This is a genomic window from Bifidobacterium sp. UTCIF-1, assembly GCF_006408915.1.
GTDB classification, from domain to species: Bacteria; Actinomycetota; Actinomycetes; order Actinomycetales; family Bifidobacteriaceae; genus Bifidobacterium; species Bifidobacterium reuteri.
On record NZ_JFAG01000013.1, the window covers coordinates 1 to 53,641 of the forward strand.

General features: G+C 61.6%; 28 protein-coding genes, 2 tRNA genes, 2 pseudogenes and 1 riboswitch. Of the genes and pseudogenes, 15 read left to right on the plus strand and 17 right to left on the minus strand.

Going from position 1 to position 53,641, the window contains the following annotated elements; genetic code table 11:
• Window positions 1–240 precede the first annotated feature (240 nt).
• Entirely contained in the window at window positions 241–1,998 is a 1,758-nt protein-coding gene (locus BW09_RS06890) for a glycoside hydrolase family 13 protein (RefSeq protein WP_140464822.1), read from the minus strand.
• 158 nt (window positions 1,999–2,156) lie between these two features.
• The gene (locus tag BW09_RS06895; protein WP_140463474.1) at window positions 2,157–3,524 is read right to left on the minus strand and encodes an ABC transporter substrate-binding protein; all 1,368 of its coding nucleotides are present in this window, start codon (window positions 3,522–3,524) and stop codon (window positions 2,157–2,159) included.
• Between the two features lie 321 nt (window positions 3,525–3,845).
• Here BW09_RS06895 and BW09_RS06900 point away from each other — a divergent pair, with 321 nt between their 5' ends.
• The 4 genes from BW09_RS06900 (at window position 3,846) to BW09_RS06915 (ending at window position 8,756) form a co-directional block, all read left to right on the plus strand.
• Window positions 3,846–4,508, plus strand: coding sequence for a YesL family protein (locus BW09_RS06900; protein WP_140463472.1), 663 nt, complete (start codon window positions 3,846–3,848; stop codon window positions 4,506–4,508).
• 3 nt (window positions 4,509–4,511) lie between these two features.
• Window positions 4,512–5,573 carry a LacI family DNA-binding transcriptional regulator gene (locus tag BW09_RS06905; protein ID WP_140463470.1) on the plus strand — a complete coding sequence of 354 codons (1,062 nt, stop codon included), beginning with the start codon at window positions 4,512–4,514 and terminating at the stop codon, window positions 5,571–5,573.
• A 261-nt stretch (window positions 5,574–5,834) separates the two neighbouring features.
• On the plus strand, window positions 5,835–7,238 hold the full coding sequence (locus tag BW09_RS06910; protein ID WP_258185019.1) for a glycoside hydrolase family 32 protein: 1,404 nt from the start codon (window positions 5,835–5,837) through the stop codon (window positions 7,236–7,238).
• Between the two features lie 204 nt (window positions 7,239–7,442).
• A complete protein-coding gene (locus tag BW09_RS06915; protein ID WP_140463468.1) occupies window positions 7,443–8,756 on the plus strand; it encodes an ABC transporter substrate-binding protein in 1,314 nt (437 codons plus the stop codon).
• A 236-nt stretch (window positions 8,757–8,992) separates the two neighbouring features.
• Here BW09_RS06915 and BW09_RS06920 read toward each other — a convergent pair whose 3' ends face one another.
• From BW09_RS06920 to malQ, 3 genes are all read right to left on the minus strand, one after another.
• Window positions 8,993–11,554 (minus strand): glycoside hydrolase family 31 protein, encoded by a 2,562-nt coding sequence (locus BW09_RS06920; RefSeq protein WP_140463466.1) that lies wholly within the window; start codon window positions 11,552–11,554, stop codon window positions 8,993–8,995.
• 180 nt (window positions 11,555–11,734) lie between these two features.
• Window positions 11,735–12,748: a LacI family DNA-binding transcriptional regulator gene (locus BW09_RS06925; protein WP_140463464.1), complete on the minus strand. Its 1,014-nt coding sequence runs from the start codon at window positions 12,746–12,748 to the stop codon at window positions 11,735–11,737.
• A 468-nt stretch (window positions 12,749–13,216) separates the two neighbouring features.
• Window positions 13,217–15,430: a 4-alpha-glucanotransferase gene (gene malQ, locus BW09_RS06930; RefSeq protein WP_140463462.1), complete on the minus strand. Its 2,214-nt coding sequence runs from the start codon at window positions 15,428–15,430 to the stop codon at window positions 13,217–13,219.
• Window positions 15,431–17,530: 2,100 nt separating this feature from the next.
• Between malQ and BW09_RS06935 the strand changes: the two genes are divergently transcribed.
• A complete protein-coding gene (locus tag BW09_RS06935; RefSeq protein WP_140463460.1) occupies window positions 17,531–18,892 on the plus strand; it encodes an ABC transporter substrate-binding protein in 1,362 nt (453 codons plus the stop codon).
• A gap of 43 nt (window positions 18,893–18,935) precedes the next feature.
• On the opposite strand, the gene BW09_RS06940 is transcribed toward BW09_RS06935, so the two are convergent.
• Both BW09_RS06940 and BW09_RS06945 read right to left on the minus strand, forming a co-directional pair.
• On the minus strand, window positions 18,936–19,952 hold the full coding sequence (locus tag BW09_RS06940) for a LacI family DNA-binding transcriptional regulator (RefSeq protein ID WP_258185020.1): 1,017 nt from the start codon (window positions 19,950–19,952) through the stop codon (window positions 18,936–18,938).
• Between the two features lie 379 nt (window positions 19,953–20,331).
• Window positions 20,332–21,156 carry a M48 family metallopeptidase gene (locus BW09_RS06945; RefSeq protein WP_181162095.1) on the minus strand — a complete coding sequence of 275 codons (825 nt, stop codon included), beginning with the start codon at window positions 21,154–21,156 and terminating at the stop codon, window positions 20,332–20,334.
• Window positions 21,157–21,366: 210 nt separating this feature from the next.
• Here BW09_RS06945 and BW09_RS06950 point away from each other — a divergent pair.
• From BW09_RS06950 to BW09_RS06960, 3 genes are all read left to right on the plus strand, one after another.
• Window positions 21,367–21,440: transfer RNA gene (locus tag BW09_RS06950), tRNA-Ile, on the plus strand.
• Between the two features lie 54 nt (window positions 21,441–21,494).
• Window positions 21,495–21,567 (plus strand) — tRNA-Ala (locus BW09_RS06955).
• Window positions 21,568–22,446: 879 nt separating this feature from the next.
• Window positions 22,447–23,421 carry a DUF5692 family protein gene (locus tag BW09_RS06960; RefSeq protein ID WP_140463458.1) on the plus strand — a complete coding sequence of 325 codons (975 nt, stop codon included), beginning with the start codon at window positions 22,447–22,449 and terminating at the stop codon, window positions 23,419–23,421.
• Window positions 23,422–24,027: 606 nt separating this feature from the next.
• Here BW09_RS06960 and gnd read toward each other — a convergent pair.
• From gnd to BW09_RS06975, 3 genes are all read right to left on the minus strand, one after another.
• The gene (gnd, locus tag BW09_RS06965) at window positions 24,028–24,903 is read right to left on the minus strand and encodes a phosphogluconate dehydrogenase (NAD(+)-dependent, decarboxylating) (protein WP_140463456.1); all 876 of its coding nucleotides are present in this window, start codon (window positions 24,901–24,903) and stop codon (window positions 24,028–24,030) included.
• Window positions 24,904–25,296: 393 nt separating this feature from the next.
• Window positions 25,297–26,625: a GntP family permease gene (locus tag BW09_RS06970; protein WP_140464824.1), complete on the minus strand. Its 1,329-nt coding sequence runs from the start codon at window positions 26,623–26,625 to the stop codon at window positions 25,297–25,299.
• 64 nt (window positions 26,626–26,689) lie between these two features.
• Complete coding sequence (locus BW09_RS06975; protein ID WP_140464826.1) at window positions 26,690–27,235, minus strand: gluconokinase; 546 nt, start codon at window positions 27,233–27,235, stop codon at window positions 26,690–26,692.
• 253 nt (window positions 27,236–27,488) lie between these two features.
• Here BW09_RS06975 and BW09_RS06980 point away from each other — a divergent pair, with 253 nt between their 5' ends.
• Complete coding sequence (locus tag BW09_RS06980; RefSeq protein WP_140464828.1) at window positions 27,489–28,343, plus strand: FadR/GntR family transcriptional regulator; 855 nt, start codon at window positions 27,489–27,491, stop codon at window positions 28,341–28,343.
• A 156-nt stretch (window positions 28,344–28,499) separates the two neighbouring features.
• Here BW09_RS06980 and BW09_RS06985 read toward each other — a convergent pair whose 3' ends face one another.
• Window positions 28,500–29,822, minus strand: a complete 1,323-nt coding sequence (locus tag BW09_RS06985; protein ID WP_140464840.1) for a pyridoxal phosphate-dependent aminotransferase — start codon at window positions 29,820–29,822, stop codon at window positions 28,500–28,502.
• A gap of 820 nt (window positions 29,823–30,642) precedes the next feature.
• On the opposite strand from BW09_RS06985, the gene BW09_RS06990 reads away from it, so the two are divergent.
• Both BW09_RS06990 and gdhA read left to right on the plus strand, forming a co-directional pair.
• Complete coding sequence (locus BW09_RS06990; protein WP_140464830.1) at window positions 30,643–31,077, plus strand: Lrp/AsnC family transcriptional regulator; 435 nt, start codon at window positions 30,643–30,645, stop codon at window positions 31,075–31,077.
• Window positions 31,078–31,359: 282 nt separating this feature from the next.
• The gene (gdhA, locus tag BW09_RS06995) at window positions 31,360–32,706 is read left to right on the plus strand and encodes an NADP-specific glutamate dehydrogenase (protein ID WP_140464832.1); all 1,347 of its coding nucleotides are present in this window, start codon (window positions 31,360–31,362) and stop codon (window positions 32,704–32,706) included.
• 125 nt (window positions 32,707–32,831) lie between these two features.
• Here the strand turns inward: gdhA and BW09_RS07000 are convergent, their stop codons facing one another.
• The 4 genes and pseudogenes from BW09_RS07000 to BW09_RS07015 form a co-directional block, all read right to left on the minus strand.
• On the minus strand, window positions 32,832–33,602 hold the full coding sequence (locus tag BW09_RS07000) for an SDR family oxidoreductase (protein WP_140464842.1): 771 nt from the start codon (window positions 33,600–33,602) through the stop codon (window positions 32,832–32,834).
• A 433-nt stretch (window positions 33,603–34,035) separates the two neighbouring features.
• On the minus strand, window positions 34,036–35,706 hold the full coding sequence (locus tag BW09_RS07005) for an acyl-CoA reductase (protein ID WP_258185021.1): 1,671 nt from the start codon (window positions 35,704–35,706) through the stop codon (window positions 34,036–34,038).
• Window positions 35,690–36,832, minus strand: a complete 1,143-nt coding sequence (locus BW09_RS07010) for a CoF synthetase (RefSeq protein ID WP_181161803.1) — start codon at window positions 36,830–36,832, stop codon at window positions 35,690–35,692. The genes BW09_RS07005 and BW09_RS07010 overlap by 17 nt, the downstream gene beginning before the upstream one ends.
• Before the next feature lie 215 nt (window positions 36,833–37,047).
• Window positions 37,048–38,382 (minus strand): annotated as a pseudogene (locus tag BW09_RS07015) (solute carrier family 23 protein); the annotation flags it as partial.
• A gap of 48 nt (window positions 38,383–38,430) precedes the next feature.
• A riboswitch (TPP riboswitch) is annotated at window positions 38,431–38,527 on the minus strand.
• Window positions 38,528–38,764: 237 nt separating this feature from the next.
• On the opposite strand from BW09_RS07015, the pseudogene BW09_RS07020 reads away from it, so the two are divergent.
• A pseudogene (locus BW09_RS07020) lies at window positions 38,765–39,247 on the plus strand (DUF4143 domain-containing protein); the annotation flags it as partial.
• Between the two features lie 208 nt (window positions 39,248–39,455).
• Here the strand turns inward: BW09_RS07020 and BW09_RS07025 are convergent.
• Window positions 39,456–45,872, minus strand: coding sequence for a bacterial Ig-like domain-containing protein (locus BW09_RS07025; protein WP_140464076.1), 6,417 nt, complete (start codon window positions 45,870–45,872; stop codon window positions 39,456–39,458).
• A 542-nt stretch (window positions 45,873–46,414) separates the two neighbouring features.
• Here BW09_RS07025 and BW09_RS07030 point away from each other — a divergent pair.
• The gene (locus BW09_RS07030) at window positions 46,415–47,686 is read left to right on the plus strand and encodes a LacI family DNA-binding transcriptional regulator (RefSeq protein WP_181161802.1); all 1,272 of its coding nucleotides are present in this window, start codon (window positions 46,415–46,417) and stop codon (window positions 47,684–47,686) included.
• A gap of 405 nt (window positions 47,687–48,091) precedes the next feature.
• Window positions 48,092–49,111 carry a LacI family DNA-binding transcriptional regulator gene (locus BW09_RS07035; RefSeq protein WP_140464081.1) on the plus strand — a complete coding sequence of 340 codons (1,020 nt, stop codon included), beginning with the start codon at window positions 48,092–48,094 and terminating at the stop codon, window positions 49,109–49,111.
• Window positions 49,112–49,783: 672 nt separating this feature from the next.
• Here the strand turns inward: BW09_RS07035 and BW09_RS07040 are convergent.
• Window positions 49,784–53,083, minus strand: a complete 3,300-nt coding sequence (locus BW09_RS07040; protein WP_258185022.1) for a glycoside hydrolase family 2 TIM barrel-domain containing protein — start codon at window positions 53,081–53,083, stop codon at window positions 49,784–49,786.
• 163 nt (window positions 53,084–53,246) lie between these two features.
• Between BW09_RS07040 and BW09_RS10940 the strand changes: the two genes are divergently transcribed.
• Window positions 53,247–53,641, plus strand: a 395-nt coding sequence (locus tag BW09_RS10940) for a LacI family DNA-binding transcriptional regulator (protein WP_181162096.1), incomplete at its 3' end; no start/stop codon positions are given.

Genomic DNA, 53,641 nt, shown 5'->3' on the forward strand with positions numbered 1-53,641 from the left:
CTGTCAGCGAAGCTGACTGAGGGGTAGTCATCAGAAAGCTAGTCGACCTTTTGGTCTCTCCCCCAGTCAGCTTCGCTGACAGCCCCCTCGTCAGAGGGGGCCTACTACCGCTGTTTGCTTTGCGGCAGAGGGACAATCCGCTTAGAAAATGGCGAGACAGATCACTATCTCTAGGCATACAAAAGCGGCTTCCCGGGAAGAACCCAGGAAGCCGCAGAGGGGAAGGAGGAGAAGGAAGAACTAGTCGAGCAGGATCCACACCGTGGTGTCCTGCGGCAGAGCGCCGTCAGCGGTCAGATCGCCGGAGGCGAGTACGACCTCACCGGCAGGCAGCGTCAGCGCCGCCGCACCGAAATTGGTGTAGCTGGCGAAACGGCGTCCGTCCGTGCTGGGGCGGGAGTACGCGATCACATCGTGTCCGGCATCGATGGCCGCGCAGTCCGCGGTATCGGCGGTTGCGGTAAGCAGCGAAGCGCGCAGAGTCAATGTGGCCCGATACAGGTTCAGCATCGACGCGTCATCCGCAGCTTCGGCGTCGGCGGCATAATCCTTGTACCACAGTGGCTGCGGCAGATGCGGGTCAGCACTGGCCGAACCGTCGGCCTTCTTCGCCGGGGAGAATCCGAACGATGCTCCGGTGCCGAATCCCGCGTTCCATTCAGCGGGTGCAGGCACGTCGGCGGCGACCCACGGCAGAGGCACGCGGCAACCGTCGCGACCCTTTTCGATGAACCGTTCGCGGGTGAAGAACGGGGTCGGATCCTCGAGACGATCCCACGGGATGTCCGCCACTTCAGGCAAGCCGAGCTCCTCGCCCTGGTAGATGTACACCGAACCGGGCAGGCCGAGTTCCATCAGAATCGCCGCGCGCGCACGCTTGGTGCCGAGCTCGCGATCTTCGAAGTAGCTGGTGCCGTCGCGCAGCAGCCAGTCCTTGGCGAGCTGGTGATGCGACGAGGCGGGCACTTGCGGCAGGCCGTAACGCGAAACGTGACGCGGCACGTCATGGTTGCTCATCACCCACGTCGTCGTCGAATCGTGCGTCTCCTCGGCGGAGCGTAGACCGGCGAGGATTGCCGCACGCATCGCGTCCACATCCCAGTTCGCTTCGGCGAACTCGAAGTTGAACACCTGGCCGAGCTCATCGGTGCTCGCATACAGATGCTGGTGCTCCGGCACGACCCATGCCTCGCCGACGGCGAATCGCGGCGGGTTGTACTCGTTGAACACCTCACGCCATTCGCGGTAGATGTCGTGCACTTCTCGGCGGTCCCAAAGCGGGCTTGTGAAATCGTGGCAGAGGCCATGCTGCACGGCCAGCGGGTCCATCTGGTCAAGCGGCGTGGATTCCAGGTCCTTGGCCAGGCCATGCGCCACATCGATGCGGAAGCCGTCGGTGCCGTGGTCGGACCAGAAGCGCAGGGTCTTCTTGAACTCTTCGTGGATGTCTGGATTGTTCCAATTGACGTCCGGCTGCTGCTTGGCGAAGATATGCAGGTACCACTGACCGTCGGGCACCTGTTCCCACGCCGGGCCGCCGAACAGGGAAATCCAATCGTTCGGCGGCAGCTCGCCATGCTCGCCGCGGCCGTCTCGGAAGATGTAGCGGTCGCGTTCGGGCGAACCGGGACCTGCTGCCAACGCCTCCTGGAAGAAGACATGCTTGTCGGCGGTATGGTTCGGCACGATATCGACGATGACTTTGATGCCGGCCTCGTGCGCGGCTGCGACCATGGCGTCGAAGTCGTCCATGGTTCCCAGACGCGGATCGACATTGCGATAGTCGATGACGTCGTAGCCGCCGTCCGCCAGGTCGGAGGGGTAGAACGGGCTCAGCCAGATGGCGTCGACGCCGAGCGCCTTGAGATAGGGGATTTTCTCGGTGACGCCTGCGATGTCGCCAAGTCCGTCACCGTTGGCGTCTTTGAAGCTACGCGGATAAACCTGATAGACGACAGCTTGCTTCCACCAGTCATCGCGCTTGTTATTCGCGGTCATGGGTTCCCTCCTTATGGCGTATATCGCCATTTAGTATATAGTGTACATTCGTACATAGTTACGGCAATCGCGTCGGCCTCGCGCACCATTATTGTGCTGCGTGAAGCCGACGCGACGCATGGCGACGAGCGCAGTGCTCGTACGCTACCGGCTACTGGCTACTGCGCGTCGAATGCCTTGGATTCCGGCAGCATGCCGAGGACCTTTTCATTGTTGGCCCAGTCCTTCTTCCAGCCGTTCGTGAACGCGCTTTCAAATTCGGACCACTGGCCACCGCCCTGCACGTAGTTGAGCAGCGCGCTGGTCAGATCATCTTGCCACTGCGAGCTAGGCAGCGGGAAACTGGTGACGGACTTCTTGCCTTCATCCGCGTAGGAGCGGGCGAGCTTGGTGAGCGGGTTCTCCGGCTGATCGTCATCGCCGAACGTGGTGAACGGGACCGAGAAGCCCATCTCCTTGGAGAGCGCATTCTTGCCCTCATCCGAAGAGACCATCCACTTGATGAAGTCGAGCGTGGCCTGCTTGTCCTTGTCGGACGCGTTCTTGTTCACCGCCCACGAAGCGTCGTACGCGCCGGCAGGGCCGTACTCGTCTTCTCCGTCGATGCCCATCCAGTAAGGCAGCATGCCGAGGTCCTCGTCAGCCACGTTGTTGTCCTTGATCTGGGTGTACGCCCACACGCCGTTCGGGTAGAACGCGACATCGCCGAGTGCGAACTCAGAGGTGATGTCGTCGTAAGTCTTCGAGCTGAGCATGGAGCTCTCGGTCGGGCTGTTCTTTACCTCGAGATCAAACAGATCCTTGTAGTTCTTCAGATAGGTGCCCTTGAGATCGGTGGTGAACGTGGTGTTGTCGTCACGGAACTCGTAGAACAATGGCAGTCGGGTCATGTGAGCCACGAAGCGGTAAGCGGAGGAGGAGTCCAGGCCCGGCGTCGCCATCGCAGCCTGGATGCCGAGGTCGTCCTTGTGCTTGTTCATGTCCTCGACGACCTTCTTCAAGGTGTCGTAGTCCTTGATGTCGGCGTCGGACTTGATGACTGCGTAGTCCTTCTTGGCGTATTCGTTGACGATCTTCTTGTTGTAGATGATGCCATACCACTCGGCCGCATACGGCAGGGTGTAGGCGTCGTCGCCGACCTTATGCGAGTTGGTCTTGCCTTCGTCGTTGAGCAGCTTGTACACGTCAGTGTCCTGCAACGGTTCGAGATACTTCTGGTACTTGGCGAACTCGTCGTAGCCAGCAATGGTGAACATGGTCGGAGCTTCGGACTTGGCCAGTTCGGAGGTCAGGGTGGACTCGTAGCTGCCGGAGGACGCGGTCTGGATGTCGACCTGCACGCCGGTCTGATCGGTGTAGTCCTGCGCAAGCTGCTGCAGCTGATCGACCACCTCAGGCTTGCCGTTCAAGAAATAGACATGACCCTTATTCGGGTCGGCCGCAGTGCTTCCGCAGGCGGCGAGGCTGAACATGGTGACGGCCGCAACGCCTGCGGCGAGGATTCTCTTCATGTTCATGGTGCTCATCGGCGTTATGCTCCTTCCGCATATACCGAACATCTATGTCCGGCGATCTGTTCTTCTCAAAGGGGCCGCGGAACTATGTTCCAGCGACTCGTTACCGTAAGCGTTGATGACAACGATATCACGCGATGCAATCATGTACATAATCGGCGTGTTGCCGGGGATTACTTGATATTTCAAGCGTTTTCTCATACCCTCTGATTGCAGCTCTGGTGAATACGTTGCCAAGGTACTGTGTATGAATCAGCGAACAGGCAATTCTCCGTGGGCCACGCCCGCTACAATGACGTGTATCCATCCGCCCACCCCTCAAGGAGATGAATCATGGGCTTTATGTCTCCGGATTCCGCATTCATGCGCGGACTGAGCAATACCGTAGATGCCATCTGGATCAACCTGCTCATGATCATCACCAGCATTCCGCTGATCACCATCGGTGCGGCGCTCACGGCCGGACACGATGCCGCGCGGCGAGTGGCAATCGCGGAAGGTCACGTCACAGCGAACTATTTCAAGGCGTTCCGCGCGAATTTCCTTAAGGCCACGGGGCTATGGATTATTTTCGGCGCCACGGGAGCCGGCCTCGTGTATTCATGGGTGGTGTTGCAGATCACGCCGCTGCTCATCCCCAAAATCGGTCTGACATTGGTGTGGATCATCGGGTTCGAATGGGTGTGGGCGTTGCAGGCGCGCTTCGAGAACTCCTTCGGCGGAGTACTAGCGAACGCGTTCATCTTCGGCGTCTCACGCATCGGCGCAACATTGGTATTGGTTACGATTGACGCAATCTTCCTCGGCCTGCTCGTCGCCTCATGGGTCTACATGCCGCAGGGCCTGTTCCTGCTGATAGTCTTGGGCTACGGATCGGTGCTCATGCTGCATGTGCCGATCCTCGAGCGCGTATTCGCCGCATACGTCGCCCCGTCTGACGCGTCAGACGCGTCCGCCCCGTCGGCCGCGTCCGGCACGTCCCCGCAAAGGCAATAGCACATGGGCAAAGTCACACTGCAGGACGTCGCCAAGGCGGCTGGAGTCTCCACCGCCACCGCATCATGGGCGATCAACGACAACAAGAACGTACGCATTCCCGAAAACACGCGCCGCAAAGTCCGCAACGTCGCCGAACGTCTCGGATACCATTCCAACGCGTTTGCCCGAAGTCTCGCGCGCGGCAAGTCCGATCTAATCGGTTTCATCAGCGATGGTGTCGCCACATCTCCATTCGCCGGACGAGTCATTCAAGGCGCACAGGACGAAGCATGGCGCAACGGCAAAATCCTACTGGTAGTCGATACCGACGGCAACGCGACCATTGAGCGAAAAGCCTTTTCGTTCATGCTTGAGCATCAGGTTGAGGGGATCATCTATTCGAGCTGGGTGCATCGCGCCATTACGCCACCTGACGAGCTGGAACGCACTACGTCCGTATTGGTGAACTGCTTTGACGAATCGGGTCGATTCCCCGCCGTGGTACCTAATGAAGTGCAAGGCGGACAGTCAGCAACTGAATTGTTGCTGCAGGCGGGGCATCGTCGTGTTGCGTTTGTGAACGAACCAACCGCATCACCTGCATCGGTCGGCCGCCTCGAAGGGTATCGTCAGGCACTTGCCGCACACGGATTGGCATACGACCCTGCAATGGTTGTCGACGCAACAGCCGACCAGGAAGGCGGTTACGGAGCGGCCGACGCAGTGCTGAAGACCGGCGCCACGGCAGTGTTCTGTCATAACGACCGCACTGCCATGGGTTTGTACGACGCGCTTCGCGAGCGAGGCTTGCGCGTGCCCGACGATTTGTCGATTGTCGGATTCGATAACCAAGAGGTCATTTCCGCACACCTGCATCCCGCACTCACGACGGTCGGACTGCCGCAATATGACCTTGGCGTATTAGGCGTACGCTCGTTGCTGACGCTGGATAAGGCGCCCGACGTTGATTACGACGGCGACGAGACCGATCGCGTCGAAGATAGCAAACCCCACCGCTTTGAGCCATTGCTGGTGAACTGCCCTTCAGTGATGCGCGATTCTATCCGCACCTATCGCGGGTAGTCAGCAGCGCGAGACACGCGCCATTCCTAGAGGTTTGCGTCATGGCTTGACAGGTATGGTTTGAATGTTTATCATATTGCTTAATCGCTTAAATGCTTAAGCGCTTAAATTAAATCAGGACAACACAATAAAGCATGTTTCTGATGCGCGGAGTTGCGCGTTGGGAACAGTCAGGATACCGTTCGCCACCAGACTGCACACAAGTCCGGCAATCCGGCCACAGCGCAATCGGTGAGCGGTCGTCAGCCGACTATAGGAGTGATGATCATGCCAAAGCTGTACTACCAATTCCCCGGCACGTGGTTCGGTGATTGCATGCCATTCGGCAAAGGCAATGAGTTCTTTCTGTATCACCAGCGTGACAATCGCAATCCGGAACCATTTGGTGAGCCGTTCGGCTGGGATCTGGCCACAACCTCTGATTTCGTGCATTACAAGGATTGCGGTGTAGCCGTGCCGCGAGGCGGGGACGACGAGCAGGATCAGTTCATATTCGCGGGATCGGTGTTCGAAGGGGAAGGGCAATACCATATCTTCTACACCGGATACAACCGCGATTATCCCCAGCAGGGCAAGCCGGCGCAGGTGCTGATGCACGCAGTCAGCGACGATCTGTACCACTGGACGAAAACACAGGACGCCATCACCTTCACACCACAAGAAGGCTACGACCCAGACGATTGGCGCGACCCGTGGGTTATTCGCGACGACGAACATGACCAGTATCTGCTGATTCTCGGCGCCCGTAAAATCGGCCCGAAAACGCAGCAGACCGGTCGCACGGTGAAGTTCACGTCCAAAGACCTCAAGAACTGGACGTTCGAAGGCGACTTCTGGGCTCCGAACCTGTACACGATGCACGAGATGCCCGATCTGTTCAAGATGGGCGAATGGTGGTATCACATCGTCACAGAATACAGCGATCGACACAAGATGGTGTATCGCATGGCCAAGAGTCTCGACGGCCCATGGATCGCCCCCGATGACGACGCGTTTGACGGCAGCGCCTATTATGCCGGACGAACCTTCGAACTGGGAGGACGGCGAATCCTCTTCGGCTGGGTTGCCACCAAGGAAGACTGCGATGACGCAAAGAACTTCGAATGGGCTGGCACCTTCGTCCCTCATGAGGTCTACCAGCGCGCCGACGGCACACTCGGCGTGCGCATTCCCGACACGGTCTGGGACGCGTTCAACGAACGCGAGCAAATCGTGACGAATGCGGTAATCGACGGTACTGACGCTCGCCGTAACGCCGTGCTGGCCGAGGGTTGCGGAGACCTGTATTCGTTTGAAGCGGACGTCTCGTTCAGCGAGGGAACGCGATCCTTCGGCCTCCGCGTCTACCGCGATGAGGCAAGTGAGCGTGGCTATCAGTTCATCTTCCCGATCGGTGAGCATCGTTACGTATTCGAAGGAAGCCCGAACTTCCCGTGGTTCAATTGCATGAATATCGGACTGGAGCGGCCGATCGAGCTGGCTGCCGGGCGTGAATATCATATTCAGCTCATCGTGGACGACACCATCGCCACGCTGTACGTCAACGGCGTCGCGCTCAACGCGCGCATGTACCAGCATCCCGGTGACGCATTAAGCATGTTCGTCACCGACGGCACACTCACCGTCACGAATGCGACCATTGCCCGCGGTCTCAAGGAGGTGTGAAGCACAGTCACCACCGTATGTCCGCGAACCGATACGTTCGCTTGTGATTCATCCGTATACCATGTGAACGCCGCCGGGTGAGACCGGCGGCGGGCCTCCAACCTACGCGCGGTCAGCGGGCACGACTTGTGCAATGATGATGTCCGCTCCCCCGCCCTGTATTGCAACAACAACGAAGTTATGGCATTCCATAGGAGGGAAACCATGAAGAAGATTATCAAAGCAACGGCCGCAATGGCAGCGGCCGGTCTGTCTCTGGGATTGATCGCCGGGTGCGGTTCCGGCAACTCCAATGCAGATAAGGGTCACGTCTACTTCCTGAGCATGAAAGTAGAGCAGGCTGATCAGATTCGTGAGCTTGCGGATAATTTCACCGCAGAGACCGGCATCGAAGTAGATGTCGCCACGGCATCGTCTGACACATACGAACAGACGCTGAAGAGCGAGCTCGCCAAATCCGAAGCGCCAACCGTATTCGACGTGGATAACAACGACTTCCTCAATTGGACCGATTACTACGCAGACATGTCCGATACGAACATGTACAAGGACCTCACCAAGCAGGACTACGCCATGAAGAACGGCGATGAAATTGGCGCTGTGCCGTACGTGATGGAGCGGTATGGCATCATCTACAACAAGGCCTTGCTGCAGAAGTATTTCGATGCCAGCTGGTCAAGTGTGAAGGACGTTGAGACGATCAACAACTTCGATACGTTGAAGACCGTGGCTGACGAGATCCAGGCGCATAAAGATGACCTCGGTATCAAGGGCGCGTTTACGTCAGCGGGCTTCGATACGAGTTCGATCAAGCGGTTCGGCGATCAGCTCGCGCACGTGCCGGTGTATTACGAGTATCGCGATCAGGGCGTGACGCAGCTTCCGGCCACAATCTCCGACACGTACATTCCGAACTTCAAGAAGATCTTCGACCTGTATATCACTGATTCGACCACGCCGGCCAGCCAGCTTTCGAGCGCAACCATGGATGACGCCAATTCGGAATTCGCACTTGGCGAAGCCGTGTTCCTGCAGAACGGCACGTGGGGTTACTCGCAGATCAAGGATCAGAACGTGCCAGACGAGGACATGGGCGTGCTGCCGATCTATATCGGCACTGAAGGCGAGGAGAAGGCTGGTCTGACAGTCAGCTTCCTGTACTTTGCGATGAACAAGAACGCTTCCGAAAAGGACCAGCAGGCAACTCGTCAGTTCCTGGACTATATTCTGCAAAACGATGATGCGCGCAAACTGGTCACCGATGAGATGGGATTCGAGACACCGTTCAAGTCATATGCCGAAAACGGATACAAGACCACGAATCCGATTCATCGCGCCAATGATGCCTACGCAGCCAAGGGCAATTACGATATCGTGATTTATCCTCTGCCGAGCACGCAGTGGGTGATGAGCCTCGGCAATGCGATGCTTGAGTATGCGCAGGGCACCGGCGACTGGGATACGGTCGCGTCCGCCTTCGTGGATGGTTGGGCGTCGGAATACAAGACCACGCACTGATTCGAAGCGACCAGCGTTGAAGTGGTAATCGGGACTTAGCGTCCTGATTACCACTCGGGAATATGCCACTTAGCGATGCTGGTGTGCTCGTGAGCACGTTGCTTACGAGCACACCAGCATATTCCGTATGGGTATCAGGGCGCATTTCCAGATGGACAGGAGAATATGGGCAGCAGAGGGGGCCAAAATACCAACACTGTCTGCCTCACGGCAACGGTCCTGCAATTACGGACGAGCTACGCGCGCAGCAGCGGCTCGGCGATGGCCTGGATCACGGATTCGGGCATGTGGGAATCGTCGAACTCGTGGCCGGGATGGCTGCTCTTGGTGCTTTCCAGCGTATGCAGCGCATTGAGCGCACGAGCGCCGTCAGCCTTGATGAGCCGGTAGGCACGTTCCTTGGCCAGATAGTCGATCTGCGCGTTGTACAGCACAGTGAACGCATCCTCAATCGCCGGATCGTCGGCGTACCGCAGTCCGTTCGTCGCGTGAATCGACACGGCCTGCGTGACCGGCGCATCCGCAACCGTGACGGACAGGCTCAGCGTCTCGGCGTCGTACGACACATCCGGCACGACCTCAGCGCCACCAACCGTCACAATCAACTCGTCAGCGGCGACCGGCGCCACACCGGTGAACGTCACCGTCCACGTGCGCTGCTGCGGCACCGCCGCAACATTGCCGGCCACCGGGGCAATCTCGAACGCGTTCACCGCACCATCGGCCTCCCAGCGGAAGTCCATATGCGTCACCGCGAGCGCGGAATCCGACGGCTGCGCCTGGTTGGTGCCATCGTCCTCCTTGAGGTCGAACGCGCCGTTCGCGCCTGGGAACACCGCAATCTCCAGATAGCGCGGATTATCCACGGAGTTGAGGCTGCCGTTGAGCTCCTCGTCAAGCGGCTGCAACGGCACGATGCCGCCGGCCTTCGCGAAGACCGGAATGCCATCGAGCCCACGCCACGCCTCGAACTTGCGGCCTTCGGCAGAGCCCGCCTCGTACCGCCGTCCGGTGAAGAAGTCGAACCATGTACCCTGCGGCAGCCACACGTCAGTTTTCGCCAGCTGCGCGTCGCGGTCGGACGGCGTCACGATCGGCGCGACGATCAGCTCGGTGCCGAAGCGGAACTCATGCTCCACCCCGTACGCGGTGACATTGTCCGGCGACTGCCAGTACATCGGCTCGACCAGCGGACGGCCCTCGGCGGCGGCACGCCAGTTCATCGTGTACAGATACGGCAGCAGTTCGTGGCGCAGACGCAGCGCGTCATCCATCGAGCATTCCGTTTCGGGGTGGAAGTTCCACGGCTCCTTGCCGTTGAACGGCGAATCGGTCGAATGCAGACGGTTGATCGGACTGAACGCGCCAAGCTGATACCAGCGGGCCTCCAGCTCCTCGTCGCGGTAGCCGAACATGTGGCCGCCGATATCATGACTCCACCAGCCGTAGCCGATGTTCGACGCAGTAGCCGTGAAGTACGGCTGGAACTTGAGCGACTCCCACGTCACGACCGTATCCCCGGAGAATCCGACCGGGTAACGGTGCGAGCCCGGGCCGGCATATCGCGAGAACGTGAGCGGCCAGCGCCCGTCACGGGCGGAGTCGAGATAATGCATGTGGTTCAGCATCCACAGCGGGTCAAGACCCTTCTGGCGGGTCACGCCGCCCTGCTGCCAGTCCAGCCACCAGAAATCGGTGCCCAGGGCTTCGAGCCCATGGTGCAGGTCGAAGTACGCTTCCATGAATCGCGGACTGGTCAGATCGAACTCGACCGGCTCGCCGCCCGCCGGGTCGATGCCCATGTGTTCGGCGACTTCGGCATAGCCGTCTTCGAATGCGCGAACGCCGTCGCGCGGGTGGACGTTGAGCGTCGTGCGCAGTCCATGCTCGTGCAGGATGCGCTGGAATCGCTCGGGGTCGGGGAAGAATTCGCGGTTCCACGTGTATCCGGTCCATCCGGATCCATACTTCGGGTCGACATCGTCGACCAGATGCCAGTCCATGTCGATGACGGCCGTGGTGAACGGCAGGCCTTCCTGCTCGAAGCGATCGACAAGCTCCAGATACTCGGCTTCCGTGTAACGGTGGTAGCGGCTCCACCAGTTGCCGAGCGCGAAGCGCGGCAGCAGCGGCGTCGGGCCGGTGAGCCTGTAGAAGTCCTGTACGGCCTCGATATACCGATGACCATAACCGAAGACATACAGATCCTTGCCGGGGTGCTCGCGCGGCATGACCCACATGCCGAACGGGTTGGCCTCGCCCTTGACGGTGGCGGCTTCGGCGCCTTCGACGATCACGTTCGACGCGGAATCGTCGAGCACGGCCCAGCCGTCGCGGGAAATCACGCCGAGACCCAGTTCAATCTCGCCGTCGACCGCGTCCAGCGTACGCGCGGTGCCGCGCAGGTTGCCGTCCTGGGTTTCGCCGTAGTGCCACGTGTTCATCTGGGAATTCGCCACGCCTTTGACGACGATGCTCAGGCCTTCCTTGCTGAACGGCTGCATGTCATAGGTGAGGCGCAGCGCCGGCGTATCGATGATGAGCAGCCCGTCGCGCTCGGTCTTCGTGAACTTCGGCGGAGTGGCGGTACCGTTCGCGCCATCCGCACCGTTCGCGCCATCCGACAACCAATCGCGATTGACGACCATTTGGGTGGCGTGGTCTTCGAACTTGCCGTCATCCTGCCATTCGAGGCGAACGAGCGATTCGGTGATGATACCGATGCGCCAACGGTCGCCTTGGATAACCGAGGCCGGGTTCATGCCCGGACGGGTGGCCAGCTGTGGAAAGGTGGACATTGGTGTGCTCCTTTGCTTGTGTTGTTTTCCACGTTGTTGTTTGTTGTTGGCGTGTCCATGAACCATCGCCGCCGTGCGGGCCTCAGACATCGCGATGCGCTCTGTATGTGCTCCGTCATGGTTCTTTTCATGTGGATATTGCGGATATGCTGTCACCGATGGCGACACGCATCGGCGGCGTTACGCGGCGATGGCCGTGGTGTCGCGCAGCATCAGCTGCGGGGCCACGGTTTCGAACCGCAGTTCGGACAGGGGTCCTTCCATCGCGGCGAGCGCTTTGCGCGCGGCAATGGCGCCCAGGTCATTCGGGCGTTGCCGCAATGTGGTCAGGCCCATTTTGGCGCTGAAGGGGATATCGTCAAAGCCAATTACTGACAGGTCGCGCGGCACGCGCAGCCCATATTGCGGCAACCGGTACAGCACCGGAATCGCCATTTCGTCGGTCTGGAAGCAGACCGCAGTGGGCGTGGGCGACATGGTGGTCAGCTGGGCGAGCGCCGCGCCAGTCGTATCCTCATGGCCGGAACAGCGAATCTGCTCAAGCGTGACGTCAGGATGGGCTGCGGCGGCATCGATAAGGCCTTGCAGTCGGTTTTCCGCGCTGAAGCGCAGTTGGCTGCTGTCATCCGGCGCGCCGTACACGTAGGCGATGTTGCGATGGCCGAGCGAAATCAGGTGTTCGAAGGCCGTATGCATGCCCAGCTTGTCGTCAATACACACCGCGCCGTCAAGTCCGATGGTGGACGGTGTGTTGATGCCGATGAGCGGCACGTTCACGTCTTTCAGACGACTGACCTCATCCGGGTCGATGTCGAACGAGCAGACGATGACAGCATCCACATTGCGGCGCACCGGCAGTTCGGTGAAGAAGTCATGCCGCTCCCGCGCGTTCGACAGGCCGTATACGGAGATATCGTATCCGGCCGGGCCGAATACCGAATTGAGCCCGCGGAAGACATTGGCGTTGAACCAGACGGCAATGGTATCGGCATGCAGCAGTGCGATGCGGAACGATTGGCCGGATTTCAACGCGGCCGCCGACCGGGAGACCTGGAAGTCGAGTTTCCGCGCGGCGGCGAGGACTCGGTCACGGGTCTTCGGCAGCACAAGATCCGGCTTGGCGAAGGTTCGTGACACCGTTGACACGGATACGCCAGCCTCTTTCGCTACCGCTTGAATGCTCGCTTTTGTCATGGCAACCTCGCTCATCAACAGTGGATAACAATCCCTCAAAAGACAACGTTATCATACACGAGCGAGAAATATGCACGCCGATCTATCCCGCAACAGCGCGCGGCGGGCGGGCGCAACCGTGCACCCGCCCATCACTAGCGTGTCGCCCATCACTAGTGGTCCGTCTCACCAATAATTGAGCACTGCGTCTCCTGTCTCTCCCCCAGTCAGCTTCGCTGACAGCCCGTCCTGCAATTACGGACGCGCTACGCGCGGCAGCTTGCTGGCTCGCCTGTCGGCTCGCACGTTGCCTACAAACAGCTCCGCTGTTTGCTTCACGGCAACGGTCCTGCAATTTCGGATGCGCTGCGCGCGCGGTTTTCTGGCTCGCCTGTCGGCTCGCACGTTGCCTACAAACAGCTCCGCTGTTTGCTTCACGGCAACGTCCCGTCAGAGGGGGCCGATACTGGAGACCTGCCGCGCGCGACGTCAGCGTTCGCCGCGCATGACCGCAGCCAACGACAGTACGCGCGGATTGCTGAAGACCTCCTCGGTGTGCACGAGTCGGCCGTCGCCATCCACCAGCGGAATCCGCCAATTGGGGTACTGATCGGACGTGCCCGGCTGGTTCACCGTCGCGTGCTGGCCGGTGCCGTCCACAATCGCCGCCTGACGCAATACCGAAGGCGTGGCCGTCAGCATGCGATGCATCGCCTCGACGATCTCCTGTTCGTGCCCCGGCACATCGGCGGCGGCTGCAGCATCCAGCCACCCGCCGGAGACCAGCACGTCGAGCATCGCCTGACGTTCGGCCGCCGCCGACGCGGCGAACTGCTCGACCGGCTCGGCCAGCAGGTGCAGCCGCTCGCGCAGCTTGACATGCTCGAACTCCAGATATCCGGCCGTCGGAGGCAGATCGTGAGTCGTAACGGACGCCAGCGCCTGACGGCGATAGTCGCTTGGCGGCGCATACGGATCGCCCGCATTCGGAGAGTTGTCGATGCGCGCGAACCAGGCCACATCAGTACCCAGCACACCATGATCAGCCAGCACATGCCGCACATAATCCGGCACCGTGCCCAAATCCTCGCCAATCACCAAGCCATTCGCGCGCGTCGCCTCAATTGACAGCACCGCGATCATGGCGCGATAGTCATACATCACATACGCGCCGCCCTTCGCGCCCTTGCCCATAGGAATCCACCACAGGCGGAACAGGCCGAGCACATGGTCGATGCGCACCGCGCCGGCATGAGCGAACATGGAGTGCACCATCTCGCGGTACACGCGGTATCCGGTCGCCTCGAGATAGCGCGGATTGAACGGCGGCTGGCCCCAATCCTGCCCCTGCTGGTTGTAGAAGTCCGGCGGGCAGCCGACCGTGACGGAACCGAGTGCGAAGCGTTCCGGGCTCCACCACACGTCGGCGCCGAGCGCGTGCACGCCCACGGCCATGTCCTGCATGAGGCCGAGCGCCATGCCGTTGTCCTTCGCGGCCTGCTGCGCGGCAGCCACCTGTTCGTCGGCGATCCATTGCAGCCAGCGGTTGAACTCGAACAAATCGTGATGGTCGCGGATCAGTTCGGCGACTTCGGGCGACGTGCGGCCGGTGCGGCCGAACCACGAATCCGGCTCCCAGGGCGCACCCCACACCTCGAACGCGAGGCACCAGGCGGCGAACGCGTCAAGATCGGGTCCGGCCTGCTCCTTGAACCGCGTGAACGCGGCCTCGCGCTCGGAGGAGCGCGGATGGTCGAAGATCACGCGCAGCGCCGGGCGCTTCGCATTCCACGCGGCATTGATGTCCAATGGTTCGGGATCGTCGTTGCGCGCGGCGACCGATGCGTGCAGCGCGTCCACTCGGGCGCGCTCATCGGCGGTCAACTCGGCGTATTCGGGGATGTTCTGCGGCCGGATGTACGTGACGTTGAGGAATCGGCGCGACTCCGGCAGATACGGCGATGGCTCGAGCGGCGGCACCGGCGCACCCGCGTGAATCGGATTGATCAGCATGAAATCGGCGCCTGTCTTCGCGCCGGCATCGGCGAGCAGCGTGGTCAGGTCGCCGTAATCGCCCACGCCCCACGACTCGTGCGAGCGAATGGAATACAGCTGGGCCATCCAGCCCCAGCGCGGATGTTCGGCCACGGTGGCCGGCAGCGGAATGCGGGCTGGGGCGACCATCAGCGTGGCCTCGTCCGTGCGACCACCGGCCGTGACTCGCAACGTGTGATAGCCGATCGGCAAATCGTCTGGTAATGCGAGGAACCGGCTCGTGGCGACATTGAGATCGGGCAGGATATCGTTCTCGTCGCTGCGGCGAACAGTGCCGTCTTCCAGCGTGATCGTCGCCTCCGGCTCGTCGCCTGCCGCGCAATGCAAGGTGACGGTGGCCGGCTCGTCTGCGGTCGCGATAAGGGTCGAGGACGGCAATATGCGATTGTTGGCCGCGGCATCGGCTGCGGCAAGGGATGCGTCGATCGCCTCTGGGCTGGTGGCGTCGACGCCGAGTGCGCCGAGCACATCGACCAGCACATCGTCGGCGATCTCGACGTATGTGCCAAGCTGATCGATGTATGAGGTGGATACGCCGCTCGCTTTGGCAAGGCGAATCAGCGGGCGTGCGAGACGCTCAGGGGTTTCGTTGCGTTCTGCGCCATCGATGGACGTGGCGGTGATGGTGCTGCTGCTGGATGCCGTCATTGGTGCTTCTTCTCCTTGCTGCGTGCGTTGTGCGAACGGTGCCGCGTGCGGGTACCGACCGATGTGCGGTCGGATGGTTACTGCACACGTTTGCTTGACGTGCGACTCGTCGTTGGGTCGGGTCTGTTGAGGCTGTCAGGGACCGTCAGGACCGTTGCATGACGTTATCAACTATAACGTCGATTGACATCGTTTGCAAAGCAACGAAACATGTTGTCCCTCAAACAGTTGAAAGTACTCGATTGTGTGAGCCGACGGGCGTGTCGCGCCATTTATCTCCACCGTTTGCAATCCCCGGAAACCGCGAGAAATCGGGCATATTCTCGAACCGCCGCTTCTCAGCCGGCTTCGCCGCCAGTCCGGCCTCAGAGGGCCGGTACGACTGACGGTTGGCTCCCCTTGTCAGGGGAGCTGTCGGCGAAACCGGCTGAGGGGCAGTCATCAGAAGGTGAGTCGACTTGGCGCGGCCTCTCCCCCAGTCAGCTTCGCTGACAGCCCGTCCCGCAATCACAGACGCGCTGCGCGCGGCAGCCTGCCGGCTCACACGTCGCCTACAAACAGCTCCGCTGTCTGCTTCACGGCAACGGTCCCGCAATTTCGGACGCGCTCCGCGCGCAACCTGCTGGCTCGCCTGTCGGCTCACACGTTGCCTACAAACAGCTCCGCTGTCTGCTTCACGGCAACGTCCAGGAGACAATACAACTCAGACAAATGCAAAATGGACCGCCAGTATGCCACGTCAGCAATTCGTCGACGAGTTCACCACCCTTCAGTTCCCATTACTACGCGGTAAGGTCGGGCGGCGGGGATGCCAGACGCAACGATGCGGAAGCAAATAAAGTTTGGCGGAATTCCAGCACTGATTTCAAGAAATCACATCTCGATATACAGCTACAAAGCAAATAACAGCAGCCGAGCGAATGGACCAGACAAGGTGAACACCAGACAGCGGCCCCAGAGCTCAATAGCCGACCCGAGCATGTCAGCGGGACAGGAAAACCTGCCCTGGTAGCGGGAAACCACGTCGAATATGCCAGCGGGACGGGTTTTCTTGTCCCTGTAGCTCCGAACGGCCGTTTGGGGGCTACAGGGACGAAGCCAGCACAGGAATGCCATCAATTCCCCAGGACTCCCCACCGACAAACGGCGGAATACCGCGGTTTTCAACAACCCGCCCACATCGGACAAGGCAATCAAATTGTCCCTGAAGCACACAATGTGCGAAAAACCGCTGCCGGGACACGAATTCCTGTCCCCATAGACACGTCAATCGATTAATGTCTCCACAGAGACGCAAAACACTGTCCCGGAAGCTCAAAAGCCGGCTCGAGCGCGCCAGCAGGGCAGGAAAACCTGCCACGCAAGTGCAAAACCGCCACAAATGCACCAGCGGGGCAACGCGAATGCGGGAATATCGCTGAGCCAACGAAACCACACACTGAGAAACGGCGAAATTCCGCGGTTTCCCGCGAGATGCTTACAACGGCAGTGCGCCCGAAACGCCACTGACCTGCCACGCAAGTGCAAAACCGCCACAAATGCACCAGAGGGGCACGAACCACAACGAAACACCCATGGCGAAACGCACGGAAGCAAATACCAAGCAGATGACATTTCGGCGGCATTTCAACGATTCCGAGGAATCACCCACAAAGACACAGTTACGAAGCAAATAACAACAATCAAACGAACACTCGTCAGGCAGAGTTATTGAGACGATTCCCGCACATAGCCGAATCGCTCGCGCATCGTCCGAGACCCGTTTTTCGCGATGGCAGTGGGGCAATTGCTGACACCCTGGCTTCACTGAGAGTCTGTCAGCGAAGCCAGGTGGCCAGCCCATGGGCCAGCTCTCCTAACAAGGGGAGCCAAAATATGATCAATGAATTAATGACGCGGGATACTAGTGTATCCACGATGCGCGGACGCTTGAAAACGGCATAAAACCGGTTCGACTCACCGAATGTATATGTTTGCAGAATAATGCGCTATACTGCAAACAATGCAAATGATTCCAATATGAATGAGTTTGCATCAAACATGACGGAGCACTGACGCTGCCGTCGAGGAGAACACACAGGAAGTCGTAAGGAGCATCCGATGAAGTCTGCTCAGAAGGTCATTGCGACCGCTGCAGTTCTGGCCATGAGCGTCGCCGCACTGTCCGCATGCGGCAGCGACACCGCCGATGACAGCAAGGGGAAGGTCTACTTCCTCAACACCAAGCCCGAAATCGTCGACCAGCTGCAGGAGCTGGCCGATGCCTACACGGATGAGACCGGCGTCTCGGTCGACATCCAGACCGCCGCCTCCGGCACCAACAATCAGACCCTGACCTCCGAGCTGTCCAAGTCCGACGGCCCGACCATGTTCAATCTCGCCGGCTTCGACCAGTACGCCAAGTTCAAGGACTACCTCGAGCCGGTCCAGGATTCCGAGGCCTACCAGCTGCTGACCGACGAAGGCAAGAGTTACGCCTTCAAGGACGGCGACACCGCGTACACCATTCCGTACGCCGCCGAATGGTACGGCATCATCTACAACAAGAAGATCGTCAACGAGTACGCGAAGAAGAGCTATGCGGTCATCAAGTCCGCCGACGACATCACCAGCTGGGATGTGCTCAAGAAGGTCATGAACTCCATGCAGGAGCACAAGGATGACCTCGGCCTCGAAGGCGCCGTGTCGACCCCAGGCCTGGACGCCTCCGACAACTACCGCTTCTCCTCGCACATGGCCCGCATTCCGCTGTTCTACGAGCTCAAGGATCTCGGCGTGACCTTCTCGCTCGACATCACCGGCAAGTACATGGACAACTACAAGGACCTGTGGGACACCATGGTCAAGGACAGCCCGACCGAGCCGTCGCTGATCGGCTCCGGCACCTATGAGGATTCCACCGCCGAATTCTCCACCGGCGCCGTGGCGTTCTACCCGAACGGCGTGTGGGCCTACTCGCAGATCAAGGACAACGACGTGGCCGACGAGGACCTGGGCATGCTCCCGTACTACATGGGCAACCCGGGCGAAGAGGACTACGGTCCGGCCGCCGTCTACGACGCCAACTGGGCGATCAACAAGAACGCCTCGGAAGCGGACAAGAAAGCTTCGCTCGACTTCATCAAGTGGATGGTGAGCTCCGATACCGGCAAAAACGCCCTGGCCAAGGAGATGGGCTTCGCAGCGCCGTTCACCACCTTCGGCGATGACGACCAGCCGGCCAACCCGCTCGTCGCCGCGGCCAAGGAGTGGAGCGAATCCAAGGGCAAGAAGACCGTCTACACCGCCAACATCCCCGGCCAGCAGTGGATGGACAACATCGCCAACCCGCTCGTCGAATACACGCAGGGCACCGGCGATTGGGATGCCGTCGTGGAAGGCTTCGCCGGCACCTGGAAGACGCTGTGGGACGCCTACAAGGACTCCACCGGCATGCTGCCGCCCGCCGACCCGCTGTCCTAGTGGTTGGCTCACTGGGGGATGCAAGGACTGCGCCTTGCATCCCTCAGTCTTCCCGAGCGAGGGGAGCAGTGGAGGAACGCAGCACCAGTCCCGGCATCACGATTTCGTGCGCGCGTTCCGGCGTCTTGCCTTCAATCAGCGCGAGCGTTTTCTGAGCCGCAACCCGACCCAGCGCGGCCGGATCCTGGCGGATCGTCGTCAACCCGCTTTCCTTGGCGTACGTCGAATCATCGAACCCGGTCAGCGACAGGTCACGTGGCACGCGCAGACCGTAACGAATCATCGAGAAATACAGCGGAATCGCCATAAGATCCATAACGCAGCAGACCGCCGTGGGGCGCTCGGTGAGCGCGAGAATCTGCGACAGCAGGTCGTCGGCGGGGGCGTCCACCGTCTCGTCGTAATAGATGGTTTCAGGATGAACGATACCGGCCTCGCGGCAGACGTCATCGAACCCCTGGATGCGCAGGTCGGCACTGTGCGGAATCGACGGCGACGTGCGATGCCGTACGAGCGCGATCTGCTCGTGGCCGAGCGTGATGAGATGCTCGACTATCATGCGCATGCCGCTGCGGTCGTCGATGCTCACCGTGGCGTCGTAGCCATCCAGTGACGGAGTATTCACGCCGACAATCGGGATGTGGACGCTCTGCAGACGCGAAGCCTCGTCCGGGTTGACGTTGAACGACGAGACAATTACGGCGTCGGCGTTGCGCCGCACCGGTAGCTCGGCGAAGAAGCTATGGCGCTCCTCGGGAGTGACGACCGAATACAGGGAGATATCGTAGCCTTCGTCATGCAGCACGGAATTCAGGCCGGCCAGCAGACGGGAATTGAACCAAGTCGAAATGTCCTCGCTGAGGAGCAATGCAAGGCGATAGGAGCGGCCGGTCTTCATGGAAGTAGCCGAGCGGGAGATCGAATAGTTCAGCTCGTCGGCCGCCGCGAACACACGATTGCGCGTTTTTTCAGATACCATATCCGGTTTCGCGAACGCACGCGACACCGTCGCGATAGATACGCCCGCCTTTGCGGCGACTTCCGAGATACTCGCTTCCATGACTCCCTCCATAGCGCTGCCCATAGTGCGATGCCATTGCGGGATGACATTGCGGGATGACATAGTGCATTGGCATCAATCCTGCAATGGCATCCCGCAACAGCATCCCGCAATCCGAGTTATCACCGGTGCTCACCTCGGCTGATCGACGACTCCTTATAGCCCTTGATAGCCCTTGGCAATCCCGGTAATCCTGACTAATCAGGGCACACAATCAGCACATGCACAACAATGCATAGGTTTACACCTTGATCCCACTAGTGTAACTCGCTCGAATGCCGCCGATGATGAAAATGAGCCATTGCTGTATAACCAATAACCATTGACGTAGCGACGAGGATTCATCGAGAACCCGCAGCCAGTGGAAGCCGCCGGCAGTCTACAGCACCACGCGGCGGTTGAGGTCGCGGCGCAGCACCTTCCAGCCGGGCAGGTAGGTGGTCATGCGGCGCTGGAAGCCTGCGCCATGGCCGCGTTCCCACAAGTGCGTCATCTCATGCACGAGCACGTATTCCAGGAATCGCGGCTCCATCAGACCCAATTGCAGATTCAGCCGGATGCGGCCGGTCGCCGGCGTGCACGACCCCCAGCGCGAAGTCATCAATCGCAGTGTGATATGCGTGGGGCGGCCGATCACCGGACCCCATTTCGCTAGCAGCGCGGGGAGCTGGGCGTCGATGTTCGCGGCCGCGCGGCGGCGCAGCTCTTCGGTCCAGGCGAAATGAGCGGCAACCTCAGGATATGCCGCTCCCCCGCGTGAATCATCCCGGCGCGAATCAGCCCGGCGCGTATCCGCCCGACGGCCGTCAGCAGCATCGCGCATACCGGCACCACCATCTATACCAGCGCCACCATCCGCACCGGTGCCACCATCCGCACCGGCGAATGTATGAGTATCAGCACGCGTGCCTTGCAGCCCGCCTTCGGCAAGAGACCGTTCACGGGCCGAAGCCATCTTGCGGATATTGCGATTGATCCATTCGCGGCGATTGCGAATGAAATCGGCGACAACCCGGTCGCTCATGCGCTTCGGCGCGGACACTGTGATATCGCCGTTCGGCGGCTTGATGCGCAGATACATGTTCTTGATGGGCTTGCGCACCACCATGACCGGCAATCCGTCGATGGTCAGGTTCTTGGCGGCGGCTTCGGCTGTCGAGCCTGCCGGGCAGGACCCGGAGCGCTGTGATGGTCGATACGGCATGTGTGCCATTCTCGCGCGCGGAAACGACAGTCCGATAGCGATGGAGTCGAATCTGGGGGTCCAATCTGGAACAAAGCCCACTCTCCGGAATCTGCTTTGCCGACCATTAAGACGCCGCAGCAGGTGGCGACACGCCGAAGCGGCTCAGGCGTTGACACCATTTCAGTCAGTGGTATTGTAATCACCTGTGCGCTTTTGAAGTGCATGGACGGGCCCGTAGCTCAGGTGGTTAGAGCGCATCCCTGATAAGGATGAGGTCGGAGGTTCAAGTCCTCCCGGGCCCACAGGAAAAATCAAGCGGCCGTGGTGCCGCTCTTTTTTTCCCGAATAAATCAATTGGGGCTATAGCGCAGCTGGTAGCGCATCTGCTTTGCAAGCAGAGGGTCGCCGGTTCGAACCCGGCTAGCTCCACAATCTCGAGAAACCCCGGAATCGCAAGGTTCCGGGGTTTCTCTTTTGCGGGCTATAGTCCAGCGAGGCAAAACCTCGGGCCAACCGATGAAGCACCCCAGTCACCACCCACCAGCGGAGCAATACCTCGGCCAAGCCAAGGAACCACCACTCCTACACCGCCCCAGCGAAGCAAAACCTCGAGCCAACAGCGAAACCGCCCCACTGAAAGCCATTCAGAGAGGCAAAACCTCGGCCGAGCCAATGGAACACCCCAAACACACCCCACCAGCAGGGCAGAACCTCGGGCAGACCGATGGAACACCACGCCTCCACCAGCTCAGTGACGCAAAACCTCGGCCAAGCCGAAGAAACACCCCAGCCACCACCCACCAGCGGGGCAGAACCTCGGGCCAACCAGCAAACCACCCCACTGACAGCCATTCAGCGGAGCAAAACCTCGGCCAAGCCAAGGAAACGCAGTGCGAGCCAACAGACGAGCCAGCCAGCTGTGCGCGTAGCGCGGCCCAATTGCAGGATGTTACCGTGAAGCAAACAGCGGAGCTGCTGGAAGCAACGAGCAAACCAACAGCCGCCCGGAGAGCCCGTCCTTGATTGCAGGACGAGCTGGCGACGAAGCCGTCTGGGGAGCAGCAGGGAAGCAACACGAAGCCGCAATCTCCAATCATTAGCACCAAATAGCGAGACAAACCCCAAGCAGTTGACACCTTGTCAAAATGCACTACAATAAGCCGTGAGAGAAATTGACGCTTCGTCAACAATACGGCCGCCGCAAGGAGTGCGGAGGTCAAACCTCGAACCAAGCGCCAATGCCCCGCTTCGGCGTCCGACGAGGGACGACGAAGCCGGCACAACAGCACATCAAGGGAAAGGACCGTCATGCTGTTTCAGGTCTACGGCGACAATGCCGTCTACCAATGGATTGGATGGATTCTCGTCTTCTGCTGCCTCATCGGCGCCAACGAGCTGGCCCGCCGCACCAAAACCGGCGGCATCGTCGCATTTCTCGTGGTTCCCGCCGTCCTGACCGTCTACTTCGTCACCATTTACACCGCCGCCGCCATGGGCGCGGAGTGGGCGCTCAACAACCCCACCTACGTACACATGACCAGCTGGTTCCACTACGCCAAGCTCTACGCGGCCACCATCGGCTGCATCGGCTTCATGGCACTCAAATACAAGTGGGGCTCCATCGGCAAATCGCACTGGTTCAAGTGCTTCCCGTTCGTGATCGTGGCCATCAACATCCTCATCGCCGTGGTCTCCGACTTCGAATCCGCCATCCGCGGCTGGGGCGGCACCTGGATCTCCACCGAAGGCGTAACCCTGTACGGCGGCTGGCACAACGTGTTCAACGGCGTGGCCGGCATCCTCAACATCTTCTGCATGACCGGCTGGTTCGGCATCTACGCCTCCAAGAAGAAGGACGACATGCTCTGGCCGGACATGACCTGGGTGTTCATCGTGGCCTACGACCTGTGGAACTTCTGCTACACCTACAACTGCCTGCCCACCCACTCCTGGTACTGCGGCCTCGCACTGCTGCTGGCTCCGACCGTCGCCAACTTCTTCTGGAACAAGGGCGGCTGGATCCAGAACCGTGCGTTCACACTGGCCATCTGGTGCATGTTCGCCCAGGTGTTCCCGATGTTCCAGGATTACTCGGTATTCTCCACCCAGTCCGTGAACAACCCGAACGTGAACCTCGTAGTTTCGCTGATTGCTCTGGTGGCCAACGTGCTGGCACTCGGCTACATCCTCGTCCGCGCCAAGAAGCAGGGCGTCAACCCGTGGATGCAGGAGATCTTCAAGGGCACCAAGGATTACGAGCAGGCCATCGCCCGCGCCGCATAGCTGCCTCACGACTACCGCCGCTCGGCGGGGCCTACGGGGACTCCACCGGGCTCCCCGCCCCACGGCCCGTGAGCAGGCCATCATCCGTGCCGCGTGAAAAGCCACGGGCCTGCCCGCGCCGGGCAGGCCAGACTACGCAGCCCGCGCCACCCGAACCTCAAAACCGGCTAACTCGCTTGAATGAGGTACATTCGGGGGTTTGCGAAGAGGCATCTGCCTTCAATGAGGTACCGGGATGATGAAAACCCGAGTATAAACGTTGATATTGCAACGTTCGTACTCGGGTTTTCCTGATTGAAGTACCTCATTGAAAGCAGATACCTTTCCGCAACCGGGCAAAAGTACCTCATACAAGGCAGATAGCTGAATGTGACCTATATCGCCCACGCCGCGTGACCGCAGACTACGCCGAGCAGGCCAGACTACGCAGTCCGCGCCACCCGAACCTCAAAACCGGCTGTAAGTTCGCGGCTCAACCAATATGTCGCGCACTTACAGCCGGTTTTTGCGTTGTTACAGACCGTATGTTCGCGTCGCCCTCGTTGAGCCGCGAACATACAGCCCGATTCACCCCCCGGCAGCCACTTCAGCCCCAGGCAGCCCCAATTACGCCTTGGTGACGTGGCCGCCGAACTGGGCCCGCATGGTGGAGACGACGCGCAGGGTGTCGTCGCCGCCACCGCGCGAGGTCTGACGGGCATACAACGCCGCCGCAGTGGCCGGAGTGGGCACGCCGAGCTCCAGAGCCGCTTCAATCATCCACTTGGCTTCGCCGGATTCGTTGGCCACCGGCGGCATGGACTTCAGCGTCGGATCGGTCTTGAAGGCGTTAGCAAGCAAATCGAGCAGCCATGAGCCCACCACCGAGCCAGACTTCCATGAGGTCATCACCGCGGCAGGGTCGGCGATGAGTTCGGAGCGCACCATGGTGGCGAAGCCCTCGCCGAACGCCTGCATCATGCCGTATTCCACACCGTTGTGCACCATTTTGGCGAAATGCCCGCCGCCGACCGGACCGGCCAGCACCAAGCCATACTCGCCTTCGGGCTTCAGAGTGTCGTAGATCGGCCGCATGAACTCGAAGTCCTCCTGCGAGCCACCGACCATCAGCGCGTAGCCGCGGTCGATGCCCCAGACGCCGCCCGAAACGCCGCAATCCATGAAACGTATGCCGAGTTCGCCCAATTGCGCGGCGTGACGGGCGTCGTCCACATAACGGGTGTTGCCGCCGTCAACGACCATGTCGCCGGCCTCAAGCAACGCCGCCAAGCGGTCGATGGTGTCGTCGGTGGGCTTGCCGGCCGGCACCATGACCCACACCACACGCGGGGCATCAAGCGCGGCAACCAGCGACTCCAGCGAATCGACGTCGCGCCCTGATTCGGGGGACATGTCGTAGCCGACGACCTTGTGCCCGCCAGCCGCGAGGCGCTTGGCCATGTTGCCGCCCATGCGGCCGAGTCCAATCATTCCGATGTGCATTGCAGGTTCCTTTCACAGTGATGTGGGGTACGGGATGGGGTTAAAGGATGGTGGAAATGGTGGGTGATGATGGTCTCTCCCCCAGCCAGCCTCCGGCTGACAGCCCCCTCGTCAGAGGGAGCCAAGGAAAACAGCCATAGGGGATAGGAGGGGCACGGGACCTGCCTGGCCTCATCAGAGGGACCAAGGAAAGCCACCATAGGTGGATAAGAGGGGGTACGGGACCTGGTTGGCCGCGTCCTCGCGCACCTTGAAACCGCCATGGAGGATATGGAGGAGTACAGGACAGGCGACATCCACCAGAGGGGGCCGAGGAAACCGGCCTGGGGGATGGGAGCAGTACGGGAGATGCGGCATCCCGTCCGCGATGGCCGAGGACGCGGATCACACGGGTCACAAGACCAGGGAGAGGAGCATCACACAGCCGAGGCCCACCACGGACAGCACGGTCTCCATCAGCGACCAGGTCTTGAGGGTCTGGGAGACGGACATGCCGAAGTACTCCTTGACCAGCCAGAAGCCGGCGTCGTTGAGGTGGGAGAAGAACACGGAGCCGGCGCCGATGGCGAGCACGAGCAGCGCCAGATGCGTGGGGCTCATGCCGGTGGCGAGCGGCACCATGATGCCGGAGGCGGTCACGGTGGCCACGGTGGCGGAACCGGTGGCGAGGCGGATGAGCACAGCCACGAGCCAGCCGGCGATCAGCGGGTTCATCGCGGATTCGGAGATGCCGTTGGCGATTACGTCGCCAATGCCGGAGTCCACCAAGGTCTGCTTGAAGCCACCGCCCGCGCCGACGATGAACACGATGCCCGCCACGGAGGCGAAGGACTTGCCGACTTCGCCGTTGATGAATTCGCGGGTACGGCCTTGCATGAAACCGAGCAGCACCATGGCCACCACGGCGGTGATGAACAGCGCGGTCAGCGGCGTGCCGATGAAGACGAGCACACGGCCCCACAGCGACTCGGTCTGTTCGGTCAGATCCACCACGGAGGCGGCGAGCATCAGCACCACGGGCAGCAGGATGACGGTCATGGCCTGAGCGAACGACGGACGCTTGGACTCATCCTTGACGGCCTCCTTCTCGGCGGCCTGCTCTGGCGCGGGGATGGGCACCCACTTGGCCATGATGCGCGCCATCAACGGCCCGGAGATGATGACGGTGGGCACGGCCACGAGCAGGCCGAGCGCCAGCGTGACGCCGAGGTTGGCGTTGAGGGCGGAAATCGCGACCAGCGGGCCGGGGTGCGGCGGCACGAAGGCGTGCAGGGTGGACAGGCCGGCAAGGGCTGGGATGCCGAGCAGGATCACCGGCATCTTGGCGCGGCGGGCGGCGAACAGCACCACCGGGATGAGAATCACGACGCCGACCTCGAAGAACATCGGGATGCCGACGATGAACGCAATCAGCGCCATCGCCCACGGCAGCAATTGCAACGGCGTCTTGGCCATGATCGTGTCCACGATCACGTCGGCGCCGCCTGAGGCGAACAGCAGTGTACCGATGATCGAGCCGAAGGCGATGAGCAGGCCGACGTTGGACACGGTTGAGCCGACGCCTGAGGTGAAGCTGTTCCAGGATTCGTCGAACGGCACGCCGGCGCAGATGGCCATGACGAACGAGCCGACCATGAGGGAAATGAATGGATGGACTTTGGCGACGGCTATGAGCAGCACGATGGCTGCGATGCCGATGATTGCGGCGAGGATGAGGTTCATGGGGGAATTCCTTGCGTTCGTTGGAAGGATTGGAGTTACGTTTTCGGGCTGGCTTCGTAGGCGTTCAGGCCGCTGCGGATACCGTCGCGTCGTTGGCAGCCTTGGATGCCTGATATTGGCGGACTGCTTCGACGGCTTGGGCGACGACTTCGTCGATGGTGCCGTCGACCGGTACGACCACGCCGTTTTCGTCCGATTCGAGCGGCTGCAGATCATTGAACTGGCTGGCCAGCAGCGATGGCGGCATGAAGTGGTCCTTGCGGGCGGAAAGTCGGCTGTAGATCAGCTCCTGAGAGCCGGCAAGGTGCACGAAGAACACGTCGACGTTCTCGCGCAGCAGGTCGCGGTAGGCGCGCTTGAGGGCGGAGCTGGAGACCACGGTGTTCTGGTCGAGTGCCTCGCGGGCCACCATCCAGGTGTTGATGACGCGAAGCCACGGCCAACGGTCTTCGTCGGTCAGGGGGATGCCGGCGCTCATCTTATCGATGTTGGCCTGCGGGTGGAAGTCGTCGCCCTCTGCCATGACGTAGCCCAGCTGGTCACGAATCGCCTCGGCGACCGTGGATTTGCCGCATCCGGCGACGCCCATCACTACGACGTGAATGCTCATCTGGATTGTCCTTTCAACTGCTTTGTTGATTGGTTGATTGTTGAGTAATACTATACGATTCTTTCGTCGTACTTGTCAAGTTAAAAGTACTACTTATTTTCGGAATGGCATGATTTTTCTGACAATTATGATGAGATATGACGAAACAGCAGGGACGCGGCACATCGGCGGACACGGCCCGGAGCACACGGCGCGGAGCACAGACCCGGAGCATACGGCCGCAATGACATCAGCACCGCAGGGAGGGAAGACCATGAACGGAAGCACCGGCGACACCATTTCGACGACGCCGACCCCCGTCCCGGCCACCAGTCAGGCCGCAAATCCAACTACGCACACGCCCGCCAGCCCAGCCATCACCCCAACCCGCACCCCGGCCTTCACCACCGCGCACGTCAACCACAACCCCGACGAGTCACACGAAAGCGCCTTGCTGCACAAGGCCATCACCGACGAACTTGCCGTGGACATGCTGGAGGGACGCTGGCCGGCTGGCGAGGCGATGACGCTGGAGGCTATTCAGGAGCGATTCGCCACATCGCGCACAGTGGCCCGCGAGGTAGCCAAATATCTGGAGGCGATGGGTGCGGTGAGCGTCCGCCGGCGCGTGGGGCTGGTGCCGCGCGCGGTGGAGGAATGGGCCGCGCTCAATCCGCAGGTGATCCGATGGAAGCTCATGTCCAACAGGCGCAAGGAGCAGCTGCGCACGCTCACCGAACTCCGGCTGGCCATCGAGCCGGCTGCAGCGGCCGCGGCGGCACGCAACGCCTCGATGGAGGCCCGCGCGATGTTTCCGGTCATGGCCGGCGAACTGCGCAAATGCGGCGAGGCCGGCGATCTGGACACCTTCCACGACCTCGACGTGCGCTTCCATTCCTCTATTCTGCTCAGCAGCGGCAACGAGCTGTTCGCCTCGATGGCGGACATCATCGGCATTGTGCTCAAAGGCCGCGTGGAACTGCACATGTATCCGCAGAAACCGAAGCCGTCCGCCCTCGACGCCCACGACGCGGTGGCCGAGGGCATCTGGCGCGGCGATCCGAACCGCGCCCGCGAGGCGATGCACGCCATCGTGGACGAGGTGGCCGAGTCGCTGGAACTTACGTAATTCGTAAGCGATACACGGCAATACGCGGCGATACGCGATAGCCGGTCGCCCCTGCAACGGAACTCGAAGATCAGCGGCCACTTTCGGCTCCATATACTGGCCCACACCCTGCCGGCACTCCTCTGGCTAACACACCAGCAAAGGGCACGGTCGCGTCTACGCCATTACGGCCATGGGGTGATAAGACGCGCTGTGACGTCCGGTGACCGGGTTCCATACACGCTCGGCGAAAGCACGCAGACGCGCGACGCCTTCGCGCAGTTCATCGGCGTCACCCGCATAGGACAGACGCACGAATCCGCGACCAGCCTCGCCGAACGCCTCTCCTGGCACCACGGCCACACGCTCCTCGTCCAGGAGACGGCGCGAGAATTCATCCGAGTCGAGACCGGTGAGACGCACGTCCACGAACGCATAGAACGCGCCCTGCGGTCTGATGAGACGCAGCACCGGGCAACCTGCCAGCCCGTCGAGCACGATCTGCCGCTTGGCCCGGTATTCCTCACGCATCGCGTCGACGTGATCCTGCGGACCGGCCATCGCGGCCACGCCGGCGTACTGGGACAGCGAATTGACCGACGAATGCATGAGCTCGGCGATTTTGCCGGTCTCTTCGATGACACGTTCAGGGGCCAGCAGGTAGCCGATGCGCCAGCCGGTCATCGCGTAGGTCTTCGACAGGCTCTCAACTACGATTGTGCGTTCCTTCATGCCAGGCACTGCGGCGATGGACGGCGCCACCTGTGTCATCTGCGCCATCTGTGCCACCTGTGTCATCTGCGCCGCCAGCGCCGCACCGCCGCGACCAGCATCGCCGGAGATGCCTTCGGCGGAAGCGACACCCGATTCCTCCCCATCGAACACGAACGGATGGTAGACCTCATCGGAAATGGCCCAGATGTTATGCCGCTTGCAGACCCCAGCGATCCGCACCATTTCGGCCGCGGATGTAACCGCGCCGGTCGGATTGCCGGGGGAGTTGATGATCACCGCGCGGGTGCGAGGAGTGATCGCCGCTTCGATGTCCGCCGCATTGATGCGCATGCCGTTCTCCGGACGCAGCGCCACCGTGACCGGTCGCCCGCCCACCAGCATCACCTCGGCGTCGTAAGACGTGAAATACGGCGAGGGGATGATGACCTCGTCGCCGGGCGCAACCACGGCAGCCAACGCAAGATACAGGCCGATCGTGGCGCCATCCACGGCCTGAATCTCGCGCTCCGGATCGTAGGAGATTCCCTTCATCCGCGCGGAATAGTCGGCGACAGCTTGACGGTATTCGGGGATGCCGAGCACATTGGTGTAGCGCGTATGCCCGGCCCGCGCGGCCTCGCACGCCGCCTCGACGATGTGCGGTGCCGCGGTGGCGCTCGGCTCGCCGACTGTCAGGGAGATCGCGTCCGGCACCTGCTCCACACGATCGAACACGTCGCGGATGCCGGAACGCGGTATCGCCAACGCAGCAGAGGAGATCGGCATATCCGCGCCGGATGCCGCAACAGCCCGCACGTCGGAAACTTCACCGGAAACCGCGCCAAGTGGCGCACCGGGTGCCACTGTGGATTGTGCTTCGGCCACTATCCCGGTCGCCTGAACCACCATGGATGACTCGGATACCGCGAACGTCCGGGACAGGGACGCCTCAGATGACTCGGACCGCGACACGACGGACTGCTGCTGCATGATCACCCTCCTACGCTCAACCGACCCTTAGAGTCACCACAACGGGAATTATTACGACCTAAGAGCATTTCCATAGGAATTATTACACAATAGAGCGACTATCTATGTAAACATTACGTTTCTAGAAGCCTCCTATCGGAATAATGCCAACAATCCTCCACGTACGCGGGATACAGTCCGCCTTTCAGCGCGCCATTGCCAGCCACAGCAGTACAGACATTCCGCCGGCCTCAAACGGGGCGAAACATAAGGTTTTCGCACCATCGGTTTATGTTTCGCCCCACTTTGGCCATACGAAATGGGACGAAACATAAACTGTTGACGTTGAAAACTTATGTTTCGCCCCAAATCCGGCCTCTAGCTGCCTCTAATTGAGGTTTACGCGGGAGATTGGCCGGCGCCATCGGCCACAACGGCATCATCGGCCGCAATCGGCGCTGTCGGCCATAGCTGGCAACCACAGCCGGGGCTGTCAACCACACTAGACGCCATCAACCACACTAGCCGCCATCAACCACAGCTGGCAACGGGCCGGCAGCGGGTACAGTGGCATCAGGAAAGTGGCATCAGGAACAGAGAACCGGAACACGAGCGGGCGCATCAGAAAAGAGGCGGCATGACGGCAATCGACGATATCGACCAGCGCATTCTCACCATGCTGGAGGCGGATGGCCGCGCCACGCTGGCGCAGCTGGCTCAGGAGACCGGACTGTCCGTGTCCGCCGCGCAATCGCGCGTGCAGAAGCTGGAGAAACGCGGCGTCATCAAGGGCTATAAAGCCATCGTCGATCAGGAGCAGCGCGGCCTGCCGATCAGCGCGTTCGTCAATGTGACGCCGCTCGACTACTCCGCCGAATCGTCGATTCCGGAGAAGCTCAGGGACATCGACGGCATCATTTCTTGCTATTCGGTGGCGGGAGCACCCAGTTTCGTGCTGGTGGTGCGCGTGGCCTCCCCCACCGCGCTCGAGGAACTGCTCAACCTCATCCATCGCACGGTGCCGGTGAGTACCGAGACCACGATGATTCTGCAGACCTATTTCGCCCACTGAATCACGGAGCAGCCGACGCTTGGGTCGGTCGCGTATAACGGGCACGCGGCAAAGCACGTCGCCCGCCTGTGCGTGCGGCCCATCCGCTGCCTCGCCCCATCTGACACCCCGGTCCATCCGCTGCCCCCCGACTCATCCGGCACCCCAGCCATCAGCTCCATCCGCCCCACCCCCCTGTCCACCTGTTGACTAATCCCGGACCGACCTCTTGAGCGTTTCCAGCCAACGCGCCTACAATCGGAGTCGTCTTATTGATAGTCCAACCCAAGGGGGAGTTTCACTATGCTCACCAACGAGTACGTCAAGCGCGTCTACGAACAGGTCGAGAAGCGCGATGGCGACCAGCCCGAGTTCCTGCAGGCCGTCTACGAAGTGCTGGACACGCTTCAGCCGGTCATCGCCAAGCATCCCGAGTATGAGAAGAACGGCGTGCTGGAGCGCCTGGTCGAGCCCGAGCGCGTGGTCAAGTTCCGCGTGGCCTGGGTGGACGACGCCGGCAAGGTGCAGGTCAACCGCGGCTACCGCGTGCAGTTCAACTCCGCCATCGGCCCGTACAAGGGCGGCCTGCGCTTCCACCCGACCGTCAACGAGGGCGTCATCAAGTTCCTCGGCTTCGAGCAGATCCTCAAAAACAGCCTGACCACGCTGCCGATGGGCGGCGGCAAGGGCGGCTCCGACTTCGACCCGAAGGGCAAGTCCGACGCCGAGGTCATGCGCTTCTGCCAGGCCTTCATGACCGAACTGTGCCGCCACATCGGCCAGTTCACCGATGTTCCGGCCGGCGACATCAACGTCGGCGCCCGTGAGATCGGCTACCTGTTCGGCCAGTACAAGCGCATCCGCGACGAGTACTCCGGCGTGCTGACCGGCAAGGGCCTGGAGTTCGGTGGTTCGCTGGCCCGCACCGAGGCCACCGGCTACGGCGTCTGCTACTACACCGCCGAAGCCCTGCGCGTGCTGAAGAACGATTCCTTCGAGGGCAAGACCGTGGTAATCTCCGGTTCCGGCAACGTGGCCATCTACGCTGCGCAGAAGGCCGAGGAGCTGGGTGCCAAGGTCGTGACCGTGTCCGATTCCAACGGCTACGTCTACGATCCGAACGGCATCGACGTGGCTGTGGTCAAGCAGATCAAGGAAGTCGAGCGCGGCCGTATCAAGGAGTACGCCGAGCGCGTGCCATCCGCCGAATACCATGAGGGCTGCTCCGGCGTGTGGACCGTGCCGTGCGACATCGCACTGCCGTGCGCCACCCAGAACGAGATCAACGAGGAGTCCGCCAAGGCCCTGGTCGCCGGCGGCTGCAAGGTGGTCGTGGAGGGCGCGAACATGCCGTCCACGCCTGAGGCCATCGAGGTCTATAAGTCCAACGGCCTGCTGTACGGCCCGGCCAAGGCCGCGAACGCCGGCGGCGTGGCCGTCTCCGGCTTGGAAATGAGCCAGAACAGCTACCGCCTGAGCTGGACCTTCGACGAGGTGGACGCCAAGCTCAAGTCCATCATGGAGTCCATCGTGGCCGAGTCGCTGAAGGCCGCCAAGGAATACGGCGAGGAAGGCGACCTGATGGCCGGTGCGAACATCGCCGGCTTCGTCAAGGTGGCCAACGCTATGGTCGCCCAGGGCGTGCTGTGAGCCTGCTGTAGGCTATAACACCGAATACCTCACTAAACGTACGCTGAGAGCAAACTCAGCGTACGTTTAGTGAGGTATTCGTGCTTTGGCCGCTTTGTGCACGGTGGTGCGCCCTTACCGCATGGTTAGCGCATGGTCAGGCCGCCGTCGACGTGCAGGCATTGGCCGGTGATGAAGCCGGCCAGGTCGGAGGCCAGCAGCGCCACTCCCCCGGCGATGTCGTCCGGCCGCGCCAGACGACCCAGCGGCGTCATGGCGATGATATGTTCGCGCACGTCCTCCGTGGTGGCGGCGCTGGAGGCGGTCCCAGCCGTCAGACCGGCGGCAATGGCGTTGACGGTGATGCCGAAACCGCCCAATGCCTGGGCCAGCGAACGGGTCATGCCCACCAAGCCGCCTTTGGCGGTGATGTACGAATGGTACGGCACAATCGGCGCATCGACCAGATTGCTGGACACGTTGATGATGCGTCCGAACGTCTGCGCCTGCATCAGCGGCACGACGTGCGAGCACATCAGATACGCCCCATGCATGCATCCTTCAAGCTGCGCATGGAATTCTGCCCAGTTGCCGCCCGTAAAGGTTGATCGACGCCGTGGATCGAACGAAAACCGCCCGAACGCGTTGTTCACCAAGATGTCCACGCCGCCGAACGCATCGACGGCCGCGTCCACCAGCTTCTTGGACTGCTCGTCGTCGCAGACATCGGCCTGTACCGCGATCGCCGTGCCGCCCAGCGCGCGGATGCCGTCAACGGTACGCTGGGCGCTGTCCGCATCGTGCACATAGTTCACGACGACCGCAGCCCCGCACAACGCCAGGCGCGCGGCCACCGCGGCGCCGATGCCCTTGCCGGAACCGGTGACGATCGCCGTCCGCCCGCTCAGATCCGCCATCGGGCCGCGCACTCCCCCGGCCGCCGCGTCACCAGTACCAGCCGCGCCGACTGCACTACCTGCACATACTGCTGCCATCATCCTCACCTTCCATATACCTGATATTCACTACGGTCCTGTATCAGCAATTCGTGACAAACTGACTACCCCTCAGTCCCGCTTCGCGGGCCAGCTCGTCCTGCAATTTCGGACGCGCTCCGCGCGCAACCTGCTGGCTCGCACGTTGCCTACACACAGCTCCGCTGTCTGCTTCACGGCAACGGTCCTGCAATCACGGACGCGCTACGCGCAGCAACCAGCTGGCTCGCCTGTCGGCTCGCACGTTGCCTACAGACAGCTCCGCTGTCTGCTTCACGGCAACGTCCTGACAAGGGGAGCCGGAAACACAACTATCGAACTGCTACTGCTGCCGCCATCGCCGTGCTATTCCGTGCTATTCCATGTCGAGATCGAACGAATCGCTGTACGTATCGCTGCCGCGCTCGATATCCACGGCTCGCAGCAGATCGATGAGATTGAAGCCGCCGTCGTGATGCCAGCCGGATTTCGCCCGATCCATCTCCCCCAATGGGCAGACGCGATCGACGCCCACCTGCGCCAGCGCATCGGCAAGACCGAACAGTCGGCTGGAATCCACGGCCACCCCGCAGCTTTGCAGCCATCCCCGGCAATTGGCCAGCTGTCCGACGGCATCCATCAGATCAGGTACCGCCACCACGTTGATGGTCCGGTTCAGCGGGGACATCAACGACGTAAGCGTCTCGGCGGCACCCAGCCCCGTCTCGGCAGCCGCAGCCAAGCCAGCGCCCGCAACGCCCGCATCAGACTCAAGTTCGCGATACAGCACCGTCCATGCCGTGCCGTCCCTACTGGCTATCACCGCATCCGAACCGCCCATCAGCGCCTGCATCTCAGTATCGGTGCGCGCCCGCTGGATGGCCATGTTCTCAGCGTCGCTTAGCACCGCACGCGGGTATTTGCACTGCTGACCCTCCAGCTCACCGCCCAGCAGCTGGGCGACTTCGCGCGGGGCAAGCGCTCCACCGGTCTCGACGAATATGGTCTGCGGGGCCAGACAGCTCTGTTGGTCGTAGGTGGCGATATCTATGGCCGCGCGATGCACGGTGTCGGCATACGTATCCGGCCGCAGCGCCTCGCGCCCGATGAACGCCAGACCGATCTTAGCCCCGTACCCCAGGCAGGGCTTGGCGCCCGCGACCTTACCGGCGATCAGCTTGGTGGTGGTCGACGAGCCGTAGACGATGACGGCGTCGGCGGCGTCGATGGCGGGGTCCTCCAGCTCCTGCGAGCCGCCCTTCCACGGCACCACGGCGATGGCGTCGGCCAGTTCCGGGTCGATCATAGCGATGCTGCGTGCGAAGAATGCGGGCATCACCGGTTCCGAGAACGAGGATTTGCCGAGGATCGCGCCTTTGACCAGCAGGGTCATGACCATGCTCCACACCGGGATGCCCGGCACGTTGCTGGAGAACACCTGATACGTGAGGCGCGGGCCGACATACCGGGAATAGCCGCCCGCCTTGTTGGGCCGGAATCCGTCGAGCATGGCCGGCTGTCCGATTTCGGCGTCGAGGAACCGCAGCAGTTCGCGGCGACGGAACTGTCGCATGTACCGTTTCAGTTCGATGCGCACCATGTCGGGCTGGTAGCCGGTGATCGCGGGGATGAGAAGCTCGGCCTGACGCCGCAGCTTGAAATCGGGATCGGTCCACAGCTCGGCGGCGCGCGCAAGCACGTCGAGGATGTCGTTGACGCTCATCGCGGCCAATCGGCGGGCGCGCGCCTCGGTCAGCTGCCGCGCGAGGGCTGTGATATCCGAACCGTTGAGCATGGGATAGCGCAACTGCCGAACGCCGGCCGCCGTGGTGACGTCATAGGTCGCATATTCCGCGGGTTCCACGCCTGAGGGCAGATGAAAAACATCGATGGTAACGGGCGAGGATAACGGGGATGATTGGGATGCATCCGCACGGATTGCATCCGCACGACCGTTCACGCCCAGCGCGGAATCACCCATAACAGAGCCGCCGACAGCGGAATCACCTATAGAGTAGCCGCCCATAGCCTCACCCGCGGTTGGCACTGATGACCTCGTCCACCGCAATCGAGCATCCGCGGGCCTCGGCACCCTTCGCCCTGCCCTGCAGCAGGAATCCGTCCGGCGTGCGGTGGCCAAGGTCCTCGGTCAGGATGCCGATGCAGGAGTTCCAGTTGGCCAGGTCGTAGTGGGCGATTACGCCGGTCTCGCCGTCCTTGACGGGCGTCAGCGTGTTCGGATCCAGGAACACCGTGCGCACCCATGCGGGGTTCGCCTTGAGATAATTGCTGGTGCCGTCCGTGTACCAGGACAGGATGTTCTGGTCGTAGATCTGGGAGCTGAGCTCGGTCATGCCGTACATGTTGACGCAATGGTGGCGCGGCACGCCCAACGTCTGCTCCAGTTCGGCGAGCATCTGGTCTTCGGTGATGTCGCGCTTGGTGCTCTTGAATCCGCCGGTATCGAACAGGCGGCTGTCGGCGGCCAAGGCGAACGTCAGGTCGTGCTCGTGCAGGTAGTCGAGCAGATACAGGTAGGACGACGAAACGCCCATCAGCATGACCGGCTCGTTGTCGGCCACTGCGCGGTTCAGGAAGTCGATGATGCCGTCGAATTTGAGTCCGTGCTCGTCGAAGTAGATGCCGCTGCCCTCGCTGCCGCATTGTTCCACGGCCTTGGTGAGGTAGCGGGAGAGCGACGAGTTCTGGTTCATGTCCCACGCGGGGGAGATCACGGCGATGCGGATGCGTTCGCGGTCCGGCATGATGAAATGGCGGAACGGCACGATCATCGACTCATCCCACACTTCCAGGTCCGGGTGGAAGTTGCGGCCACGCATCGCCCCGCCGTGCGTGGTGCCGCTGGTCATGAACACCGCTTCGCACTGGTCGGTGGGGAGGGTGGACAGGGTGAGGTGCTTGAATCCGTCCACTGGCATCGGCGGAATCTCCCGCCAGTCGCGCAACGAGGCGGGCGTGATGCGCTTTGCCGCGCAATACCGGCGATACGGCAAGTCATACGTGTACTGGTATGTGAACACGTCGCGGGCCAAGTCGTCGAACGCCTCGTCCGGTGCCTGCTCGCAGCCGTAGGTGTGGATGAAATCGAGAATCTCCTGTTTGATACGGCCCGCGTCGGCCTTCACATCGGTCCCGCCAGTCATTGCAGTCATTGATCTGCTCCCCTCCGATTCCGCTGAATAGTCTGAATCCTGATATGCATTATTGTTCGCTGAACTCAGTCCCGCTTGGCGACGTTCGAGTTATCCACAACATTTGTGGATGGCGCGACTGCAGTAGCCTTCGCTACGTTCACAGTGGCCTCAGCACCGTTCGCAGCAGCATCCGCTACGTTCGCAGCAGCCTCTGCACCGTTCGCAGTAGCCTCCGCTACATTCGCGGAAGCATTCGCAACGTTCGCGACCGGTTCAGCGGCACCCGGCGCGCGATGCCGAGCCACCAGATCCGGCAGCGCCACGAACAGCGCGTTGAGGATGATTGCGCAGAATACGCCGACCATGATGTTGTTGCCGAAGAACACGCTCGCGCCACCGGTCAGCCCGGCGAGCGCCTTCGGCAACGCGATGCCGAGTAGCAGGGACATGCCGATCACCATCTGACGGCGTTCGTCGTCGGCGACCTTGCGCAGCGTGCGGATGCCCGTCACGATCAGGCTGGCGGCAGCGGGCAGGAAGATGCCGCCGACGACCGCCGAGGGGATGACGGACAGCAGGGCGCCGGCCTTCGGCACGAAGCCGAGGATCAGCAGTAGCACTGCGGCGATGACCACAGGCGTGCGCGTGCGCAGCTTGCCTTCACCGGTCAGGTTCAGCAGACCCACGTTCTGCGGGTACGCGGTGGTCGTGAAGCCGCCGATGAGCGAGGAGATGGCGGAACCGGCCGCCTCGCCGGCCAGGCCGTAGCGCACCTGTTTGCGCTCAAGCGGGGTGCCCTGAATCTCGGAAGCCGCCTGATACACGCCCAGCGCCTCCATCACGGCGACCATGTAGGCGATGAAGAACGGTACGAAAATCTTCCAATCGAACGTAAACGGACCGTAAGGCAGGAAGGTCGGCAGACCAAGCCAGCCCTTTGATGCGACAGGGGAGAAGTCCACCATGCCCAGCGCGGCGGCGACCACAGTACCCACCACGAGCGCGATCAGGAAGGAGAACGATTTGAGCAGCCCCTTGCCAAGCAGGGACAGCACCAGCACGATCGCCGTGGTCAGGATGGACACGGCGAGAATGCGGGGGTCGGCGAACGTCTTGTCGCCGGGAGCGCCGCCGAGGAACTCGCTCAGCGTGAACCCGGACAGGGATACGCCCACCATGAAGATGACCACACCCGAGATCAGCGGGGAGAACAGGAACCGCATCCGTTCGATGACGCCGGTCAGGCACAGTACCAGGAACACCAGCGAGGCGATGAGGATGGACGAGCTGGCCGCGCCCAGCATGCCGGCGGTACCGGCCGCGATCATCAGCGCGTCGAACGCGGCGGACGGGCCCTGCACCACGGGCAGGCGCACCAGTCGGGTGGCCTGAATCAGCGTGACCAGACCGGAGACGATGAAGATGGCGTTGATCATGTTCGACGACAACGCGATCGGCAGGCCGATGGCGCCCGCCACGAACACCGGGTCGAGCCAGACGTTGGAGACGAACACATGCTGGAAGCCCAGCAGGACGTTTTGGGCGGTCAGTTCCTTGCGTATTGACACTTTCTTGCTTCCTCCCTCAATGCGCACACGGCTCTCGAGTCGAACGGAAGCGTCCAACCGTCGTAGTCCCTACGCGAGTATGAGCTCACAGGTTCGAAGGGTTCGGCGAATGCCGTCTCAGCCAGAGGCGCCCCTTACGAATCGGTTTCGAGGTCACCGTAGCAAACACAGCGGCTGCGAGTCAAGGAAAATCCCGCGCCGGGCCAGATTGCCGGGTTTGTCATGTCGATTGACGGGGTTGCCGGGGTTGCCGGGGTTGCCGGGTTGCCACCTCGGCTGACGGAAGTGTAACTGACGGAAGTGTAACGAATTCTGTTACAAATCCGTCAGCCAAACAAGGAAACGAAAACGGTCCAAATAAGGAAATGGAGCCTTTCGGGATGTCATCGAGGACATGCCCGCATGGAATCCGAATCTTCGTTCGAAAACCGCCATTCGATCGGCGGATACGCGGCATTTCGTCGATCCGTCCATCGCTGCGGCTGCCCTTGGTGTGAATCCTCAGGGCATTTTACGTGACTTGGAGACCTTCGGCCTACTGTTTGAAGGAATGTGCATCCGCGATCTTCGCGTCTATGCGGACGCATTGGGCGGACAGGTGTTCCACTATCGTGACAAGACCGGTTTGGAATGCGATGCCGTGGTCCATTTGCGTGACGGACGGTATGGTCTCATCGAGGTCAAACTCGGAGGAGACAAACTAACCAACGAGGGTGCCTCGAACCTGTTGAAGCTGGCCGGAAGACTGGATACCTCCAAGATGTCCGAGCCCAGCTTCCTCATGGTGCTCACCGGTACCGGAGCCTACAGCTTCACGCGTCCGGACGGAGTAATCGTCGCGCCCATCACCACATTGCGGCCATGACACGCCGCACCGGCGCCAACGGCACACGCGCATCAGCCAGATGACACGACGAGGCCGCCGTCCCTGAAGGAAAGGGACGGCGGCCTCATACATAGCACCTGCAATATGGTGCCGTACGGCACCGAGCCGGTCGGCTGTCAGCCGTACGTTTGCCGGGAACACTCGGTAGTCGATTATCGATAATCGACTGCCGAGTGCTGACTACCGGCTACCGGCGACTGCGGCGCACGGCGGCCAGCGCGATGCCCGCCACTGCCAGCAGCAGCATCGCGACAGCCACGCCGGCGACAGCGGAACCGGTATTCACCAGATTGCCGTCACCCTTGCCGTCCGACTTGTTGTTGTTCTTGTCGGACTGGTTCTGGTTGCCTTGGTTCTGGCTGCCATTGCCACCCTGGTTGCCCTGGTTGCCGTTGCCGCCATTGTCGGAACCGGCATCCTTCGCCTTGACCTTCACGGTGAAGGTGGCGGGCTTGAGATCCTTGCCCGCGTCCTTGCCGGTGTAGGTCACGGTCACCGTCACAGCGTCCGCAGCCTTGGAGGAATCGAAGCCGGTGAGCAGGTACTCGTCGGAGCCCAGCACACGGGTCTCACCATCGGACAGCTTGGCGGTCACTTCGAGGCCGGAGGCGTCGAACTTGTCGCCGACCGTGTACTCGGTCTTCGCGGGCTGCTTGGTCACGGCGATCTCATCGACCGTCGTCTCGGCAGGAGGCGTGACCGGCTTGTCCTTGACCGTCAGCTCGAAAGCGGCGGTCTTGGTGGCATCGTCCTTCAGCGCAACGGTCACGGTGACCTTGCCCGCAGCCGCGAACGGCTTGGACAGATCGACCACAACACCGGAGGCGTCCACGGCGGACAGGGTGTAGTCGCCTGCGGCAACCTCATCCGAGGTGTTGTCGGACATCAGCTTCTTGACCGTCAGACCCTTGTCCGAGAACGTCTCACCGACCGTGTACTCGACGTCGTCCGGACCGCTCACCTCAATGCCGGTCACAGTCGGCTGCGAGGGCTCGGGCTCGCCCTTGGCAGTCACCGCAGTGCCGTCGAAGATGGCGGTGTAGTCGCCCTTGGCATTGTTCGAGGTGGCGAAGATGCCCACGTCGAGCTTGTCGGCCGCATCCTCACCGAGAGTGGCAGTGCCGAGGCTCTTCCACTCGGCGGAGCCGGCGAGCTTGTAGAAGCCTTCCAGCTCGGTGGCGGAGTTACGCACCAGCTTGAACGACACCGGAGTGTCGATGGAGCTGGCGGCTTCGGCCACCTTGTCGAGTTCCTTGTCGATGAATCCGTTGTTGTTCGAATCCGTCTGGAAGAACGCACCCTTGGTGCTGGCGATCAGCAGCGCGTAGCCGTGGGCCTTGCCCTGGCCGGCCGCGCTCAGATCGTTGCGCACGATGATGCCCGCACGCGGGTCCTCGTTGCTGCCGGGCTGGGAGGAGGTGATGGTCGTCTCGATCGAGTCGCCCACACCGAGCTTGGCCGGCTGGTAGATGGTGGACAGGTTGTCCTTGTTCGTCCATGCACCGTTGTTCGAGGCGTCGGTGATGCGGAAGGAACCGGTGGCCTCACCCTGCAGGAAGGTACCGGCGTTGCCCCAGCTGGTGGTCTTCCATGGTTCGCCCACCTGCTGCGCGCCCTCGGCCGATGCGGTGAAGCGCACGGTGTAGGTGCGGGTCTGGGCCGGGTCATCCTTGGAGGCGACGGTCACGATCGCGCGGGCGGTGTTGACGTCCACGGTCACGGTCGTGTGCTCGGGGTCGGCGGCCACGGCCTTGACCGTAGGCACCTTGCCCCATGCACCGGTATCCACCGTGTAAGTGGTGGTTCCGCCGTTGAATCCGGCCACCGCAGCACCGTTGACCTCAATCGAAGCGAGGTTGAGCGGGTTGTCTGCGGACTGATCCCAGTAGCTCACATCCCAGCCGTCACCATACGTGGCGGGATCCTGGGTGGCGGGGTTCTGCATGGTCAGCGCACCGGTGGTGGCGTTGATGGAGATCGGCAGCCAGACATACGTGGAGTTGGACTTGCCGGAGTCCCAACGGTCACCGATGTAGATGAACTTGCCAGGCTGGATCTGGAACACGGACGCGGTCTGCGAGCCGAAGGTGGAACCACGGGTGTCGCCCACGGAAAGAAGGCCATCGGCACCCTCCGGCAGGCTGCCGAACGCGGTGTTCTCGTACTGGTCATCGGCCTGGACGCCGCGAATCCATGCGCCGAACACCGAGTCAGACGTGTAGTACGTCTGCTTGTTCGGGGCCCAGCCGGTGGCACCGGAGGCGATGATGTAGTACTTGCCGTTGTTCTTGAACATGGCCGGTGCCTCGAGCATGCCGCGATCCTTGACGATCACGAAGTCCTGCCCGGCGACCGGAGCGCCCTCGCCGCCGTCAGCCAGCGTGTATGGATACTCGCCGGATTCGGAGTACTGCAGGTCCGCATCGGCCACCTTCGACGTGTCCTTCGTGGTCTTCACCACGTTGGTGTAGTCGTCGTTCAGCTTGGCGATGTACAGCGTACGGTTCTCCTCCGAGGAGTAGATGAGGTACGCGGTGCCGTCGTCATCCTGGAACACGGTCATGTCGCGAGAGCCACCAGGTACTGCGTTCTTGTGGCCGGTCTTGTAATCCTCGCGGTTGGGCAGACGGTATGCGCCGGTCAGCTTGAACGGACCGGTGGGGGAGTCGGATACGGCCACCGCGGCGAGCGAACGCTCGTAGTTGGCGGTCGAGCCCGCAGTCTTGGTGCCGTCCGCGTGCCACCACATCACGTACTTCTTGGTCTTGGCGTTGTACAGCACCTTCGGACGCTCGAAGATCGCGTTCGCGGTGTCCTTGACGCCATCGCCGTCCACGTCGGTGTTGGTGTTGAGGTAGAAGGCGAGCTTCTTGGCCTTGGCCTCGTTTACCTTGCCGTCCGCATCCTTCAGGCCGTACAGGTCGGTGAAGTAGCTGTCGTCGGTGAGCTCGCCATCGTAGTAGATGGAGCGCATCGCAACGCCCTTGTCTACCCAGTTCATGGCATCAGTGGAGCGGTAGACGTGCACGCCGTGGGAGTTGTAGTAGCCGGAGGAACGGTCCTCGCCGTACCAGTAGTAGACGGTCTGGCCGTTCTCCTGGACGGTGATGACCTGGCCGCCGTGGGCCTGAATGTGGCTGCCGGTGGTGGCGTCATCGGAGTCCTTGGCGTACCAGAGCGGCTGGAAGTAGTTCTTGTCCTTGGTGCCCGGGTCGGCGATGGCCTCGAACTTGGTGTAGTTCGGAACCTGATCCGTGGTGGGCACGTCGGTGGCCGGCGGGTTCGGCTTGGTGGTGCCGGAGTCGAGCGGCAGGGTGACGTCGAGCGTCGGGGCCTGATCGGCCTTGGCGCCATAACGGCCTTCGGCGGCCCCCTTCGTGTTCACGAAGTACAGCTCGTCGTTGGCGAATTTGCCACCCACGGCCAGCGTGAGCGTGGTCTTGCCGGCTGCCAGCGCATCCTGCACGGCCTTGGTCACGTCAACAGTGACCGTGGTGCCGAGCACGGAACCGGGCACGTCGTTGCGGACTTCGTTGTTGCTGTTGTCGAACGCGGCGGAGGCGGTGGTCGCATCGTCGGCAGCGTCGAAGTTCGGGCGGGTGTTCCAGGTCATTCCGGACAGCGTGCCGTCGAACGCGGTGCCGTCAAGACGCTTGTCGGCGTTGACCGGGGTCACCGTGATCTGCTCGTCCGCACGGTTCGCGGTGTCATAGCGGCGGCCGATCAGCGTGAGCTTCAGCTGCGCCAGCGACGGCGTCTTGCCGTTGAACTGGCTCAGATCGAACTGCACGAAACCGAGCTTCACATCAGTGCCGTCGCCGGTGCTGGTGCTCTTGTTCTGCTCGCCCAACAGGCCCTTGCCGTCGGCGTTGCGCACGGCGAAGTAGCCGTCGGTCTGCTTCTTGACCGGGTTGGTGCTGTAGTCGTTGTTCTTGTTTGACTTCCAGGACGCCACGTAGGCGTCGCCAGAAGCGGCCACGGACTTGACTTCGGACTTGGAGGAGATCACCTTGACGGTGACGGTCTTGGTGGTGGCGTCGTAGTCGCCCGCCTGGGCGCCGGCGTCGGCCGCGGTGAAGGTCACCGGGTATTCGCCGATCTGCTCTTCGGTGGGGGTCCACTCGAACTTGCCGGTCGCGGCATCGAACGTCGCGCCCTTGAGCCCGCTCAGGTCGGAGACCGTAAGCTTCACATTGTCGCCGTTCTCCACATCGGGGTCGGAGACCGTGACATCGAAGCTAAGCTTCTCATCGCTCTTGGCAGTCACGGTGTCGGACTCGGGAGCGGTGAACGTCGGTACGGTGTTCTGCTTGACGCTCTGGGTCTTGCCGTCCGCGTCGGTGTAGGTGTAGGCCAAGTTGGCCACGGAGTCGTTCTTGGTGAACTTGGCCATGTTCGTGTACTGCACCTGTTTGCCGCCCACGTACAGGTTGTTGACGGTGGCATCGGTGATATTGTTCAGCGCGAAGCCGGCGTTGGCGTTGGAGAACCACGTGTTGTCGATGGTCACCTTGGCGATGGGCAAGCGCTCGACGTTGTAGTCGGCGTTGCTGCCGTCCGGGTTCGGGCGATAGCCGTTCTGCTGCTGATCGGCTGACTTGACGGTCGCCTTGCTGGAGCCGTCGGCACCGTTGATGTCAAAGTTCGTACCAACGCGCGAGGTGTCGAACGAAGAGTCCTTGATGACGATGTTCTCGTAGCGCGGGTAGATGTCGGTGTGGTTCTGGATGGTGATGGCGCGACCGCCGCCTTTGAAGCCCAGCGAGTTGAAGTTGTTGAACGTGTAGTTCTTCAGCTGGTAGCCGTGGGCCTCATGGCCGAGACGGATGCCGTTGCCGCCGGAGAACGACCAGCCCAGCGTGTTGTTGAGCGTGATGTCGTGGCTGTCGGCGGTATCCCATGCGTCGTTGTCGATGCCGTGGGATTCCACGAACGCGTCGTAGCCGCCCACCGCGTTGTCATAGCCCTGGATGTTGGGGCTGTCGGTGTTGAACTTGAACATCTTGTTGTACAGGTCCGGCTTGTCCGGCTGGAACCAGCGGCCCGGGTTGTAGTGGCCGGAGGCGAAGGTGTCGTCGTTGCCGAAGGTCAGGGCGCCGTTGACGGTGAGGTTCTGGCCGGACGCGAAGTCCATGCCGTCACCCCAGCTCATCTCGTACGGGGTCAGGCCCTTGATGTTGTTGAACGTCATGTTCTTGGCGGTGTGCGTCTCCCAGTTCCACTGCTTGGCGCCGCGCATGTAGGTGTCGTTGAGCACGATGTCGCTGGACTGCACCACCATCACGCCGGCCTGATGCTGGCTGTTGTAGGCGTCGTTCTTGTCGCCGGAGGTGTTGCCGTTCTTGTCGGAGTAGTTCTTCGCGCCCTGGCCGTCGTAGATGCCGCGGCCGGAAAGCTCGATGTTCTTGGAGTTCCAGATGCCGATGGCCGGCTCCTGCGCCTCGCGGTAGGGCTGCACGTGGTTCTTGAGCAGCGCGCCCTCATCGGCATAGATCTTGAGCGTGCCGCCCTTGACCTTACTGCCGTCGACGCCGTTGATGTCAAGGCCGCCGTACGTGTACGTGCCGTTCGGGAAGTACAGGGTGTTGAGCGAAGCGCCCTTGTTTTCGATGAAATCAAACGCAGCCTGCAGCGCGTAGGTGGCGTCGTCGTCGCTCATGGCGCGCTGGTCGGGGTAGCCGACCTGCGTGACGGTCTCGGATCCGCTGACGACGGTGTCCTTCTTGGCGGCGTCGGTGACGACGTTGCCGTCCTTGTCCTTGCCATAGATGATGCGGCCTTCGGAGGTGACGCCGGTGGCGGTCTGGCCGCCGATTTCGGTGCCCTTGCCGTCGTTCCACAGCGAGGTGTGGTGGGAGGCGATGGCCTCCTGCTTCTTCACCGTGGTCTTGCCGTCAGGCAGCGTGGTGCCGGCCTTGGATTCGAGATACTGCTTGGCGAAGGTCTTGAAGTTGAGCACGCCGGTGGCCTCGTTGTAGCCCCAGGCCTGCTCGTCGGCGCTGGCGCCCGCCTCGGCGCTCGGTGCGGCGCTCTTGTCTTCGATGGTGTCGTTGATCAGCGCGAGGTACGGCTGGCCCTTGGCGTTGACCGTGTCGCCGCTGTTGATCATTACCATGGCGGAGAACAGGCTGGACTCCATCTTGAAGGTCAGGGTCGTCTTGTCGGCGCTGACTTCGTACTTGCCCACGTAGTAGCGCTCAGGGTAGATGTTGACCTTGTCGATCTTCTCGCCGTTGATCATTGTGACCTTGACCACTGGCGTGCGCGAGCTGGACGCGAAGCGCGCGATGTCGAAGTTGTGGCCCTTAGCCGTGTACTGCACGGCCTCCACCGGGGTGTCGTTGATGGTGACTTGGTACTTGTCCGAGGCCACGTCCGGCGTGTCGGTCTTGTTGCCGAGCACGTCGGTGCCGGCACCGGTGGCAGCATAGGTCTGGACTGTGCCGTCATCAGTGAACGTCGGCTCCGCTGCTGCGGCCGTCTGTACCCCCAACGGCACGATGGTCAGCAGCATGGCCGCGCTGGCAATGGCCGCCATGGCCTTGCGCAGCGTCGGCTGAGAAGCCGATGTCCTCTGGGATGCAGAGGGTGTTATTCGCTTCATTGCACTCCTTGGTTTCTTTCCTTCGGGATTCCTCCTGATGAACCCCATGCAAGGATCACGAACGCCGTGACTGTTTACACGCTCCTTAGCATACACTATTTTGTAAGCGCTTAGAATATTGGGAGTACAATGACTGTAAGCACTTACGAAAACTCTGGGTAGAAACTGGGAACTGTGAGCGAAACGCCGGTATCGCAGTCACTTATCATGGAAGTGACCGATGCCGGCGTACAGCGGTGCCGGACCAGCCGACCCTGCGCCGCGGCGCTGGCTTGGTACCGATATCACGACGGCACATGCGTCTGTACCGGTGCCTGCAGTGCCGGTTTCTGACGCAGATACCACGCCTGCGTCACGATGTCGGAGTCATTGACGACGGCACAACAGCCAGCGCAACGGCATCCGACACCGGTACCATCGGCGTCACAATAGTGACGTCATCGGCACCCGTGTTCATCAATGTCTCACGACACCAGCGTCACACACCCGAGGAAACAGCAACGGCACAGGCAACAGCGTCCACCCACCGACAAGAGGCACACATGACCAAGCAACAAACAGACCAGCATCAGGCGGACGCCACCGAGGCTCCTGTGCCGCTGACGCCGGAGACAATCGAGCCTACAGCCGAGTCGGCGACTCCTGCCGTCGCCCACATCGAATCATCACACCGCACGAGCGCGGTGGACAGCGCGACAGCCGCAGCAGCATCGGCAGCCAAGCCATCAACACCAGCGCTATCGTCAACGGCACCATCAACACCGGCGGCACCATCAACGCAGCCCCCGCAAAAAGCCACGATCTACGACGTCGCCGACCGCGCCGGCGTCTCCTATGCCACGGTCTCCCGCTACCTCAACGGCCACCCCAACGTGTCCGCGAAAACCGCCGCACGCATCGACAAAGCGGTCAAGGAAACCGCCTACATCCCCAGCACCAGCGCACGCTCCCTCGCCCAGCAACGCACGCATATCATCGCGCTGATCATCCATGGCGCATCATCGGATGTGCTCACCGATCCCAATATCGCGCAGATCATGGCCAGCGCGAACGAACGCGTGACGCGCGAGGGCTGGCAGTTGGTGACGATGATCTCGGACGAAAACATCGCGGCGAACAATATCAAACAACTGGTGGCCGGCGGCTTCGCAGACGGATATTTGCTCTACACACTATCGAAGAACGATCCGCTGCTCTCGCTGCTGGCCGAGCGGTCGCTGCCCGCAGTGGTGTGCGGCACCGGTTTCAACGAATCGATAGCTTGCCCCTCGGTGGATGTGGACAACCTCACCGCCATGAGCGGACTCGTGCGGTATGTGCTCGCGCCGAAGGGGACGCTGGCGCGACGACGACCCGCCTACATCTGCGGCCCCTTGAACATGCCCGGCGCACCGGAACGATTGGCGGCGTTCGTCAATGTGACCAGCGAGATGCTGCCGACCAGTATCGATCATCCAATTTGCTATTCGGCGGATTGGAAGACGACCAGCGGTGCCGATGCGATTCGCGAATGGCATGAATCAGGCGTTTTGGATGATGTGGATGCGGTAATCTGCGCCAATGACACGTTGGCGCTCGGAGCGATCCAGGAATTGCAGCGGTTGGGCAAGGACGTGCCCGGCGATGTGGCCGTTTCCGGGTTCGACAACAGCTCAGCCGCCACCTCCATCACGCCGCAGATCACCACGGTCGACCAGCACATGGATCAGCGCGGGCTCATGATGGCCGACGTGGTCATCAAGGCGATCGGCGGCGAGCGGTCGCCCCGTGTGGTGCATATGCCGACGGATTTGGTCGTCCGCGAATCCGCGTGAGGGTTGTGGTCGTCCGCGAACCCGCGCGAGGGTTGTGGTCGTCCGCGAACCCGCGCGAGGTTTCTGGTCATCCGCGAACCCGCGCGAGGTTTCTGGTCGTCCGCGAACCCGCGCGAGGTTTCTGGTCATCCGCGAACCCGCGCGAGGTTTCTGGTCATCCGCGAACCCGCGCGAGGTTTCTCGCCGCGGCAAACGCCGTTCTCCGCAACCGCAAACGCTGTTCTCCGCAACCGCAAACACCGTGTTCCACAGCAGCAAACGCCCCGCTCCGCAGCCGCTGTCTATTCGGGAAAACATGGTATACACTAGGTTTGTGACCGGTCACGAACCTAGTGAGCCGGAGCGATAAACTGCGTCACACTCAAGGCAGAGTGGCACACGCGGAAAGCGGATACGATGACACATATGACGACGGAGCGCAAGAAAGCAACGATCAGGGACGTGGCCCGTATGGCAGGCGTGTCATACGGTACAGTATCCCGGTATCTCAACGGCAATGAACACGTATCGTCGAGCGCCGCCGAACGAATCGCCAAAGCCATCGAAGATGCGCAATACACGCCGAACAAGGCGGCACGGTCGCTGGCCCAGCAACGCACCTCCATGGTCGCGTTCATCGTACAGGTGGAATCGATTTCGACACTGATGCAGGCCAGCGTCTCGGAAGCCATGGCGAACGCCAACCAGACCCTTGGCGAGGCCGGCTATCAGATGGTCACGCTGATCGCCAACAGCGAGGAATCGACCCATCGCATCGCGCAGCTGGTGCAAAGCGATTTCGCAGACGGCTACCTGATGTTCTCGCTGAGCGAGGATGATTCGCTACTGAACATCTTCCGCTCCGCGAACCGTCCGGTGGTTCTCTCGGAATCCAATTCGCGCAACACGACGCCCTATCCGGCCGTCGATTTCGCCAATACGGCCGGTCAGCGCGACATCACGAATTATCTGATCGAACGGGGATGCGCGAAGTTGGCCTACGTATGCGGGCCCGGATATTCCCCCTCCTCGATCAAACGACTGAACGGCTTCAAACAGGCGATGGGGCCCCGCTTCGATGACGGGCTCGTCTACTACGCCGACGATTGGGAGATCAACAGCGGCGAGCTGGCCGCCGTCGCATTTCAACCCAGGCTCGATGAGGTCGACGCCATCGTCTGCGCCAATGACCACATCGCCATCGGGGTCATCAACCAGTTGCATCGTTTCGGCTATCGTGTGCCCGACGATATCGCGGTGACAGGATTCGATGACTCCCCGATCGCCCTGATGTCCGATCCGAAACTCACTACGGTCCGTCAGGATTCCAGCCTGCACGGGCGCGAGATGTCCCAACTGCTGCTGAGCATGCTGCGTGGGGAGGCCGTAGACGAGCACATCGTCACCGTGCTCCCGACCACGATCGTCGAGCGCCAGTCGGCCTAGCGGAAATTAAGCAATGGCTGTCGGTTTTCTCCTTCAGGGACATGGATGATTGTCCCTGAAGCTGGGATTCGCCTTTTCTTATCCTTCCGGGACACGAAAACCTGCCCCTGAAGCGCAATACGGACCTTTTCGCACTTCCGGGACAGAACCGGCGGCTCGCCGCACAGCGACGCGCACACACCCACACCAAGAAACCCCGGAATTCCGCCATTCCTTCCACACGAAACTCACGCACCGGCAAGCCCGGCAGCGGAATTCATGTCCCGGTACACCAAAAACAGCCAAACCGCACTTCCGGGACACGAAAACCCGTCCCTGAAGACAGAATCAGCCCCTTCTCATCCTTCAGAGACACCGCCGATTGTCCCTGAAGCACAATCTATACGTTTCTCCCCTTCAGAGACACAAAAACCTCTCCCTAAAGCGGGAATCAGCCCCTTCTCATCCTTCAGAGACACAGCAGCCTGTCCCGGAAGCCGCAATCTGCACGTTTCTCTCCTTCAGAGACGCGAAAAACGTCCCGGTACGCGAATCCGCCCGTTTCCCCGCGTACCAGGACATTCTCAACGCCTCATAACCCGTAAGAACCGAATCCATGGACCGCATCCTAGCCGAGTCCCGGAGACCGGAGTCCCCACCGAACCCAAAACCCGGCCACAATCCGGCATACTGTTACAGCAGCTCCAGCGTCACGTCGAGCTTCAGCGGCTTGTCCGCCTGCAGCTGGAATTCTGGATGCACGGGCGCGCCCCAGGTGTCGTCGCCGCCGACGCCCATCTGGGCGGCGAGCAGGCGCAGGAACGTATGACGCACCGGCGGCAACTCGTCAGCATGCGTGGCGTCCTCGAGCATCAGCGAGTTGTACGGCAGCAGGCTTACCGCGAACGGCGAGGCGTCCGGCCCGGCCGCCGTGACGCGCATGCCGCGGCCGTGCACATCGGTGATTTCGGCCCAGCGCACGCCCTCATGGTTGCCGGTCTCCTGCGGAATCAGGTACGGCGCGAAGTCCTCGGCCGCGGTCCGCTCGAAAATGCCGAGCTTGGCGCCATGCAGACGATCCGCGTACGTCTCCTCGGGTCCCAGACCGTAGAAGCGCAGGTGATCGTACTGCGCCGGCAGCATCCATTCGAGGCCGAACGCTGGCAAGGTGGCCGCGTCCGCCTCGCCCGGGTATTCGGCGGTCAGGTGGATGCGCAGGGCGGCGTCGATCTCGTAGCGCACCACAACCGGCGTATGCGCGGCGTCGGCCAGCTCATAGGTGTATGTGCCGGTCAGGCCGTCCACGCCCTGCTCGATGGCGGTGTTCGTCACGCGCGCGTAGCGTCCGGCGGCGAACCATTGGGCGCGATCAAAACCGGACTGGTTGCCGCGATCGTTGTCCACCAACGCACGGAAGGTGGTCAGCGCGGGCCGGCGAATCACCATTTCGCGATCCGGCTCGCCGCTCTTGCCGCCGCTGAAGCCGTCCGTGCCGAAGCGACGGTACGATACCAGTCCGCCCGCGGTCTTGGACAGCAGCGCTTCGGCGGCATCGTTGTGGATGCCGGCGTTGAAGGGGTCCTCGGCCACGACGGCCAGCGGCGAAGCGCCCGCGGCCGAGCCGACACCGGAACCGACGCCAGCACCAGCACCCTCGCCATCCCCGAAGTCCATGCTCGCCACATACTGCCCGAACGTCAGCTCATATCCGGCCGGCGCCCAATCAGTAGCCGAAGCCAACCGCTGGTCGACCTCGTACACGACTTCGGTACGGCCCGTCAGCGGTACCAGATCGGTGACGCGCGGGAAGTCGATCGGCAGGCGCTGGGTGTCGCCGGCCGGCACGTCGAACCGGTAATCCGCATGCCACCGTTCGACGCCGTTCACCAGCACGCGAGCGGTGAACACGTACGCGGCGGTCGAGATGAACAGGTTGTCGTTGACGATGGTCACGCCGCTTTCGTCCGGTGTCAGGCGCACGTTGGCATACAGCTGCTTGACCTCCTGCGCCTTGGGCGTCACACTGCGATCCGCGAAGACGATGCCGTTGCCGGCGAATTCGTAGTCGGTGGGGCGGTCGTCGAAGTCGCCGCCGTATCCAAGCCGCTCGGTACCGTCGCCGAGCCGCTGGAACAGGGCCTGATCCACGTAATCCCAGATGAATCCGCCCTGGTACTTCGGGTACTGCTCGAGCGCGGTGTACAGGTGCAGACCACCGGAGGAGTTGCCCATAGAATGGCAGTATTCACAGGAGATGTACGGCTTCTGCCCCTCGCCGAACAGGTAGAGTTCCTTGATCTCGTCCGGCTTGGCGTACATGCGGCTCATGATGTCGGTCACGTCGCTGTATTCCGGCTCGTTGTACACGCTCTCGTAGTGCACCGGGCGCGCGGGGTCGGTCTCGTGCACGAAGTCGCGCATGGTGCGGAACACGTCACCGCCGAACGACTCGTTGCCGAGCGACCAGATCAGCACGCTCGGATGGTTCCAATCGCGGCGCATCATGCTGTTGAGGCGGTCCACGCAGGCGGCCCGCCATTCGTCGCGGCTGCCTGGCACGGCGGTTTCCGCGTGGAATGTGCCGTCGCCGTACGTCCAGGTGCCGTGGGTCTCGAGGTTGGTTTCGTCGATCATGTAGATGCCGTATTCGTCGCACAGCTCGTACCAGCGGGTCTGGTTGGGGTAGTGGCAGGTGCGTACGGCGTTGATGTTCAGCCGCTTGAATTCGCGGATGTCCTGCAGCATCACCGCTTCGGAGACCGTGCGACCGGTACGTGCGTCGAATTCGTGACGGTTGACGCCACGGAACACGATGCGCTTGCCGTTGAGCTTCATCAGACCGTCTTCGATGGCGAAGTGACGGAAGCCCATGCGCTGCGGCACGACTTCGATCACGTGGCCGGCGCCGTCCAGTGCGGTGACGGTCAGCGTGTACAGGGTGGGTTCCTCAGCGCTCCACGGGGCGACCTGCCCCACGTTCGCCTTCCATGTCACGACGGCATCGGGCGTGGCATCGAAGCCATCGTCGCCATCCCCCTCGCCCGACGCCTCCCCGGCCAATCCAGCGGCGATAGTGGCGATGTCGGTGGTGTCCGAATCATTCACATGACGGGTTTCGCGCCAGACCTCCGCGCCATCGGCGTCGCGCAGCACCGCTTCGAATGCCGCCGCGCCTGCGGCATTGCGCACGATGGCGTCGATGCTCAGCTCGCCCTCGCCGCTGACGTGGTCATAGTCGGCGGTGATGCGCAGATCGTTCACATGCACTGACGGCTGGGCGGCCAGCTCCACCGAACGGAAGAGGCCGTGCATGCGCCAGAAGTCCTGGTCTTCGAGCCAGCTGGCGGAGGAGTACTGGAAGCAGGCCACGGCAAGGGTGTTCGCGCCCGGCTGCAGCAATGCGGTCACGTCGAATTCGCTGGGGGTGTAGGAATCCTCGGAGTACCCCACAAAGGCGCCGTTGAGCCAGACGGCGATGGCTGTGGATGCGCCTTCAAAGGTCAGGGTGATGGGGGAGAGCGGTTCTCCGGTTTCGCCGGCGCGCTTATTGGAGGCTATTGCAGCCGCGACTTTGGCTTCCGGCGCGAATGTACGCCGGTACAGCGCGATGTGATTGTGCTCGGGGATGCCGGGTGCCTCAGGTGCTTCATGGCCGGACCAAGGGTACTGCTGGTTGACGTATTGGTGATTGAGGAAGCCTTTGACTTCAAGGCATGAGGGCACGTCGATTGGCTCATATGAGGAGTCGTCGTACTCTGCGTCCGCGAATTCGGCTTGGGCCAGCGCATCGGTTCCAAGCTCGGCAAGATCGGCGATGGATACCAGCCATTCGCCGTCGAGGCTCTGCTTGAGATCCATTGTCTCGCCGGTGCCCGGCACGTGGTCATAGTACTTGTGGCTGGAATGCGCGGTCAGCCTGTTCACCGCGAACACGCGCGGATCGGCAAGCCAGACCGGATCGAATGCTGCGGCCGCCATCATTGAGCTGGTCATGTTACGTATGCTTCCTTTCACCGGCACCCCATAGTGCCTCGGCATTTGTTCATATCCTTTACCAATGGTACTCACACGTACTGTCCGAAGAACTGTTTGTGCTGCATCGTATTCGCAGAGATGACAATATGTTCGTATATTGGTGAGCAGGTAAGGAGTTTCTATGGTCACCATGAAGGATGTCGGACGCGAAGCCGGCGTTTCCGCAATGACGGTTTCCAACGTGCTTCGTGGTAATGATAACGTTGCTCCGGAAACCGCCAAGCGCGTGCGCGAGGCCGCGGACAAGCTGCATTACCGGCTCAACACCACCAGCCTGTCCGCGCGCAGCCTGCGCGTATCCACCAGTCGTAGAGGCAAGGAGTTCGGCACCATCGGACTGGCGATTTTCGAGCTCGACCAGCCGTATCCGTCGCAGCTCGCCTCGCTGGTTTCCATAGAGGCCGAGAAGCGCGGCTACCAGACGGTGGTGCAACAGACACGCATCAACGAGCTCAACGAACGTTCGATCATCGAGCGCATGTCCAACCAGTTCTGCGACGGGCTGCTGTTCAGCTT

What these genes read in the sequence shown, in the direction of transcription:
- BW09_RS07000 (WP_140464842.1), bottom strand. Translation starts at nt 33,602, where the DNA reads ATGGCGGATCTGAGCGGGCGGACGGCGATCGTCACCGGTTCCGGCAAG.
- BW09_RS07040 (WP_258185022.1), bottom strand. Translation starts at nt 53,083, where the DNA reads ATGACCAGCTCAATGATGGCGGCCGCAGCATTCGATCCGGTCTGGCTT.
- BW09_RS06945 (WP_181162095.1), bottom strand. Translation starts at nt 21,156, where the DNA reads ATGCCGTATCGACCATCACAGCGCTCCGGGTCCTGCCCGGCAGGCTCG.
- BW09_RS06990 (WP_140464830.1), top strand. Translation starts at nt 30,643, where the DNA reads ATGACGGCAATCGACGATATCGACCAGCGCATTCTCACCATGCTGGAG.
- BW09_RS07030 (WP_181161802.1), top strand. Translation starts at nt 46,415, where the DNA reads ATGACCAAGCAACAAACAGACCAGCATCAGGCGGACGCCACCGAGGCT.
- BW09_RS07025 (WP_140464076.1), bottom strand. Translation starts at nt 45,872, where the DNA reads ATGAAGCGAATAACACCCTCTGCATCCCAGAGGACATCGGCTTCTCAG.
- BW09_RS06940 (WP_258185020.1), bottom strand. Translation starts at nt 19,952, where the DNA reads ATGGAAGCGAGTATCTCGGAAGTCGCCGCAAAGGCGGGCGTATCTATC.
- BW09_RS06925 (WP_140463464.1), bottom strand. Translation starts at nt 12,748, where the DNA reads ATGACAAAAGCGAGCATTCAAGCGGTAGCGAAAGAGGCTGGCGTATCC.
- BW09_RS06970 (WP_140464824.1), bottom strand. Translation starts at nt 26,625, where the DNA reads ATGAACCTCATCCTCGCCGCAATCATCGGCATCGCAGCCATCGTGCTG.
- BW09_RS06915 (WP_140463468.1), top strand. Translation starts at nt 7,443, where the DNA reads ATGAAGAAGATTATCAAAGCAACGGCCGCAATGGCAGCGGCCGGTCTG.
- BW09_RS06905 (WP_140463470.1), top strand. Translation starts at nt 4,512, where the DNA reads ATGGGCAAAGTCACACTGCAGGACGTCGCCAAGGCGGCTGGAGTCTCC.
- BW09_RS06895 (WP_140463474.1), bottom strand. Translation starts at nt 3,524, where the DNA reads ATGAGCACCATGAACATGAAGAGAATCCTCGCCGCAGGCGTTGCGGCC.
- gdhA (WP_140464832.1), top strand. Translation starts at nt 31,360, where the DNA reads ATGCTCACCAACGAGTACGTCAAGCGCGTCTACGAACAGGTCGAGAAG.
- BW09_RS06960 (WP_140463458.1), top strand. Translation starts at nt 22,447, where the DNA reads ATGCTGTTTCAGGTCTACGGCGACAATGCCGTCTACCAATGGATTGGA.
- BW09_RS06900 (WP_140463472.1), top strand. Translation starts at nt 3,846, where the DNA reads ATGGGCTTTATGTCTCCGGATTCCGCATTCATGCGCGGACTGAGCAAT.
- BW09_RS07035 (WP_140464081.1), top strand. Translation starts at nt 48,092, where the DNA reads ATGACGACGGAGCGCAAGAAAGCAACGATCAGGGACGTGGCCCGTATG.
- BW09_RS06985 (WP_140464840.1), bottom strand. Translation starts at nt 29,822, where the DNA reads ATGCCGATCTCCTCTGCTGCGTTGGCGATACCGCGTTCCGGCATCCGC.
- BW09_RS06910 (WP_258185019.1), top strand. Translation starts at nt 5,835, where the DNA reads ATGATCATGCCAAAGCTGTACTACCAATTCCCCGGCACGTGGTTCGGT.
- BW09_RS06975 (WP_140464826.1), bottom strand. Translation starts at nt 27,235, where the DNA reads ATGAGCATTCACGTCGTAGTGATGGGCGTCGCCGGATGCGGCAAATCC.
- BW09_RS06890 (WP_140464822.1), bottom strand. Translation starts at nt 1,998, where the DNA reads ATGACCGCGAATAACAAGCGCGATGACTGGTGGAAGCAAGCTGTCGTC.
- BW09_RS07010 (WP_181161803.1), bottom strand. Translation starts at nt 36,832, where the DNA reads ATGACTGCAATGACTGGCGGGACCGATGTGAAGGCCGACGCGGGCCGT.
- gnd (WP_140463456.1), bottom strand. Translation starts at nt 24,903, where the DNA reads ATGCACATCGGAATGATTGGACTCGGCCGCATGGGCGGCAACATGGCC.
- malQ (WP_140463462.1), bottom strand. Translation starts at nt 15,430, where the DNA reads ATGACGGCATCCAGCAGCAGCACCATCACCGCCACGTCCATCGATGGC.
- BW09_RS06920 (WP_140463466.1), bottom strand. Translation starts at nt 11,554, where the DNA reads ATGTCCACCTTTCCACAGCTGGCCACCCGTCCGGGCATGAACCCGGCC.
- BW09_RS06935 (WP_140463460.1), top strand. Translation starts at nt 17,531, where the DNA reads ATGAAGTCTGCTCAGAAGGTCATTGCGACCGCTGCAGTTCTGGCCATG.
- BW09_RS06980 (WP_140464828.1), top strand. Translation starts at nt 27,489, where the DNA reads ATGAACGGAAGCACCGGCGACACCATTTCGACGACGCCGACCCCCGTC.